Source organism: Streptococcus fryi (assembly GCF_053206505.1).
Genome location: NZ_JBRUGW010000013.1, coordinates 1 through 47,928 on the forward strand (window position 1 = coordinate 1; position 47,928 = coordinate 47,928).

The following is a 47,928-nucleotide window of genomic DNA, read 5'->3' on the forward strand; positions in this document are numbered from 1 at the left end:
CGAAACTTTGACAACTTTAAAAGAAGGATTTTGATTGCCTTGAACATCAAAAAGGAGAGAACCAATCTGATTCTCTCCAGATGTTAGCTTTTCATCTACCCACTACAGTTGACAAAGAGCCGATATTACTCTAACTTCTTTTGACATATTACTGATTCGCCCAATCTGCTGGATAAGTGACATAGATAGATCGAGCTTTACCATTAACAGAGAATTTGATATCACTGTCTTAATTCACCAAATGTTTCATTGTATTAAACTAATATAATTAGATTTTAGCGACACCAGAAAAACTCATCTTTAATAATAGAATCATCTTATAATCTCTAAAAACTAAACTCCAACACAATTCTTAGAGGATAAATTGTTCAAAAAGGAATATGTAAGCTCCTAAGTAAAGGATTAACAGAATAAAACTAGAAAGTTACACTGTCACATCATTTTACAATACAAGAATTTACTTAATGAGCGATGTTGAGTGCACTGGTCGATTGTCTTTTTCTGGATAAATGTGGGCAATCGCTTGGTTGACTGCTATCGGTGCTTCGCCAAAACCAGTGGCAATCAAATCAACTTTTCCAAGATAATCAGCTGCATCACCAACAGCATAAACACCTGGCATAGTTGTTTCAAAAGTTGATGATACCAGAATATTTGTCCGTTTGCTCTCCAAATCCCAGTTTTTCAAATTTTTATTAGAGGTCGCAAATCCGAAGCTCACAATAATGCTATCAAAAGGAACTTCTATCTGCTCTTCAGACTTGACTTTTTGTAACACCAAGCTCGTTGCCTTATCACCCTCTCCCTTCAATTCATAAGGAATAAAAGGTGTCAAAATATCCACTGTAGAAGCTTTCAAAGCATCAACACTATGCTCATGAGCTCTAAAAGCCTCACGACGATGGGCTATGGTCACTTTTTTAGCAATCTTTTCAAGAGCAAGTGCCCAATCCACTGCGGAATCACCACCACCACATATCAAAACTTCCTGACCAGCAAACTGATCAAGCTGACGAACATTGTAGTAAAGATTATTATCAGAATAAATAGCCTCCCCCTCAATTCCCAAAGGACGCGGTGAAAAAGCCCCGTTTCCACAAGCAATGATAATGGACCGAGATAGATGCTGTCTCTTGGTTGTCTCAAGAATAAAGATACCATCTTTGCGACTAAAAGACGTGACTTCTTCTTTCAGACAAATGGTTGTGCTCTCTTCAAAACGTTCTAACTGCTTGATGAGATTTGCCGTCAAATCAGCTCCAGAAATCTCTGGAATAGCAGGAATATCATAAATCATTTTCTCAGGGTAGAGAATAGCAGGCTGTCCCCCCAACTCTGACAAGCTCTCAATCACTTTCACCGTCATACCACGTAATCCAGCATAAAAAGCCGTAAAGAGACCAACAGGCCCCCCGCCAATGATCGTGATATCATAAATTTTCTTATCCATTTCTTCTCCTAGATGTCCTCTCCGTCAAGCTCACTCTTGATTTTAGCTAATAAGGCAGTCTCTTCATCTGATAAGGCATAATGCTCCAACAAATCTGGTCGTCGCTGATAGGTCTTTTTTAAACTTTCTTCCAAACGCCATCGACGAATATTCTCATGATGACCACTCATCAACACCTCTGGTACAAGCATGCCACGAAAATCATAGGGACGTGTGTACTGAGGGTATTCAAGCAGGCCCGATGAAAAACTATCATCTTGATGGCTTGCTTCTTTACCAATCACTTCTGGAATCAAGCGTACAGTAGCATCCACCATAGTCATGGCAGCCAGTTCACCACCTGTCAGGACAAAATCTCCAAGAGATACTTCATCTGTCACCAAGGTCTTGATACGCTCATCATATCCTTCATAGTGCCCACAAATGAAAATCAACTCTTCTTCTTGTGCCAATTCCTCAGCCAAATTCTGATCAAAACGACGACCCGCTGGGTCTAACAAGATAATACGCGGCTTTTTAGCTGCAATTTTATCAATCGTATCAAAAATCGGTTGGGCTCTTAGCAACATGCCTTGTCCACCACCATAAGGCTCATCATCGACATGCCTTGCTTTTTCTGCATTTTCTCTAAAATTATGGTAGTTAATCTCCAAAATCCCCTTGTCTTTAGCTTTACCGACAATCGAATGTTCCAACGGCGCAAACATTTCTGGAAATAATGTCAAAATATCAATCTTCATCATCCAAACCTTCTAGAACATCAACATCAACACGATTATTAGGGATATCAACCTTTAACACAACAGGTGGAATATAAGGCAAGAGTAAATCACGCTTACCTTTTTTACGCTGTACTACCCATACATCATTGGCTCCTGGTTGTAAAATTTCCTTAATTTGACCGATTAAAACATCCTCTTCATAGACATCAAGCCCAATAATTTCATGATAGTAAAACTCATCTTCTTCTAAATCTGATAAATTTTCTTCAGCGATTTTCAAGGTATGTTCTTTATACTTTTCGACATCATTAATATGGTACATTCCCTTAAATTTGATAATATCAAAATTCTTTTGTTTACGGTGACTCGCAATTTCAACATCCATAACAAACTGATCTTTACTATCAAAAAGAGCAAGGACACTCCCTTTTTTAAAGCGTTCATCTGCAAAGTCAGTCACTGATAAAACACGTAATTCACCTTGCAAACCTTGAGTATTTACAATCTTTCCAACATTAAAATATGTCATATTCTCTCCATTCCATAATCACTCTTTCATATTTTACCATGATGAGCTTGTTTTCTCAATCAAGGAAAATACTTTCCTCAGAAAACATGAAAAAAGTAGTGGTTAGCCACTACTTTTCATCAATAACAAGTCTCACTTTTTTACCTTGAGTTGGAACCGAATACACAATCGTTCTTATCGCCGTAATTGTGCGACCTTTTTTCCCGATAACTCGGCCAATATCTTGAGCATCTAAGTCAAGATGATATTCAAGAAACTCAGGCGTATCTTCAATCTTTATAGTAAATGTGTCTGGTTGTGACAACAACGGTTTCACAATAGCGATAATAAGATTTTCAATCGTGTCCATAGGCTAAATTATTTTGAGAATTTTTGCTCGTGGAATTTCTTCATAATTCCAGCTTTTGAAAGAATGTTGCGAACAGTGTCAGATGGTTGTGCACCTTTTGACAACCAGTCAAGAACGCGATCTTCTTTAACAGTGATTTGGTTTTCAGTAACAAGTGGATTGTATGTTCCAACTGTTTCGATAAAACGTCCATCACGTGGTGCACGTGAATCAGCTACGTTGATACGATAGAAAGGTTTTTTCTTAGAACCCATACGAGTTAAACGGATTTTTACTGCCATTTTTAATAATCTCTTTTCTCTTATTTTTTGAAATGGTGATAATATCAGCACTTCACTTTATCTATTATAGCATATTCTCAAAAGGTGTCAAGAAAAAATCTTGACACCTTTTGATTTTTTTAAAAGAAATCTTTTAATAGACTTCCCCCGTAAATCCAAAAATAACTGTAAGCTACAATTGATATGGGTTTGGTTAAGATGATAATAATAATAAATTTGCGATAAGTCATCTTAGTAAGACCTGTCACCATAACCAAAATATCTGCTGGGCTAACTGGTGATAACATATTTAAGATGAAAAAGCGTTCATATGTTGGACTCGATAATTTTTCTTCATAAACAGCCAACTGTTTATCTTTTACAAAAAGAAGAATAAAAGCTCTACCATATTTCTTTGTTAACGCAAATAAAATCACAGAACCAATCAGAATTCCAATATAATTCAAGAGAAAGCCTAAAATTGGTCCAAAAGCCATAAAACCAACTACTGTGGTAATCCCACCAGGAATGATTGGAACAACCACTTGGAAAATTTGCACCAAGAAAAAAATAATTGAACCTAAAAGTAACTGTTCTTTAATCATCTCAGCCAGTGCTTCTGGATTATGGAGTACATCTATCCCTCTCACCAAGTAAATCACTAAGAAAATTGATAAAACAATAGATAGAACACCCATAATTTGAAAACGTTTTTTCCATGCGTGATAACGCTCTTTTGGGCTTTTTCTACTCATAACGCAAAGCCTCTATTGGATCAAGTTTACTTGCCTTGCTGGCTGGTAAAAGACCAAAGACTATACCAATCACCGCTGAGAATAAAATACTAACAAGCGCTACATCTAATGAAATCAAGGCTTTAAAATCTGGAGCTGCGCTAGTAATAATTTTAGCTACACCAAAAGCTAAACTCAATCCAATAGCACCACCCAACATCGTTAATACCATAGCTTCAATCAAAAATTGTGTCAGAATATTACGACGTGTTGCCCCAAGTGCCTTTCTTAAACCGATTTCACGTGTCCGTTCTGTTACTGATACCAACATAATGTTCATTACACCGATACCACCTACTAGAAGAGAAATACCAGCAATCGAACCTATAATAGTAGTCATAATCCCAAACTCTTGGTTAATCATATCCAAAGTGTTGGTCAAATCAAACATAGTATACTCACCCTCTTTAAGATGAGATAATTCTGTCAATCTCATTGCAGCTTGATTGCCTAAATCAGATACTTGTAAAACATCTTCCACATGGATATACAGTGCATTATTAGCAGGCATATTAAACTCTGCTCCTAGCTGAACGTTTGTCATGATTGCATTACCTTCCGATTGAAAACCATACATGGATGAACCAGCATTAGGATCTTCGTAAATACCAACAACGAGATAGGATTTAGCACCGACCGAGACAACCTGATTTAGCGCAGCATCATTACTACCAAATAATTTGATAGCTAAGTTTGTGTCCAACATGATGATACGAGCAAAATTTTGGTAATCACTTTTAGTAAACAGACGTCCTGCTATAACCTTATATTTCTTAACGTCAAAATAAGTTTTATTAACTCCAGTAATATTAACGTTTTCAGCATCTTTTCGTCCAAAGCTAACCGTAGCTGTCGTACTATTAGTTATATAATAGCTATCAATACCATCAATCTCAGTGACAATTTGCTCCAACCATTCTTCTTTAGCCTCTGGTGCTTCATAACTAGGTGCCTCGAAAGAACCAAAAAATTCTTCTGTTTCCTCAGTTTTAGGTTGGTAATACAGTTGAACATTTTGTTGGTCTGATGTAAAACTCTCTGTGACACTAGCTTTCAATCCGTTTCCCAATGCCATGATTAAGACAACAGAAGCAACACCAATGATAATCCCCAACATGGTCAAAAATGACCGCATTTTATGCCCTAAGATAGCTTTTAGGGCGAATTTCCAATTTTCCATACTTCCCCCTAATCAATCACAACGTGATCTGTGGTATCAGTAGTCATCTCACCATCTCGAATGACAATACGTCTCGTAGCATAAGCAGCGATTTCAGGTTCATGCGTCACCATAATAATCGTTTTGCCTTCCTCATTAAGCTGAGTGAGAAGCTCCATAATTTGATTGCCTGTCTTAGTATCCAAGGCCCCTGTTGGCTCATCTGCTAAAATAATCGATGGGTTATTGACCAAGGCTCTAGCAATAGCAACACGCTGCTTTTGACCACCTGACAACTCTGAAGGTAAATGGTTCATCCGTTCCAGTAGTTCTACTTTCTCTAAAAATTGTTGTGCTAAATCACGTCGCTTAGAGACACCCATACCTGCATAAATCAAAGGTAATTCTACATTTTCCTTAGCTGTTAACTTGGCTAAAAGGAAGAATTGCTGAAAGACAAAACCGATTTCTTCATTACGAATATGGGCTAATTCTTTTTCAGAAACTTCTTCTACCGACTTTCCTGCCAAATCATATGTTCCTTCAGAAGGACGATCCAACAAGCCAATAATGTTCATTAAGGTTGATTTACCTGATCCTGACGGACCCATGATAGCAACAAATTCACCTTCATAAACCGTCAAATCAATACCTTTAAGCACCTGTAACTGCTGATCACCATTGCGGTAGCTTTTGGTAATTCCCTTAAGCCTAATGAGCTCTTTTTTTGTAGTCATTAGCAGCACCTCGTTTTCTATTGTTTCTCAGCATCCGTTTCCGACAAGTCTGTTCCCATATCATCAAAGGATTGCACATCTTTTAATTTTTGACCTTCTTTAAAGTCATCTTTAGGCATAGTGATAACCTGTTTTCCTGCTTCAAGACCTGATAAAATCTCCTGATTAATGGCATCTGCACTGCCTAATGTGACTTCTACACGATTAATTTTGTGACTTGCTTTATCATATACCCAAACAAAATGCTTGTCACCATCCGGAACAACAGCTGTCACAGGAACAAGGAGACTCTTCTTATCATTAACTACTTCAACTGATACTGTTGAACCTTGTCTTAATTCACCTAAATCACTGGTAATATCAATCTTATATTCATATGACGCAGCTCCAGTTGATGCTCCTCCTTCTCCAGAAGTTCCTTGGCTTGGATAGTTAGACACATAACTGATAGTTCCTGACCATTCTTTATCCGGATAGACTTTAGAGGTTAGTTTCACGACTTGTCCCACCTTAACATTGGCAAGATCATACTCTGTCAAACTCCCTTTAACTTGTAATTGCCCTTGACTCGTCACATGAACTAGGGTTTGACTTTGTTTAGCAGAAGGGTCAATGGTTGTGTTCGCTTCAACAACTGTTCCATCGACATCACTTAAAACCATCGTTTGATTCAAGCCTTCTTGTGCCTTATTAATAGCTAATTGCGCATCCGCTTGAGCATCATAAAGATCTTGCATTTGGTCATTATAAGTCGCTTGATCTTGTGCAGACGGCTGAACAGTCGTTGTCGTTTCTTCCCCTGTTTCCTCATCAAAACTTGTCGTTGTTGTCGGTAGATTACCATAGTTATAGAGGTGATTAATTTGACGATTAACTTTGTTTAAAGCTCGCACAGCCTGATCGTAAGTTGCCTGAGCATTAGTCGTATCATATTGGACTAATTGCTGCCCCTTAGTCACTTGATCCCCCACTTTAACAGTCAAGGAGAAATATTGGCTTTGATTACTATCGTAATAAACATATTGTTCTGACAAGGCATGGACTGTGCCAGATAGTAAAGTCGATGACGATAATGACCCTTCAACAACCTCACTGCTCGTTAGAGGCATATCATCTAATATCTCACCTGTTCCTTGGCTACCTTTGAAAAAATAGGCTGAACTCACACCCCAGATGATTAAAGACAGGGCAACAAGCCCTGATAAGATGAGAGCAATAAGCTTTTTCTTGGAAGAAAGCGTTTTAGATTGACGTGACATAAGCTACTCCTTTTGATTGTTTTTTTGTATCATTTTCATATTACAATTATAGACATTGTCCTTTTTATTGTCAAGAAAAAGGAGTAACCTTCCTATAATTATAATGACTTAACTATAGACTTATAAAGCAAGGCTGGACTTTTGCCCAACCTCTCAACTTCATTAACGAATTAACTCTTTACACTTTGATTGAAAATTATGATGATAATAGCATCATAAAGATTATTTCCTATATAGACAAGACCAATCTCGTCAAAGGAATAGGCATTCAACCTGTCGTGGTTTCCTTATAATATTTGCAGTAAGACTGGACAGGACAAACATTACATTTGGGATTTTTGGCTAAACAATGGTAGCGGCCAAAGAAGATTAAACGATGATGCGTTTGCACCCAATCTTTTTTGGGGATTTTTTTCATTAAATCCATCTCAATTTCTGCCACATCTGCGTCTTTGGCAGAGATATTGAGGCGTTTAGATACTCTTGAAACATGAGTATCCACAGCAATAGTTGGAATATGATAAATCTCTCCAAGAACAACATTAGCTGTCTTATGACCAACACCCGGTAAACTTTCCAGTTCTTTGTGGGTCTTAGGTACCTGACCATCAAAGCGCTCCAAAATACCTTGTGCTGTCAAGACGATATTCTTTGCCTTATTTTTATAAAGACCGATATTGCGTATAATCCCTTCAACATCTTCGATATTTGCAGCTGCTAAATCCTCAATCTCAGGATAACGTGCCCAAAGATTTGGTGTTACTTTATTCACTGCCTTATCTGTTGTTTGGGCAGACAAAATCACTGCCACAAGCAGTTGAAAAGGAGTTTCATAGTCTAACTCTGCCTTAGCATCAGGGAACATTTCGCCAATAATCCCCAAAACCGTTCTTAAACGTTCTCTTCCTATTCTCATCAATCACTCCAAATTGAAAATGCTGCCTCAGCAAATTCCTTCGAAACATCTAGCGTCTTGGTTTGAGAATTTTCCCTCTGAAGACGTTTCTCCTCAACCTGCCTCAATGTTTTTATTCCCTCATTATGCCAATTACGAAGAATGGCGCCAATGTAGTTTAAGTTCAATTTACGATTTAGTACAGCTACCTTCAATGCTTCCTTGATTAACTCAATCGGTGTGCCGTCTTCAGTTCGTTTTTGCAAATCCTCAATCTCGATAGGCGTTAACAAACGTCCAAATTCGCCCTCAAAGGCATTGACTAATTCCTTAAAGGCATTTGGAACAGCTGGTGGTGTTTGAGGTTGTGGTGCCAAAAGGTCATCTAATTTCTGTAAAGCTGGACTAGCATCAAAGATAACCTCCATATCACCAGCCAGTTCAATCGTTTTTACTTGTAGCAATTCCTTAGCTGTTAATTGTGAAATCGAACGATTGACCTCTGATAAGTCCTTGCCAATAGCCTTAGCAATCTGACTAGGTGCCATTTCATCAATTTTAGTCGTATTTTGCAAATAGAGAAATTGCCAAACCAAGAAATCATCACTGTTATCAAAAATCTCATGATAATGGAAAAACAAACTACTTGGTAAGACCAGATAGCCTTTTTGATACTGCTCAAAAAAAGTCATGTCCACTATACCTCCTCTCATTAGACAGCAAGTCTAACATAGTCAACAAGTATCTCTTTATTACACTTGTATAGAAAAAGGCTCTTCATTTATAATACTATTCGTCATATTATAAACGAGAGAGCCAGATTGTATCTTGCTTTTAATAATGCATTAAAACCTTGTAGTCATAGTCACCAATGGCTTCACGCCCATTAAGTTCATCCAACTCAATAAGGAAAGCACAACCAGCAACGACACCTCCTAAGCGCTCAATCATCTCAATCGTCGCTTTGACTGTACCTCCTGTTGCCAATAAATCATCAACAATAAGGACACGTTGTCCAGGTTTAATAGCATCAGCATGCATCGTTAAAGTATCTACACCATACTCCTTTTCATAATCTGCTGAAATTACTTCACGTGGTAACTTGCCTGGTTTACGGACTGGTGCAAAGCCAATTCCTAACTCGAAAGCAACTGGACAACCAACGATGAAGCCACGCGCTTCAGGTCCAACAATCATGTCAATTTGCTTATTAGTCGCATATTGCACAATTTCACGAATAGCATAACTATAAGCATTACCATCAGCCATCAAAGGACTGATATCACGAAACTCAATACCCTCTTTTGGGTAATCTTTAATAGTAGCAATATATTGTGTTAAATCCATATAACGTCTTTTTTAGTCTCCCATTGAATAGTTTTACTCTTTATTATATCATTTAAGCGAAGAGATGTCACAAATTTTAATCACATTCATTAACTAGTTGATTAACCGGTTAAGTTTTGTTATAATAAACAAATCAACAAAAGGAGAACGAAATGAATAAGAAAAAATCAATAGCCTTAGCTAGTGTCAGCCTACTCTGTAGCTTAGCATTACTAGGATGTCAATCAACACTTAATAAAGGCAACGAAAACACTAAAAAAACTGATCCAAAAGTTAGTCAACCAACAGACAAAAAAGACAATCACGATAAGCAAGAGATGGTTTACGTTGTCGCAGCTCTTTCCGAAGATGGTTACACCTTAATCGAGGGTGACCACGAACATTTTGAAACAGGGACTGTTCCTTATGATGCTTATTTCTTAGAGGATACTTTAAACAAGGACAAAGACTATAAGTTAGACATGTCTGACGTGCTCTATCAAGTCAAAACAGGTTATATTATCAAGGTCAATGATAAGGTCTATTATCACCCTAAAGAAAAAGGACTAGGAATTGTCACGCTTAAAGAAGCACGCCAATTAACGAAAAATAACCCACACGAAGAACATGATGACCATTCAGATGAGAATAAAAAAGGAAAAGGGGTCGCAGGCATCGACCATCCAACAAGCGATGGTTTCCTATTCACTGATGAAAAACAAATCAGTGGTAAAACCGATCAAGGTCTCATCATAGAACATGATGGCCACCAGCACTTTGTTTTTTATAGCGATTTGAAAGGTAGTAAATGGGAATACCTCATTCCAACAACGGTGACAGATAGCCCAAAGCCGATGACTAGCCATGCTAGCTCTTCTCAAACACACGACAACTACCAATTTAACCCTGCAGATATTGTCAGCGAAGATGCTCTTGGCTATACTGTTCGCCATGGCGACCACTTTCACTATATTCTCAAAAATAAGGTTTCAGCAGCTGTTCACAATCTTACAGCTCCTTCTGTAACAGGAACTAGCCAACCTAATATCACATTAGTAACAAAGCCCGAAAACACAATTCCCTCTACAAAAGGAATCGCAGGTATTGACTATCCCACAAGTGACGGTTTTCTTTTTGACGGGTCAGGTGTCATAGGCACAAATACCATTGGATTACTGGTTAACCATGGCGGACATATCCACGTTTTACCAAAAGAGGCTATCGCTAGCTCGCGTTGGGCTTTCTTATTAAACACTGAAACAGCTAAACCTAGCACCTCAACACCATCTACTCATAGCAGCAAACCAACTGAAACGCCAGAAGAAACGCCTACAATACCTAACTCAAAAATGCCATCACCATCGTCAGAATTGCCTGAAGTGATGAAAAAACGAGCTATTTTGGCAAAAGCTTTAAATATTGATCCAAATCGCTTGATGCTTATTGATACACCTCAAGGGAAGGCTTTTCTCTACCCTCATGAAGATCATCAACACGCCATTCTGTTGACAGATATCGATGATAATCGCATCTTTGAAACACCTGAAGAAATTGCACGTAAGGTCGAGTATATCTCTAAGGTCTATGGTGTCCCAAAAGAAGCCATCAAGGTCTCTGATACCACCTTTGCTTTCAATGACCCAAGTCATGAATTTGATCCAACCCATGTTCACCCTTATATCATTTTCAGACATATGCTCGTCATTCCTCCAGTCACTGGCGATCCAGAAACAGACTTTGAAGCTGAACTACTAGCCGTTTCAAAACGCACTGGTATTTCACCAAATAAATTGATTATTCGTGATGGCAAATTTGTCATCCCGCACGATGAGCACGACCATTTACTAAACATTCAGGCTGTAGATGGTATTGAACCTTATCTTGCTAATAAACTACCAAATATCACGGGTCCCTACCAGCAGGGAGATTTTGACAAAAATGCTGTTGAATCTGAGAGCTTACGCTTAAAAACTCTAGCAGCTGAACGTTTTGGCGAAGACAGCAAGGAATATCGTCGTATCGTCAGAACATTGAATGCTTTTAATCAAGACTTAAACGAATTAGTGACGAACTCAACAAAAGGCTACTTAGCCATGTTAGGACAATTCGAAAAACAATACCTACTCAACGAGGAAACAGATCAAGCCGATTCTGCCTTGACCGAGCGATACAACAAAGTCTTAGAGATGATTCGTGACTATGATTTCCAAAAATTACCAGTAACTAGCCAAGATATGATTGATCGCTTAAATAAAGCAAGCCAGGAAAAAGATTTACAAGCAATGGCTAATCTGCAACATATACTTGAGCAGATGACAACATTCAAATCACGAGCACAAATTACTAGTATGGAATACATTGACCACTTGCTCAGCCATGTAGAGAAAACTTATGTCCCTGAACAGCTACAAGAAGAACTAGCGCAACTTCTTTTGGAGACTTTCACGACTAATTTAGGAAGTGGTAAACGCTCACTACTAGACTTATCACTACCACTCATTGAACTTAAAATTGCACTTCAAGAGGCTAAAGAAGCTAATCAAACCTATCCTATCAGTCAGAGTGAGGCTTATCAAGGCTTAAAAGACAGTCAAGATTTCATCAACTCATTTGTTGAAGAAGTACGCGGCTTATTTACAGGTGACATGACATTCCCTGACAAAGTCACAGTGACTGACAGTTCAAGGACAAATCAAACGACTGAGGCTTATCATAAGGTTATTGACCTATTAAAAGGCATGAATGTTTCAAAAACAGGACTTAGCCAAGAAGAGTGGATGACTATGATCAATGAAGCAAGTCTTTCTAATGAACCTTATGCATTGGCTAACATTGAGCATACCCTCTTAGAGCTTAAAAAATTCCAAGATCGTCCTGGTATCACAAAAATGGAATACTTGAATCATCTCATTCAGGAATGGGATAATCCTTACCTAACTCCACAGACAAGAGATGTTTTAGCTCAAACCATTAATCGTACTTATCGTTCAGTCATTCGACGTGAAGCTATTGACAACCCTGACCTTTTAGCTAAGGAACTCATTCAGATGAGTTTACAAACAGCCAAAGACCGTCAAGCCAACAAGACCTATCCTGTTGAAGACCTATCAGCCTACAAAGAGTTCGTGGACAATCGTCCAATCATTGACAACTTCTTAGGCGAAGTCCGTGATTTCTTGAGTAAAGATTTCAATCTGCCTGACCATCTCAAAGTAAGCGAAACAGATGCTGCCGCTACGACTCTTTCTATGACAGAAACAGATGCAGATAACAAAGAAGGTTCAGAAATCTCTACTTCTGATAAGATAGCCGACAATACTACTTCCAACAGTGAACCTTCAGAGGAGGAAACCAACTCATCAAACAATGAGGTCAATACAGAGAACACAGCTGATCGCTCAAACGAAGATAAGGTTGATGAATCTGTAGAGAGTGAAGCTAATAGTGTAGCAGATAGTTCAGTAGCGCCAGAGTAAATCATGAGTTTTCTCTCGCAGGCTTAAACATTTGCCTCATTATTGCTTAATCATAACTAAAAAGCCCTTTCCTATCACAGCATTTTAAGCTGTAACTAGGAAAAGGCTTTTACTATTCTTCCCAAGAAAGCCCACGTGCTGTAAAGAAGGACTTTGCCTCCTCAACATAAGGAAACTCTCGGTGTTTTTGTTCTAAATAAGGAGCATCATGTGTATGGAGGACACCAGTTTCAAGAAGCTCTTGATAGAGGTCAAGATAAGGTAAACCGCTAGCTTTAGCTAGCTCCATTTCTTTATCACTGTCAAATGCCACTTTTCTAAAGTCAATGTGATCAATCTTGCCATCATTTAGGGTTAAAATAGTGTACTGGGCTCTTAAATCAAGCTTTAGCTTCGACCAAGCAAAATAAGGTTGACCAATAGAGCCAGGATTGATAATCAACTGCCCATGACTAGAATAGCGCAACAGCTGTTGATGAGTATGCCCATAAATAAAGACATCAACGTCTTGATTAGTACATAACTGATCAAAGACATCTTGTGAGGCATGAGGCAACAAATCACGACCATGCGGTTTATCAGGTAAGTGATGGGTTAATTGAAAAATAAGCCCCTCACGCTCTAACACCGCTTTTCGTTGCAACTTCTTAGCATAGTCTAAGAAAGGCTGCTCAGAAACCTCCATCAGATATTGAACCAATCGAGCAAAGTAAATATCAGGATGATAAGTACGATTAAACCGACCACGCAAAATACCAGAGATAAAAGCTTCCCAATTCCCACGAATCATCACTGTTAGGGGAAGTTGGTAGAGCTTATCTAACAAACGATGGTCTGCCGGCCCAGGCAAAAACGTATCCCCAAGTAGCCAATACTCATCAACCTGTTCCTGACGAGCATCTGCCAACACAGCATCAAGCGCTGTGGCATTACCATGAATATCCGATAAAAGAGCAATTTTCTGCATGGTTAAACCTTTCTATACTTCGATACACCATATCTGCTCACCAAAACGGCTGTCAGATGAGTGGCAAAGAGACTTCCAATAAAGACCAGACGATTAGTCACATAAGGAGCGAGACCTAAAGGCAACAAGAGCCAAAAACCTATTTCAACATAGGCAACATGACTGAAATAGTAAAGACGACTCCAATCGCGTAAAAAAGTCCACGACTTATTTTTAAACCAAGGAGTTTGTATACTCCAAACGACCAAACAAGCCGTCCAAGGCACGAGGCTAAGAAAGAAATTCTTATCTTGACCTTGATGATGAAAAATCAGAAAGGCCTCTCCTGCAAAACAGAGAGTCGTCAATATCCAGACCAGATAAAACCTCTTAGATAAGCACCAACGACTTCTGCTATACCATAGAAAAAAGCCTAGCCAAACAAAGATTGGAGCGTAAAAGAAACCATTGCGAGTCGTGAAAAACATTGACTGATACAACCAAAAGAATTGCCCTAAAAGGCTATCCTCTAAAAAAGCAGTGTAGGTTTCAAGACTACCTATCAGGTACAAGACTAAGGAAATCATTCCTGACACAAGAAACCCCAACCGACGACGAAGCGCAGTCACTAACAGTAAGGCCTGTAAAAAAGCAGGAATATACCACAACTGATAAGACAAGCCTGTATAAGCTAGTCCAACAATAAGTGCTAAGGGGAGATACCACAAGGAAATGCCTAAACCAAAATAGACAAGTATCGCATAAGGCAAATAGAGTAAACTCCACTTGAGGTAATCTGGGACTTGTTTTGACACGTAAGCTCCTATTCCCTCACCATCAGTTTGCCAACGTTTAGCAAGGAAAAACGACGCAATAACCATAAAATAGGGCACAACCATTCGGCTAAAGATACTTTTCTGGATAAAATGCCAACTATCTTGGTCAAATACCCTGCGACAGTGTAGTAAAATCACCAAAATGGCACCGATATACTGCAAGAGACTAATCATGTTCTTATTTGGTGTCTCTTCTGTCATATCACTCCTCCTCAGAAGCTAAATAATCCTGTACGGCTTGATAGATTTCTTGCGGGCGACCAAGTGCCATCAATTCCTGAAAAGCGACTAAATCCTTTAACTCTTGATAAATACGGCTATTCTCAATCTGCTGATGTGGGGCATCCTTGACAGGTGTCATGATACCGTCAGCAATCGTGACAAAGCCTAATTCTTCAAAAATTTGTATCATTTTGACCAATAAAATGCTGTTAATATGGACAAACTGGGCTAACTCCTTAAACTTATGGCGAATGTCTATCTCTGGAAACTGCTGAATCGTCTTATACAGTTTGGCAAATTGCTCACGCTTGCCATAACCACACAGGTAAAAATTATCTTTAATCGTATTTTTAAAATAGACCGCTTCGAGGTCACGGTTCTTAAAGAGTTGACTCAGTTCTGCCAGTGAATTAGGAACAGTCTCAACGACTAAAATCGAGCTTGGACGCTCATCAACAGGCAAGGTCATAACCTTTGGTAAAGTTGCAGATTTAGCACGAACATCAAAGAGCTGAATCCCCTCAACACGCGCATCTTCTAACATAAGTTGAATAGTTGTCGCGCCATTCCATTGATTGACCGATAAACTAACAGCTAGTTCCAATCCTTGTGCTTGCTGAAACTCCTGCAACAAATGCCCCTTATTAAAGGCTATCACATCACACTCAACACCATCTTGATTGATTTTCAATTTAAGATGGGCACTATTTTGCCCCATTGTCCGAGCCATCGCCACCTTAATCTCTTCAAGGAGAAAGACGGGTTTTTTATGGTTCATCCCAAAAGGAGCCAGTTTATTTAAACTTTTCAGGGTCTCCAAACTCAGTTCACCAAGATTTAGTCTGCCATCAATCTGTAAATCAGGTTTTTCAGGCTTTTCTAGCCCCCTATCAATCAAGTACTGAGCTAAATCAGCCCTTAGTCTGTCAAGATTGTCGACAGGTAAGGTCATTCCCGCAGCACCACTATGCCCACCAAAAGCATCAAAGAGCTCTTTTGAGGCAGTCATAGCCTCAAACAAATTCACATTTGGTAGACTTCTACCACTACCTTTGGCCTTGCCGTCTTTGATATCCAACACGATAACTGGTTGCCCCAGTTGTTCTAATAAACGCCCAGCGACAATACCTAGCACACCTGGATGCCAACCCTCACTTGCAAGCACCTGAACAGGTGATGTCCTATCAACCATTAACAAGGCCTCATCATAGATGGTCTGCACCAGTTCTTTACGTTCGTCATTTTTATCCTGAATCATCCTAGCAATGTGGCTAGCTTCTTCATCATCAAATCCTGTCAATAGCTCAATAGCTGGATTGGGATCATCTAATCGCCCAAGGGCATTCAGTTGTGGTGCAATGGTAAAACCGATGGTTTCCTCTGTAACGTCACTAGTTGATAGACCTGCTTTGACTAGCAGTTCCTGAAGACCGAAACGCTCCGTCTGCTGCAAGATTTGCAAGCCAGCCTTGACCATGACTCTATTTTCATCAGTGAGGCTAACCATATCAGCAATAGTGCCAATCGCAACCAAGTCAAGTAAATCTGTTGGTAATTCTCCCAATAAAGCCCAAGCCAGCTTAAATGCCACACCACAACCCGCAAGATAAGGAAAGGGGTACTCTGTATCAGGATGCTCTGGATGAATAATAGCATAAGCTTCAGGTAACTGTGCCGGCAAGCCATGGTGATCTGTCACAATAACATCAACGCCAACAGTTTTAGCGTAAGCAAGAGCCTCATGCCCTGATACCCCATTATCAACTGTAACAATCAGACTAATCTTCTGCTGCTCAATAAAATACTGATAAACACTCCGATTAGGACCATAGCCATCTGTGAAACGATTGGGCAAATAAACCTCAACATCCGCCCCTAACATTTCCAAAGTTTCTTTGACAATGGACGCTGATGTCATGCCATCCGCATCATAGTCACCATAAACCAAAATCCGCTCGCCAGAGGCAATCGCCATATTGATACGCTCCACAGCGATAGCCATATCATGTAGCAAAAATGGATCATGTAATTGTGACAAATCCGCCTTTAAAAAAGCCTCTAGTTTCTCTGGACTATCAATCCCTCTCCCATAAGCTAAATGGGCAACCTCTGCTTTCAAGCCTAGCTGTTTAGCTATTGCCAAGTAAGCCTCATCAGCCACAGCCTCTGTCATGTGCCACTTATACTTAGCAGAAATCATTTATAATTAAACACCTTTCTAGCTAAAAAATCAGACACTCTTGGAAATAGAGTATAACTCTTATGAGCAAGATGAAGTAACCAAGGCATATTGAGTTCACGTTTGTTTTTACCCATAACAGCGATAATCTTTCTTGCTACTTCTTCAGGTTGAAGCATAAATTGTGAGATTGACTTAACATAAGTCCCATCAGGGTCTGCTTGATCAAAGAATTTGGTTTGAATTGGTCCTGGATTAACCGTTGTCACAAAGACATTGTCACCTGCTAACTCAAGTCGTAAGGCATTTGAAAAGCCAATGATGGCAAACTTACTAGCTGAATAAACAGTGGACTTTGCTGTCGCCATCAAGCCTGCCATACTTGCAATCGTAATGATATGGCCTTGACCTCGTTTTTTCATTCGTATGCCGACCAATCTGGCAAAGTGCATACTAGCCAAGGTATTGACCCTCAGCATCTCTTCTGTATCGTCAAAGCTGAATTGATCGAATGCCTTAAATTCACCATAGCCAGCATTATTGACAAAAACATCTATCTGCCCATATCGCTTATAAATCTCATCTACTATAGTAGAAATAGCTTGATTATCTTGCAAATCAATACCAAATACATCAACATTTGCAAGATTGTGATAACAGGCTCTCAAAGTCTCTTGATGTCTTCCCAGCATAATCAGTTTATCTGTCTTTGGCAGCTGTCTCACCATTTCTTGTGCCAAACCACCACTACCACCTGTGATTACTATTACTCTCTGTGTCATATCTCTATTATATCCAAATCATTTACTACATAGACATTTTCAAAAATGTCCATCGCATCTCGCTTGAGACGACTGATATCCTTTGCCATAAAACGTGGGCTGATATGGTTCAGCAACAAGCGTTTGGCATTAGCCTCTTTTGCCACTTCTGCCGCCTGAATATTCGTTGAATGGCCATGTTTGCGTGCAATACGCTCATCACCTTTACCATACGTAGACTCATGGACAATGACATCAGCTCCCAGACCTAAGCGAACGCTAGCATTGGTCTTACGCGTGTCACCAAGAATCGTGATAACCTTACCCTTACGTGGCTCAGACAAGTAGTCCTTAGCAACAATCTTACGACCATCTTCTAGAACCACATCTTCACCGCGTTTAACCTTACCAAAAAGTGGACCAAAGGGAACTCCTGCAGCAATCAAGGCTTCCGAATCCAAGGTCCCTTCTAAATCTTTTTGAATCACACGATAACCAACACAGAAAACACTATGGTCAAGTTTTTCAGCATAAACCATGAATTTATCTGTCTCTAGCAATTTACCTAAGCTGTTCTCATCAAACTCATGGTAAGTGATACGATAAGGTAAACGCGTTCCTGTAATACGTAGTGTTGTCGTGATAAAAGACTGAAGACCGACAGGCCCATAAATATCCAAGTCCGTCTGCTCCTCATTGGCCTGAAAAGCGCGACTGGATAAAAAACCTGGCAAACCTAAAATATGATCGCCATGCAAATGGGTAATAAAAATCTTCTGTACCTTGCGTGGTTTAATCGTTGTCTCTAAAATGCGATTTTGTGTTCCTTCGCCACAATCAAAGAGCCACACCTGATTGATTTCGTCAAGTAATTTCAGTGCTAAACTCGACACATTTCTTGACTTTGACGGCTGACCAGCACCCGTTCCTAAAAATTGAATTTCCATAACACATACTTTCTATTCGTTCATTGATAACAGGCATCTCTTTAGCTTTCAATAGTAATGATTAACTGCCGTTCTTGCCATTGAAAATAAGATTGTCCATGATATCTTTTTGAGACCTCTAAAGCCTCATCAATGTTGTAACTCTTAATACGGACAAGATTGCTACTAACAGCAATACTTGTCAGGGGATAATCTGAATCCAGAGCATCTGTCCACGCCACATCTTCAAAACCTACCGGAAACATTTTGATGGTTTCCTTTTGATGATAAATCATGTAATGAGGAAAAATTTGAGCCAGTTCAATCAATGTCTCCGTAGTGACAGGATAGTCTTCTTGACCAAAAACGTGTGCGACCTCATCTGCCGATTCATAAACAAAACCATAAGCCTTTCCAGACAAGTTGAGACGAACAAAGGGAAATACCTCCTCACTAAAACGAGGAGTTGACTGAAAAAGCTTAAATGCTTGACTTAGTTCTAAATAATAGTCTGTCGCTTTTTGAGGCGATTGTTTTTGATACAGCTCTGCAAAATAAGCGTTTATCACACTTGGAGGTGGCGTTAACCAACGTCTTGCTTCTTCAGGTGTTAACTGTGCCAAATGATATGCCAAATAACCTTGATCAAGACTGGTAAAGCCACCATACTTAAGGGCTAAATCGATATCAGTCATCATAAAAAGCCTCCAGACGCCATTTATTTTCAGGAGCGATATAACCCGTCAAGTGCAAGTCTTCTTCCCAGTCCGTTTCTAAAAGCATCAAGTCTAACATATCATAAACCTTGTGCAAGTCTTCTGGCTTAATTTTAACACTAAAGGGAACAAACAAGTCCTTGATAAAGTCCACTAACAACTCTCGTAAAGCCAACCGAGCATCTGCTGTCTTGGCAGATACTTGCCCATGTGGAAATAAAGTGGGTTCAAAGCTATTCGCCTTATCTAACTTGTTATAAAGGGTTAAACGCGGTATGTCTAACATATCTAATTCTGCTAAAAGGTCTAAAACCACTTCTTCATGTGCTTGATGATTGGAATCGCTGGCATCAATGACATGGACCAACATATCAACGTGACGGCTTTCTTCAAGCGTGGACTTGAATGCAGCAACCAATTCTGTTGGTAAATCCTGAATGAATCCTACTGTATCAGTCAAGGTTACCTTGAAACGACCATCAAGGTAGATTTGTTTGGTGGTAGCGTCAAGAGTTGCAAATAACTCATCAGCTTCGTACTGGCTCTTGTCAGTCAGGGCATTCATAATCGTTGATTTACCGGTATTAGTATAGCCAATCAAACCAATTTTAAAGGCTTTAGAATGGATACGACGGTCTCGAATTGTCTGACGATTGGCTTCGACCTGTTTCAACTGGCGTTCGATATCGGTAATCTGATGACGAATGCTCCGACGGTTCAACTCCAACTGACTCTCACCAGGACCACGACTACCAATTCCCCCGGCTTGACGACTGAGCATAATCCCCTGACCAACAAGTCTTGGTAACATGTATTTTAACTGCGCCAGATGAACCTGCAGCTTACCTTCATGACTTCTTGCCCTCATAGCAAAAATATCTAAAATCAACTGCATACGGTCAATGACTTTAATACCCAAAATCGTTTCAAGGTTACTATTCTGACGGGCTGTCAAACGGTTATTGACAATCACCGTGTCAATCTCTTCACCGTCGACTACAGCTTTCAATTCATCAAGTTTCCCAGAACCGACAAAGGTTTTACTGTCATAACGGTCGCGTTTTTGGGTATAGCTTGCAATCACATCAGCACCAGCTGTTCGTGCCAATCCCTCTAATTCAGCCATAGACATAGACATATTAGCCGTGTTCTGCAATTCAACACCTAATAAGAGGACACGCTCTGTTTTTACTTGGGTTTCAATCATATCAGATACCCCTTTTCTAACTTCTCTATCCTTTCTATTATACCATAGGAAAAAGTAAATGTCAGATTGGGATTGTCTCTGTCAATATCTATTCACCTACTCAAATCCCAGTTCACTAAGACTATTTTGGCTGTCCAAATTCACCAAGGCTACTTCATTGTAATCAAGTAAGTTACTTGGTAAATTTGTCCGTTCAAACCATCTTAGTTCAGCGATTTTATCAACCTCTCCGATTTGAATATCACAATTAGCCCAATCTGTCACATCTAAGACGAAGTAAAAATAATAATAGCAATCGTCTGCCGTTTGACGATGAAGAATGGTAAACAATTTGAGTTGCGTCTTATCAACAGTGATACGACACTCTTCCCAAGCCTCTCTTATCACTGCTTGTGTGAGTGATTCGCCTTTTTCGACATGACCACTGACAGCAAAATCATAGTAACCATCCATAAAACCTGTATTCTGCCTCTTTTGCAGTAGAATACTATCGTCTTTCTTGATCACTAAAAATACCGCACTTTTTGTTTTAAACCGCATAAACAAACTCCTTTTTTAATTGACTACAAGGCTTTACCAAGTATTTCTTCTAGCAGATTTTGATAATTGCTCTGCCTTGCTGAGTACAACTGGCTTGCCCCCAAGGTTTTTAAGCAAGTCAAGGCTTTTTCCATTCGTGATTGTCCCTCAACTAGTTGACCACTTTTCATCTCGTAAGCCCCCAAAACCATTTGATACTCTAGACGCTCATACAAATAACGCTCATCCATAGACCAACTTGCCAGTAACTCGAGATAGATTTTGACTACAGTAAGTTCGTCTCTATCCAAGAAAACCGATATGGCGTTAATCAGTAAGGCAATTCTAACCTTTTTATTCTCCTCTGAGCTACCGAAAAAAGCTGTTTTTTGAACCAACTCTCTCACTAAGACATCAAGAACTGGGGTTGATATAGCCGACATACTATTACCAAAAATCACTAACTCTCGCTTGCCCCAGTGCTCAATACCAAATAAGTAATCCGTCATGTCCCTGACTTCAGCCTCCTCAATCTGTCCACCTCGTAAAGCTACCATAAAGGAACGTATCATAATCGCATTGTAATAATATTTTTTCTGACTGGTCTGCTTGTAATTAGTCATCTCTTGAGTCAAGTATCCTTGTAAGACTTGACGGTTATCTTCATAGTAGGCACTACTGATCTTTGCCAGTAATTGCTCCGTCTCTGTAGCACGTTCCTTTGCTAAGACCCCGTAAAATTCCTCAATACTGACATCTAACTGCTCCAATAATTGAAAAAAGCGTGATAAGGAGATATCAGACTCACCCCTTTCAAATTTAGATAAGAATGATATAGACAGATAATCTCCTGCCACATCTTTTAAGGTTAGTCGCTTTGAGATGCGAATCTGTTTAAATAACTCACCCATTTTAGCTAGCTCTATCATTTTTCCTCCTTACCAAGATAGTCTATCCTATCATTTCACTGATTAACATCTAGACAGTTGTTATATGCTGTAGAAATTCTCCTTTGAGAACGATGTCCCTAAATGGTAAGAGGCTGGGTATCATCTCCCAGCCTTTACTTTATTTATCTATTTGTTTACTGACAAATCGCTTGATTAAACCTTCAAATCCAGTATCCGCTAATTCAGCGTCTAACTCAGTATGAAGATCCCTTCTCAAGACTTCTTTTTCAGTCTCAGTGATAGGTTGACCAGCCTCATTATACCAGACATTGTTAACAACTGTGATTGACATAGTAGTCACCTTTACCCAAACATTATGGGCTTCCTTTCTATAAGACTATTATAGGCTAAAACTAACTTATGCCTAAAAAATTGTCATATAGTGGAATAATGATTAACTGAAAATTAAATCAGTCAATTCTTGAGCTGTAATTGGACCAAAATAAGTTCCTAAATCAAGACTTGCTAAATGGTCAAAAACATCCTCTTCCACCATACGAATCCCAACAAGTGCATTTTCAACGTCACGAATATTCCCCTTGCCAAAGAAATCCCCATAAATACGACAAGACGCAATACGACCTTTGACAATATCCAAGTGAATATCAACCGTCCCTATTGTAAAACGACCGTCTCGATGGTAGCTATACTGTGGCGAATTGCCATAATTCCATTCCCAATTTTTATACTTGTCTGCAACTAGCTTATCAATGCCAGCCCAGTCTTCTTCAGTCAAGACATAACGCTTGGCTTGGTCAATATGGTCAATACCAAGCAACCGACACGTCATCAGATTTTTAAACTCATCTGTGGTGATATGACGGTATTCTTCTGATAAATGTTCTCGGATAGAGCCAACACGCGCACGAACCGACTGAATTCCTTTTGATTCAATCTTTTTGCGGTTAGGATTAAGCACCTGTTCCATAGCATCATAGTCCACATCTAATAAAAGGGAATAACCACCATAAACACGACCATTGGCAATCGTCATGGCTGCTCCTGAAACCTTTTTACCATCAATAACAAGGTCATTACGGCCAGTCTGTTCAACCCCTTTCGCCCCTAAATCACGCAGTGCCTCAATGGCAGGAGCATAAGCACGTTTAAAGTCGCCAAATACACCTGTATCATTGATCAGGTAACATACATTGACAGCCCCTGAATCAACATAAACAGCACCACCACCCGTATCGCGACGGACAAGTAAAATATTGTTTTCTTTCAGATAAGGTTCATTGATTTCTACAACAGCATTTTGAAATTTACCAATCTCAACCTTGGGGTCACAATAATAGGGAAAAAGAATGTCATCATCTAAGAACAGATGTTGCTGAACATATACTTGCATCGCTAAGGCGACAGCCCCATCAGTCACATAATGACCATCACGAATAGGTTCGATAAGATACATATATTTCTCCTTTAGTATAAATTTTAGACTAATTGGTTTTTTGCTTGGGCAATCAACTCTGAAATATGCCCACTGAGTTGAACAGTCTGTTGACGAATTGCCTGTGGAATGCGATAGTGTTTACGGTTCATGGTAACAAATAAAGCATCAGGATTTTCAGCCACGCGTTTTTGGAAAGGATGTTTGATAAATTGCGGAGTTGTATGTCCGACACCGATTTCTAGATACAATACCTTACCTGTTTCATGCTCATCTAAAAAATCATAGTAACGTTTTTCTTGAGCATGAAAATCCGCATCTTCGACCATGCCTTTTTCTTCATTACGTTTATTGATTTCAAACGGGGCACCACATTTAGGACAATGGGGAACCATCTCAGTTGGGATTTTCATATCTTTTTGCTGACTAATCATTTGACGAATGAGAGCATCGTCTTTGTAGGTTTGTTGGTGACAGTGCTGACTACATTGCCACAAACCATATTCCCCTTGAATATGAAAGACTTTATCCAAATCATAGTCAGCTACTGCAAAGGCATTATCAGCATTAGTTGTGATAATATGATAATCCTTGGTTTTTAGGATGTCTAGCAAGTTGACATAGGAAGCCCCTACGGGTTGATCCAAATAATTCAAAGCTACAAAACGACTCTGAAAAGCCCAATATTCTTCCCAATCTTCAAAATCATACAGACTGGCCTGCAACATATCTAATAATTGATATTTTTCAATAAAATCTGGGAAGGCATCTTCAAATCGTGAACCGATATAGGTAAAGCCGTCTGCTGCTGACATCCCGGCCCCAATGCCGACTACAACGGCATCAGCTTCTGCAATTAACTCAGCTAGACGTTCCCCTTCTGTTAAGCCTTCTTGGCTATAAGCTGTCCAAATGGTCATGCTTTCTCCTTATTCTAATAACTCACACATCAAGACTTTTTTAGTAAGTCCGCATATAAAAGCTCATCCTCTGGCGTATAAAGACAGAAAATGACCGTCAATTCAATTGGATTGGTTGCTAAAAAATGGCGTACCGTTTCAACGGAGATACGACTAGCCATATCCTTTGGAAAACCAAATTCACCTGTTGATAAACACGGAAAAGCAATGCTTGACACACCATCCTTCTTAGCCTGATTCAAACAAGATAGATAAGCTTGCTTTAAAAGACCTTGTCTAAGAGGCGAAACGGGTTTCCCTTTGGGAATAAATGGTCCAACTGTATGGTAAATCTGCCTTGCGGGCAAATGATAAGCATCTGTTACCTTGACTTGCCCCACAGGTTCCTTATGCCCTTGCTGTAACATCACCTGATGACAAGCTTGACGTAATCTAGCACCAGCAAAGGTGTGAATAGCATTATCCAGACAAGCATGATTAGGGATAAAGCACCCTAACAGTTCACTGTTTGCTGCATTGACAAGGGCGTCTACTCTTAGCTTTATCATATCTCCCTTGTAAATCAAGATATGTTCAAACGCCGTAGGCTCGCAAGCTGATAAATCAACCACATCTGACGCGTTTTTTCTACTCAGATAACTGTCCTCTAATGTTAGGTAAGCCTCTGTGAGTGTTTCTACTTGTCTCTGATTGATAAGGCCACGCCATTGCCGTTCAAGGTCTTCAAGTGCCACATCATCACTAACTTGATCATCTAGGTATTCAATTAAGTTTTTTAGTAAGACTTTGTCGTTCATTAAGCATCTTCAAGTGCTTCAAAAGCTACCACATCAACATCAGTCAATTTCACCACCCAATGCTCATCAGCTTTTTCAGAGTTAAGAAGCGTTGGCGTATCCTGTGCGGCCAAATTACGTTCAACCACGCGACCTGCAATTGGGGAAAGCACACTCATGACTGTTTTTGATGCTTCTAGGTTCAAAATAACCCCATCCACATCAAGTACATCAGTATCTGTAAACTCCACGTAACCAACTGTCCCGATATCGTCTTGTAATTCTGGTGTCATCGAAATAGTGTAAAGATCTCCTTCTTTTTCAACCCAAAGATAATTTGCAAATTTTTTCATGTTATTCTCCTTTTAATTTTAAATGTCTAATGGTAATTGTGATAATAATTCTAGGGATTTCATACGATTGTCAAATCCAGCAACAAGCGGAATGAGTAAGAGTTCATCAGGTTGACAAGCGTTTATCCAAGGTTGTAATTGATACATAATATCTTCTTTTGTGCCAACTAGTAGTCGTTGACGATTGTGTCTTACCCGTTCTCTCTCCTCATCAGTAAACTTATACGACATAGCCGTCTCAAGACTAGGAAAAGCCTTAAACTCATTAAAAGCTTGATTGCCAAGCATCCACACATCCAAAGATTTAGCCAAATATTCAGCTTCTTCACTGGTATCAGCAATAGCCACAAATACGGCTAACATCATATGAGGAGGTGTTAGAGCACCAGATGGTTTATAAGATTGTCTATAAGCATCAGCAACTGATTTACCTAATACTGTCGGTTCTTGTACAATGTAGGGAAATACACCATAAGTGTAGCCAAGTCCCATTTTACCTGCCAAAGTCGCTGTTTTAATCCCCATACTTAACAACCACATCGGTGGACTGTCTGTAACATTAGGATTGGCAACTGGTTCTACCGTACTGTTATTGAGATATGTTGCGACTTCTGATAAGACCTTCTCGTAATCTTCGGAGTGATGAATACTGTTCATCGCTGTGTTGACCAGAGGCGTACCTAAGGAATTGCCAAGTCCTATATCCACACGATTTGGGAAGAGTGCTTCAAGCGTTTTAATGGTTTCAGCCAGTTTTAGACTACTATAATGAAGTGCCATGATACCACCTGAACCAATACGAATCCTAGTCGTCTGATTAAGCAAATGCATCATCATCAACTCTGGATGACTAATCGTTAGAGCATGAACATTGTGGTGCTCTGCAACCCAGAAACGATGAAAACCTAAAGCCTCTGCTTTTTGTGCTAAAGCAACTATCTCTTGAAAAGCTTGAGCAGGTGTTGCACCTTCATCTAAAAGACCATAATCTAAAATACTAAGTTTCATTTGTCCTCCTTGTAATTCACTTCAAGGTCACGAAACAATTGACGAGACTCTGCTGGCAAGGACTCCCCATAATCCATCAACGGTACAATATCCTTAAAAGAAGCCTCTGGAATGGCTAATTCCTCTAAATCCTGTAATTTGATTTTGAAACTAATCTCGTCTTCTCGCCCCTCCGACAATTTCTCAACCAAATCCGGATCAACAATAAAGGGCGTTGACGCACCAACAAAATCTGAATATTTTAGAGCCTCCAAGGCCTTTTCGGGTGTATTGATACCACCTGTCGCCATGACTAATAAGCGTCCTTTGAAATGATCATGAACAACCTGGTTAACATAAGCATTAAAGTACTTACCTGGACCACGCACCTTATTGAGATACACATCATGTCCCCAACTCGCAATAGCTAGATAGTCAATATGGCTCACTTCCAAAGCCCAATCCATAAACTGTAAAAAATCTTCTATGGCGTAGCCAATCTGACTACCTCGCGTTTCTTCAGGAGTCCCCCTAAAACCAAGAATAAAATCTGCATGCGCTTCTCTATCAATCACTTCCTGAACAGCCTTCAAAACGCGAAGTCCAAATCGAGAGCGATTCTCTAAGTTTTGAGGGCCGTAGCTATCAGTTCTTTGATTTGAAAATGTCGAAAAAAAGGTTTGAATCAGCAAGCGTTGAGCTGACGACACCTCAACCCCATCAAATCCTGCTTGAATGGCACGTCTTGTCGCTTGAGCATAATCATCAACCAAACCATCCAACTGTTCAGATGTCAAAGCCTTAACGTCATGTGCAATCGGCGACTGAAGTGTCATCGGACTGGGACCATAAACAACATTATCACGATGAATGGCATGCGTTGCAAAGCGACCTGCATGGGTTAGCTGTAGGATGGCCTTAGCTCCCTGTGATTTCATAGCTTTAGCCAAATTTGACAAGCCCTCAATCATCCTATCCTCAGAAACGTTAAAACCAAACTCAAAGAGTTGGCCATTAGGATTGACATAAGCCGCACCTGTAATTTGTAAGGGGGCTGATTTGGCACGACGCCTTGCATAAGCTAAATCCGCAGAACTTACCGAACCATCTTTATGTGAAGAATTGGTCACCATTGGTGACAATACAAAACGATTGGCTAAGGTCGTCTTACCTGTCACATCTAAAGGAACAAACAATGGCTTAAAATGCTCTTTCACCATGACATAACCTCCTGATTACGCTTAATCATTTCCTGATAAAACGGATTGTAGGCTTCGATATCAGAATGACCCAACTGATAAGAATCAAGGGCTTTTGCATATCTTGACAGAACCTCTAGCAACCGCTCACAGATTTCAGCAACAGTCCATTCTCTACCATATACTTCAGACAATGTTGTCATTGATTCTGGCCAAACCTCTGGATAAAAACTCTTGGTTTCCTCTCCCTTCTTAGCCTCAGCGTAAAAATCACGAATCAAACGACCACGTTTTTCTTGATTACCGTTAACGCTAAGATAAATGGATACTAACACACCATCCTTAATCCGTCGTTGTGCCAACCCAGCTATTTTTTGACCATCGACGCTCAAATCATAATCCCCTGGGCAGTAAGAATGACTAATTTCATAAGCCTCAATCTCTTGTGGGCTATCCCAGAACAGTTCAGAAATCAGCGTCATCATCACATCATAGCCATCATTGATAGACAAAGGAGACTCTTTTTGAGAAAAAATGAGCGAAAAATTCAAAACCCCTTCATCAGCAACAACAGCCAAACCACCAATATTTCTCACAACAGGATAATAACCTTGTTGTTCCAAAATCTTTAAACCATCCTCCAAATATGGTAAACGCTTATCCACCATACCTAAAATAACGGTCTCACTCATCGGCCAGATATGCAACAACAAGCGCTCTGGTTTATCGCTGATGTCTCTTAAAAAAACATCACTCCAAACAAAAGGACTTAAACGATCAGCGTTCTCAAAATCACTGTCCTTAAACACATGCACCACTTTATTTTTTAAAAATGTCGCTAAAACGGACAAGGTATCACTTCCTTTCTGTACGTTTTGACACTACTACTATTTTACACAATCTTTATGAAAGATACAACTTGATATATTGATTGTCGCTAATTTTTCAATTGACTAGTCTGCTAAAAAAGTCTCAACTGCCTGTTCAATTTGCTTTTCGAAATCGGGATCAGATATCTGGTAAAAAGAAACTGACATTCGATTCTTAAACCAAGTTAATTGACGCTTTGCAAAACGCCTCGTCTGTTGTTTCAATTTGTCAATTGCCTCTTCCAAAGTCTGCTCTCCTTCAAAATAAGGAAATAGCTCCTTGTATCCAATGCCACGACTGGCTTGTACATGAGGATAATGTTCATAGAGCCATTTAGCCTCATTAAGCAGGCCTTGTTCAAGCATCCTATCCACCCTCTGATTGATACGTTCATAGAGAATTTCACGGTCATCTGTCAAACCTATCAACAGCACCTCATAGTCAGGTTTTGAGTTGTCTAATTCACTTGCAAATTGGTGAAGTTCTAGACCTCTAATGGCCCGCCTACGATTGATCTCTTTGATCTGTAAACCAGCTGAGTCAACCATATCAAATAGAACCTTGTCATCTAGCTGTTCCAATTCAGACCGATATCGGAGTAGTGCTTCTTGATCAACGGAACCACCTAGGTGGTAACCCTCAATCAAGCTTTGCACATACAAACCCGTTCCACCAACAATAATTGGCAATTTCCCAGCTTGACTAAGCTCTTTGATGACGTCCTCAGCCTCTTGAACAAAATCATAAGCCGAGTAAGACTCTGTGACATCGCGTACATCAATCAAATGGTGCCTAGCTGCATTTTGTTCTTCCTGAGTCGCCTTGGCAGTACCAATAGATAATTCCCTGTAGACTTGTTGGCTATCGCCACTGATAATCTCACCATTGTATTTTTGAGCCAGCTTTATCCCTAACGCCGTCTTACCAACCGCTGTAGGTCCCAGAACAAGAATAATCTTTACTTTCATGTTTTTTCCTTGAAATTTAATCTTTTTTTCGTTACTATAATTATAACACAAAGATGGTAAAGGCAAGTTTCACTTGTTTGCCACTATCATCTAGTATCTGTTGCACACAACAGAAATTTATTCAAAAGGAGAATAATCATGTCTAAAAAATTCCAATTCCTTAAAGGTTTGGCTACTGGCGTTGTTGGAACTGCTGCTGCAGTTGCTGGTGCTGTTTTCGCAGTTAAGAAAACAATTATCGACCCAGAAGAAGAAAAGATTGCTTTTATCGAAGAAAACCGTAAAAAAGCAGCTCGTCGCCGTGTATCTCGCTAATCACTAAGAAGAGTAGGCTAGGAAAAAATTCCTAGCCTACTTTTTTTGTTACGTTTATTTTTTAGAAGCAGTTAATACATCAGCCACAATTGGGTCTTTTTCCATTTCTTTCATGAATTGGGCTAAGTTTGGATACTCTGTCCAAGGTTTTGGTGTTTTTACAGACCAGCGTGCCATTACAAAAGCGTAAGCATCTGCAACAGTACGTTTATCTTTATAAACATGTCCCGTGTCACCAATTAAACCATCTAGGAAAGTCATCGCACGATCAATACGAGCATAGGCAGCTTCAACAACTGACTCAAGCGCTTTTGAATCTGATGATACGGTATAACGATTTGGTGAGAACATTGGCCAGAATGCTGGATGGAAGTCACCCGTCAAGAAAGCCATGATTTCATTAAATTCTGATTGGGCATTGACACCTTCATCAGCACCTAAATCGCCCTCTGGATACAAGTCTGCAATATATTGTAAAATAGCATTTGCTTGGGTCACAATGCGGTAATCTGGTACATCGAGAGCCGGAACCATACCAAGAGGATTAACAGCTAAATACTCAGGTGAACCAAGCGTTACTTTCTCAACTTGATAATCTGCACCTGCCCACTCAAGTGCAATCCAACATGCCAAGGCACAAGTACCTGGTGCATAATATAGTTTCATCACGAAAACCTCCATTAGTTTTTCTTTTAGTTTATCATAGTGCTATCATTCTGTCATCTTTTTACTATAATAGACCATCAGAGTTTTCATATGATTGCTATAACTTACCTAATTAAACCGCTTTTCATATTTTTGGTTAAACAACCATTGTAAGTTTATGCTCGGCTTAGGTTGAGCTTCTAAGATTGGTAGTAACATTTCATCTAAATAGACTTGAGCTTCAGATTTATATTTGTCAGCTGTAGAGACTTCATCAGGATAACCCTCAAAATATCTCAAAAACTCCCCTTTTTTATTAAATTCAAAATATTGGTCACTAGACACTATCCACAAATCAAAAGTTGAAGTGTAGATTAAATGATAATCCTCATTTTTTGTAATTGAACCATTCCCATCTGTATCGTAGGTGATACCATCAACCTCAACATTAGGTCCGAAATCAAGATTTTCCAATAAGAGAGCCATTTCTGGATTGGTTCCTTCTTTTCTTGGCAACTGTTTCACATAGTATCCCGCATAGTAAGAAAGATTGTAAGATATATAGAGTTTCCCTATACCAAGTAAGAGAAGAACTATGACAGTTGACACCGTGACTAATATAAGTTTCTGTTTCATTTCCTAATTAAACCGTTTTTCATATTTTTGGTTAAACAACCATTGTAAGTTAATATCGGGTTGCTTTTGTGCTTTTAAAATTGGTGGCAACATTTTATCTAAATAGGCTTGAGCTTCGGCTCTATATTTATCGTCTGTGAGCTGCTTATCTCCAAATTTACTGCTATTTTCATAGTAGGCAAACTGACCATATTCATCAATCGCAAACCAATCATCTTGGTCGTAATTTCTTATAACATATGTACTATCTATAGAATAATAAACTATCCAAATATTCTCTTCACGCAATAAAATCGCTCCATTTCCATCCAAGTCATAATAAACCTCGCTATTTTTAGGCTCATCAATATCATGGAGATGTTCAACAAGAATGGCTAATTCTGGTTTAACCCCCTCTCTTCTCGGCATGTGTTGCACATAATACCCCGCATAGCGTGAGAGGTTATAGCCAATATACAGTTTCCCCATACCAAGTAAGAGGAGAATTATGACAGCTAACACTGTGACTAATATAAGTTTCTTTTTCATTTCCTAATTAAACCGCTTTTCATATTTTTGGTTAAATAACCATTGTAAGTTAATGCTCGGCTTGGGTTGAGCCTCTAAGATTGGTAGAAAAATGTCATCTAAATACAATTGTGCCTCATTTTGATAAACTGAATCTATATGCTTTTGGGTATAGTCACTAGTTAATACATAATATTTAAAGGAACCATCTTTATTAAAGAAATATCGTTTATCATCTTCCCAAATATTTAATTCAAATAAGTCGCTATATGAAACATAATACTTACCGTCCTTTATAATTGTACCATTCCCATCTGTATCATAAGTGATACCATCAACCTCAACATTAGGTCCGAAATCAAGATTTTCCAATAAGAGAGCCATTTCTGGATTGGTTCCTTCTTTTCTTGGCAACTGTTGCACATAGTATCCCGCATAGTAAGAAAGATTGTAAGATATATAGAGTTTAGCTATGCCAAATAGGAGAAGAACTATGACAGTTGATGCTGTGAATAAGATAAACTTCTTTTTCATTTCCTAATTAAACCGCTTTTCATATTTTTGGTTAAACAGCCATTGTAAGTTAATATTAGGTTGCTTTTGTGCTTTTAAAATTGGTGGCAACATTTTATCTAAATAGGCTTGAGCTTCAACTCTATATTTATCGTCTGTGAGCTGCTTATCTCCAAATTTACTGCCACTTTCATAATAGGCAAACTGACCATATTCATCAATTGCAAACCAATCATCTTGGTCATAATTCCTTATAACATATGTATTGTCTATGTAATAGTAGGATATCCAAGTATTCTCTTCACTCAATAAAATCGCTCCATTTCCATCCAAGTCGTAATAAACCTCACTATTTTTAGGCTCATCAATATCATGGAGATGTTCAACAAGAATGGCTAATTCTGGTTTAACCCCCTCCCTTCTCGGCATGTGTTGCACATAATACCCCGCATAGCGTGAGAGGTTATAGCCAATATACAGTTTCCCCATACCAAGTAAGAGGAGAATTATGACAGCTAACACTGTGACTAATATAAGTTTCTTTTTCATTTCCTAATTAAACCGCTTTTCATATTTTTGGTTAAACAACCATTGTAAGTTAATATCGGGTTGCTTTTGTGCTTTTAAAATTGGTGGTAATATTTCATCTAAGTAAGCTTGAGCTTCTGCTTTATAGCTATCATCTGTAAAGACTTCATCAGGATAACCCTCGAAATACCTTATAAATTCACCACTCTTATTAAATTCAAAGTATTTATGAGATGAATCCAACCATAAATCAAATGACGTGGTTGTATAAATGAGATGGTATTCCCCTATTTTATTAATTGAACCATTCCCATCTGTATCATAGGTGATACCGTCAATCTCAATACTTGACACATAATCCACATTTTCTAACAAAATAACAAGCTCTGGATTAGTGCCTTCTTTTCTTGGTAACTGTTGAACATAATAGCCCGCATAATAAGAAAGATTGTAAGATATATAGAGTTTAGCTATGCCAAGTAAGAGAAGAACTATAACAGTTGACACCGTGACTAATATAAGTTTCTGTTTCATTTTCTAATTAAACCGCTTTTCATATTTTTGGTTAAACAACCATTGTAAGTTCATATCAGGTTGCTTTTGTGCTTTTAAAATTAGTGGCAACATTTTATCTAAATAGGCTTGAGCTTCGACTCTATATTTATCATCTGTGAGGTGCTTGCGTCCAAATCGAGACCGACTTTTATAATATGCAAACTGACCATACTCGTCAATCGCAAACCAATCATCTTGGTCGTAATTCCTTATAACATACGTATTGTCTATATAGTAATAAGATATCCAGACATCCTTATCTTTTAATTGAATACTCCCATTTCCATCCAAGTCGTAATAAACCTCACTATTTTTAGGCTCATCAATATCATGGAGATGTTCAACAAGAATGGCTAATTCTGGTTTAACCCCCTCCCTTCTCGGCATGTATTGCACATAATACCCTGCATAACGTGAAAGGTTATAGCCAATATATAGTTTAGCTATACCAAATAAGAGAAGAACTGTAAAACCTGACACTGTGACTAATATAAGTTTCTGTTTCATTTCCTAATTAAACCGCTTTTCATATTTTTGGTCAAATAACCATTGTAAGGTAATGCTCGGCTTGGGTTGAGCCTCTAAGATTGGTAGTAACATTTCATCTAAATAAGCTTGAGCTTCGGCTTTATAGTTATCATCTGTAAAGACTTCATCAGGATAGCCCTCAAAATATCTCAAAAACTCCCCTTTTTTATTAAATTCAAAATATTTGTCACTGGATGTTATCCATAGATCAAATAATTCACCATTTCCTAAATAATAGTCTTTATTTTTTATAATATTCCCATTCCCATCTGTATCATAGGTGATACCGTCAACCTCAACATTAGGTCCGAAATCAAGATTTTCCAACAAAAGAGCCATTTCTGGATTAGTACCTTCTTTTCTTGGTAACTGTTGCACATAATAGCCCGCATAGTAAGAAAGATTGTAAGATATATACAGTTTGGTTATGCCAAATAGGAGGAATAAAATCACAATCAATACTGCAACAAATGGTAATTTTCCTTTCATATTTATCTCTCCTATTTTGATAATTTTTGCTTTTAGGGAATCCCCTTGAATTAATCCTTGATGACTATTTGCAACAACATACTGTCTTCAATTCAAATAAATGAGGTTAGGATGATCTCCTAACCTCTCAATAGCATTATTTCCCAGTAGTCTTACGTTACAAAACAGCTTATAACCGAAAAATACTATGCTGTTTGTGATGGTAAACTTTCACCAATTGCTGCAAGGCGTGCTACAACTTCTTCTTGACTAAGGCCATTCTCTGACACATAGCGATTGCGTGGGTGAACACGGCACTCATGCGAGCAACCACGAAGATACTTAGCTTCATTTTCTTCCGAAGCAAGAATTTGGCGGTTACAGAATGGGTTACCACAATTAACATAACGTTCACATGGTGTTCCATCAAACCAGTCTTTACCAATAACGACTGGATCAACATGGTTAATATCTACTGCAATACGCTCATCAAAGACATACATTTTACCGTCCCAAAGTTCGCCTTGAACTTCTGGATCTTTACCATAGGTTGCAATACCACCATGTAACTGACCGACATCTTTGTACCCTTCACGGACCATCCAACCTGAGAATTTCTCACAACGAACACCACCTGTACAGTATACAACGACACGTTTGTCCATGAATTTTTCCTTATTATCACGTACCCACTGTGGTAATTCACGGAAGTTACGGATATCAGGACGGATTGCCCCACGGAAATGACCGAGATCATACTCATAGTCGTTACGTGTGTCTAAGACAACTGTATTTTCATCAAGAAGGGCTTCTTTAAACTCTTTAGGCGACAAGTAAGCACCTGTTGTCTCAAGTGGGTTAATATCATTATCAAAATCATTATCTTCAAGACCTAGATGGACAATCTCTTTCTTATAACGAACAAACATTTTCTTGAAGGCTTGCTCATCTTCTTCGTCCATCTTGAACCATAGATCTTCCATACCTGGCAATGAATGCACGTAATCCATGTACTTCTGAGTTGTTTCATAATCACCAGAAACTGTTCCGTTGATTCCCTCATCAGCAACAAGGATACGCCCTTTTAAACCGATAGACTTACAGAAGGCTAAATGGTCTGCTGCAAATTGTTCAGCATTTTCGATTGCGACATATTTATAATAGAGCAATACGCGAATTGGTTTTGTCATGTGTTTTCTCCTTAAAATCTTTGCAATAGATTTTGTAAGCTAGAAAATAGCCAACTATAAGAGTATATCGTGAATAGTTCACAAAGGCAAACTTCCGAACTGAAACTTATTGCCAGCGGGTCATGTTCTTATCCACTTTTTGACGATAGGCGTCTTCTAACTCCTGTGGTGAAATCCCAAACGACAAAAGAACGTCATTATAATACATCAGGACATCGACCATTTCCTCAACAAAATGAGCTCTTAGCTCTGGGGTTTGGACGATGGTTTCTGGAGTGGCATTTTTTAAAATGTCAATGACCTCTCCTACTTCACCAAGCATCCACATCAATTTATCTTGACCAGTCGCAAGAGTATTGGGTTGCCATTTGTTCTTGTGTTGCTCATGCATCTGTTTTTGCAAGTCGTGCATCTGTTCAACTGTAAATCTGGACATCTTAATTCTCCTGTCTTTTCAATTAGATAATCTCAGTATAACGTCATTTCCTTTGTTTATCAAGAAAAAATGAGGTTGAGACACAGTCCCTAACCTCTTAATCAATGTAACAATAACTGTTTTAAGTATCCTTATCCAATAGGTCAAAACCCTTTCAAAATAAGGTTTCGACTAACCTAACAAGACTTTTGATGACAAAACAACAGAACGATTTTGTATGAAAGAACGACTGTTGTCACACAACTATCATTTGAAACATCTTACGCTTCTGACAAATCGACTTTAGGCATCTTCTGAAATTCATCTTTCAAGAAAATCACCCCCAAAATAAAGGCTAGTAAGTCAGTCAACGGAAAAGCATAAATAATCCCATCAATTCCAAAAAAACGTGGTAAGAATATCATCAATGGCAATAAAATGCCTACTTGTTTAGTGACTGCTAGAACAGTTCCCTTCTTAGCACGACCTATACCAGGAAAGAACGTTGCTATTGAAATCTGAATCCCATTCAAAAAAACAAGAGATAAAAAAACTCTCATATAGTGAGTCGCAAACGTCAAATAAGTCGGATTGCCTTGCCCGAATAAGCTGATAATCTCTTTAGGAAACAGCTGAAAAATACCAAAGGCCAACAAAGAAATCAGAAAGGATACCTTCAAGACTAAGCCTAAGGTCTGACGGACACGGCCGTATTTTTTAGCCCCGTAATTAAAGCCACAAATCGGTTGAGAGCCCTGTACAATACCAATAATAATGGCTATAAAAATAATATTAACCTTGGTGACAATTCCAGCCGCTGCGATAGCAATATCGCTACCATAAACCGAACTCGCGCCATAGACATTTAATAAATTATTGGCTGTCACCTGAATAATCATATTCGAAAATTGAAATACAAAAGAAGTCATCCCTAAAACAGCAGTGACTTTCAAGGCATCTAACCGAGGGATAAAATCTTTATAGGTAAACCTTACGGACTTAAAACGTTTAAAATAGCCTAGTAACACCATCGCAGAAATCATTTGGCTAATGACTGTTGCCCAAGCAGCACCTGCAATTCCCCAATGAAAAACAAACATAAACAAGCCATCTAATACAATATTCAATAAGGCTCCGACTATTATGGCCATCATGGAATATGTAGCGGAACCATCAGCTCTTACAAGCGGGTTAGTTGCAATGGATAGCAGTAAAAAAGGCAAACCTAGAGCAGTTATACTGGTATAGGTCATGGCATAGGCCAGTATTTGGTCTGTGGCGCCAAAAAAGAGTAATAGCGGCTTTAGACATACGACAACTAGCAAGGATAAGATAACACCTAAAATAACTAGCGTCCCTAAGGCTGACCCTGCAACATATTTTGCACGATCTGGATTTTTTCGACCTAATTCAATATTGAAATTAGCAGCAGCTCCTATCCCCGTCATTAAACCAAGTGCCAAACAAATCGTTGTTAGTGGAAATGCAATATTAGTCGCAGCATTGCCCAAGTAACCGACTCCTCTGCCAATAAAAATTTGGTCAACAATATTGTATAAGGCACTCACCATATTGGCAATAACAGCTGGAACAGCATTTGCAGCAAGTAATTGTGGTATAGGCTTGTAACCTAAAGGATTGGGCGTTACGGATTCAGACATGTCATTTCCCTTCTCTTATCGTTATCTTTTTCTTAGTTAAATAAATAATCTCAGCGAGGCTATTATATAAACTGCTTATCATTTTGTCAAATAGGAAATGCCATGTAAAATCTGGTTTTTTTAAACCATAGTCACTCAGAAGATAATTTCTTTCTTAGTCAAAAGACTAGAAATAATTGAAGCCTCATGAATGATATAGTAAAATAGAAACAGAAAGTATCACATACAGGAGAAACTTATGACAACTCGTAAAAAAATCGTCTCAACTCTTATTATCCTTAGTTTGGCTATACTACTGGCACTATATTTTTATCAAAATAAGAATACAGAAAAACCGGTTCAAAAAGACACAGAAGTACAGCAAGCCAACAATAAAACTAATAATGCTGAACAAGCTAGCTATGAAACACTTATTGAGCCGTTCATCAGTTTGACAAGTGACACATTTGAAGAAGTCATCCAGTCTGATAAGCTAAACATTGTTTATATGGGTAGAGAAACCTGTCCACACTGTCAGGCCTTTGTCCCAAAACTCAATCAGGTCTATCAGAACAATCCTGATTTCACCATTTATTACATCAATACCGACGATAGTCATGACTTAATGATCGCATTTGCTCAAAGCAATAACATCTCAACAGTACCACAATTGATCACCGTCCAACAAGGAAAAGTCATCCGTTCACTTGACATCCAACCGGAAACAAGCACTGATGACATTAGTGACTTTCTAAAAACGTCGCTATAACACTTACAACAGTTAAAAAAGAGATAGGAGCCATATCAAAGTGCACCAATTGTTAGACACGACATCTAACAACTGAGAAACACGCCGATACACCTATCTCTTTTTTATGATAATATCGTCAAACCACAAGGTGATTAACAAGACATTTCAAAACAATCGTCTTATGCTCTAAATTTGACTCATCTGGATCAAGTCTCTAACAAAAGGTGTTTTAGGCCTATTTTTGATTTCATCAACTGTCCCAAACTGCTCAATCTTACCCTTATCTAAAACTAAAATATGTGTCGCTAGCTTGAAGGCCTCTTGAATATCATGCGTAATAAACACAACACTGCAATTGGTTTGACGGTGAATCAATTTGAGATCTTTCTGGAGCTGATATCTGGTGATAGAATCCACAGCACCAAAAGGTTCATCCATCAAAAGAATATTGGGGTGATTCGCATAAGCTCTTGCGATACCAACTCTTTGTTGCTGACCACCTGATAGGTCATCAGGATACCTATCTATCAAATCAATTGAGAGACCAACCAATTGCAAACTCTCTTTGATACGTTTGTCATATTCAGCAGCAGATACTTTCTCTAAACGCAGTACATAGCCGATATTTTCACCAACAGTCATATGAGGAAATAAAGCATTGCCTTGAATGACATAACCAATCTTACGACGAAGCTCGATCAACTCGCTGTGGGTAATCTGTTTTCCCTCAACCAGTACAAGCCCACTATCAGGCATAATTAAGCCATTAATCATCTTCATGATAGTTGTTTTCCCTGAACCTGAACTGCCAACAATACAAAGGAAGTCACCTTTACCAATGGTCAAATTAAAATGATCAATAATAACCGAGTCACCATAATATTTACTGACCTGTTTGTATTCTACTATCTTCTCCATCTACTTTCCTTTCAGCAATCCTCTTTGTGTCAAGAAATCTTTAGCAACCTTTGCTGGACTTTCCTTTGCCACTTCAACTTGATAATTTAATTGAGCCATCGTTTTTTCATCCAAACGGTCTTTAAAGAGTTCAATTGCTTCTTCTAACTCTGGCGACATATCTACCACACCTTCTCTCACCACAACTCCTGCCTTATATGATGGGTAAAAAGCTAAATCATCTTTTAGCACAACAATGTCTGGATTAGCCAATTGACCATCCGTTGTAAATACTGTCATAACATCAATTTGTCCGTCCAAAAGGGCTTGGTATTTCAAACCATTATCCATATCAACAACAGTTTTGAAAGTCATATCATAGGCCTTAGTTAAACCATTAAAGCCATCTTCGCGTTCAAAGAAATCATATTCTGCACCAAAAGTCAGTTGACTTGAAAACTTCGCTAAATCACTAAATGTTTCTAGTTGGTACTGCTCTGCCAAGTCCTTTCTCACACCCAAACCATAAGTGTTATTAAAGCCAAACATTCCCTTCCAAGTCAAATGGTAATCATTCTCATATTGACTAACCAATTCTGGAAACAAGCTCTCACTATAAGCTGCTTCTTCTTTTAAAACAATTTGCCAACCTGTTCCCGTGTATTCTGGGTACAAGTCAAAAGACCCTTTAACAATGGCTGGATGAATATTAGCCGTTCCTCCTCCGACACCATGCGTTACCTTAACATGATAATCTGTCCTATCTTCAATGACCTGCCTTAACATTTCAGACAAAATATAGCTTTCCGTAGTTGGTTTAGAGGCGATGTGTAAGGTGTTTTCTTTTTGGGGCATTTTTTGAAAAAAGAAACATAGTGCAAAAATAGTCAACATGGCATACAAAACAAAGCGTCCCATTTTAAAAGTGGTTTTACTCTGGGTTTTCTCTATAAAACCCAAAATACCATCAATAAGTAATGCCAAAACGGCAATCAAGCCACTCCCCAATAATAAAAGACTCTGATTGTTGGTCGTAATGCCACGATAAATCGCCACCCCCAAGCCGCCTGCACCAACAAAAGAGGCTATACCTGCTAAGGCAATCGTCATGGTAACCATGTTGCGTATAGCCCCGTAAATAACCGGAAAAGCTAAGGGCAACTGCACATTGACAAGTACTTGCCACCTAGTACTTCCCATTGCTTCACTGGCTTCAAGCAGCTTTTTATCAATCCCAGTGATACCTACATAGGTACTTCTTACCATTGGTAACAAAGCATATAATGATAAGGCTATAATCGCCGTCGTATTACCAATCCCTGTCACTGAAATTAAAAAGCCCAACAATGCAATAGAAGGAATAGTATAAAGCACATTAACCAGAGAAATTACAAGCGATGCTAATCTTGGACGCTTAGATATAGCCACACCAATCACAATACCAAATACAGTTGCTAAGGATGAGGCCAAAAAAGTCATCATCACATGTTCTATCACCAAAGTTGTGAAAAAAGAACGATTCTCGTTCAAAAAGGCTAATAATTCAGTCATATCTACTCCAATATCTTATTACTTAACTCATCTAATCACTATTTAGTATAACACGTAATGACTAAAAACGGTTTTTACACCTCTCAATACTACTTAAACAGTCAAAAGTCATTTTATTTTTTGGTTTTGTGCTTTATTTCACAATATAATTCAAGTATAATGATTATGTAGAAATTCAAAATAATAATATATTTTAAGGAGGTTGTTGCAATGGCAACATTTTATGTCCCTGCGGTTAACTTGATTGGTCGTGGTTGTATCAATGAAATTGGTGATTATATCAAGGAATTCGGCTATAAAAAAGCACTCCTAGTGACTGATGAGTATATCCGTTCTAGCGATATTCTACCTAAAATAACAAAACCACTTGATGAAGCAGGTGTTAACTATGTTATTTTCAGTAAAGTTGACCCTAATCCAACTTGTCAAAACGTTTACGATGGTTTAGCGGTTCTTCACGAAAATGAGTGTGATTTTATCATCTCAGCAGGAGGTGGATCTCCACAAGATGCTGCAAGTTGTATCTCCGTAATGGCAACAAATGGCGGTAAACCACAAGACTATGAAGGCTTGCATAAATCTGAAAAGAAAGGTCTTCCTGTTGTGGCTATTAATACTACTGCCGGAACATCTGCTGAAATCACTATCAACTATGTTATCACGGACGAAGAGCGTAAGGTTAAAATGGTAATGGTTGATAAAAATAGCCTTGCTATCATGTCTGTCAATGACCCAGAGTTAATGTTATCTAAACCAGCAGATTTAACGGCTGCAACAGGTATGGATGCCTTAACACATGCCATTGAAGCTCTCGTTACACCAGGTGCTTATGGTGTCACCAAAAAACTCTCAATGGGTGCTATCGAACTCATCAAAGAATACCTACCACGTGCCGTTGCCAACGGACAGGACATCGAAGCACGTGAAGCCATGGTTCATGCCATTTTCCTAGGTGGTATGAGCTTCAACAACGCAGGTCTTGGCTATGTCCATTCAATGGCCCACCAACTTGGTGCTGTTTATAACCTTCCTCACGGCGTTTGCTGTGCCATGATTCTGCCAATTATTGAACGTGAAAATGCCAAACGGGTACCAGCAGCTTTCCGTGACGTTGCTAAAGCACTTGGTTTTGATACTTCAGGAAAATCAGATAGTGAATGTGCTGACTACGCTATCTCAGCAATCGAAACATTATCAGCAACCGTTGGTATCCCTAAAAAATTGACAGAGCTAGACATTAAAGAAGAAGACTTTGATTTTGAATATCTGTCTAAAAATGCCCTAATCGACGCATGTGCCCCAGGTAACCCATTTATGCCAACACTAGAAGAAACCATTGCATTCTATAAAGAACTGTTCTAAACTTTTCAAGATAGCATACTATCAAAAACACAAAAAGCGAACAAAATGACTTTTCTGATACTCAGAAGTCACTCTTGTTCGCTTTTTATCGTTGAAGTCAGGTATTTTAAAGCCTTTGTTGATAATCTTATCTCAAACGTATAATCTCATTATCAACTATTTTAGTCAGCCATCTCTCAACATCTATAACCGATCAAGCAAGCACCCTTACCTAACGGGCTTGCTTTTTTTAATCGTCAAGCCTAAACTATTTTGACGATAGATGCCTAGCAAAGTCTTTAAAGCATTAAACAATAAAACTTTTTTATGACTATCTAAATGAGAAAGAGTTTCTAAGAAAATCTTGGCTGTTTTCAAATCAGCTGCTTTCAAGTCGTCCAGATTATCAATTCCCAAACTGAAAAATAAGTCAAAAAAAGTATCGCTCATCTCTTTTAACTCATGTTTACTATATTCTTTCATCCATTCATTAAAGGTTTTCTGAAGGCTCTGGCTAAGATGCGTCAACTCATCAACTCGAACAAATTGATTATTAGCCGTTTGCCAGTTAAACAAATCATGTTGCAAAATACCTCTTGCTTTACTCTCTAAAATATGGGCTTGAATATCCGAAGCAAGCATTACACCAACAATAGATTCTTTAGGCTTATAGGCTTTTATTTTATGGCGAATCTGTCGATAGCCATCTCGCTCTAATACCTGCTCATGAAGGCCTGGGGAATCAAAGATATAAACTGTTTCAAGATAGTTTTGAAGCGAATTTGGTATAAAACTAGCTGCGTAAACTGCCAAATTACCTCCTTTTGAATGACCCGAAACAGTCAGTTTATGAGGATGACTCGTTAAAAAATGGCTGAGATACTGACAAGCTGAACGTTGGGCAGGAATTTCACTCATATAAGTCATATTAAAATCCTCTTTCCAACCCACAAAGGTCTCATCAGTCCCTCTAAAAATTAACTGATAATAATCAATAACAGGTAAATAAGCCACAACTGCAGCAAATTGTTTCTCAAATAAACTATCAACCTCATTGATGTAGTAACCAAACTGCAAGTCCTGATAGCGGTGACTTAGCAAAACTGACTTTAACAGTGCCACACGATTTTGAGTCATCATAAAACTAGGCACCACTTCTTTAAGGGAAAAGCTTGTACTGCTAATAAGCTCCTTTAAAGGTAAAAAGCGCTGTTTAAGACTTTCCTGCTGAGGTTTTTGTAGAGGCAGATAAGCCAGTTCATTAAGAACTGCAACATCCAATTCATTGACAGGCATATCATCAAATGAAATAGCTCCTGTCTCCTGAACATAATCTAAAATATTAGACATCAGTTACTCTCCTTTTTTAAAAAGCATCTAAAAAGAAGCGTGTCGCCGTTACAATTTTTTCTGGTGCTTCAAGATAAAGCTGATGCGATGTTCCTTTTAAAACAAGACTACTCACATATTCTTTGGAAGCTTTAGCTAGTAAAGATTGCTTTTCTGTTAATAACTGTTTAGGCTGCTCGGATATAATGACCAATGTTGGTGTCTGAAAATCAACACGTGTCAAAACATTACCAAATTGATGGCGAATACTAAGTAGATTAAGGACAATCTCTTCATCTAAAGCCAGATAATAATTGCCATCTTCTCGTTTTTCAAATGATGCTCGTTCAGCTTGCTCTAAGACACTATTCCAATCCTCTGTTTGACGGGCTTGCTCAGCCAAATAGGCTTCCAAATCCTCCAATACCATCATCGACATATGCGTCTTAGCAGCTGTCAACTCCTTATCAAGAGGATAGGCTGTAAAATCTGTGACAGCACCGTCTAGCAAAATCAGACGCTCAATTTTTTTACTTGTCATCGCTAAAATACTGGCTAAATCAGCACCTAATGAAAAACCCATGACAACAACTTTATCTTCATCTACCTGTTCTTCAAACCATCTGACTAAATCCGTCATATCCTCTATATGATAATCTCGATTAGCAGGATGTCCTGGCAATGCTAGATACAGCAATTCAATCCCTTGTTTAAAAAAAGCCTCTTTTAAAGGTAATGTATAGTAGTCATTACTTCCCAATCCATCTAAAAAATATACTTTTGGCATCTTTCACCTCACTAACGCTTTCTATTAAGAATTATATTATCATATTTTACATACAAAGTCAGAAAAACAATTTTCCAATAATAGAAGAAAAACCTAGCCAGGTGCACCTCCCATCTCAAATGAGTGACCTAACTAGGTTTCATCTTATTTCTTCTTGTCCCAATCCCTATGTTTATCAGGATTCCATACAAAACTACCAATTAAACTAAAAATTAGCGTCGCAAGTATCCAAACAATAGCAATCACCATCGCTGGAATGCGTATGAGATACATGAGAGGATTGACCTTACGCCCATCGTTATAAGCTTGATTTTCTTGGTCTAAACGGTCAAAAGAGTCTTGAATACGGCGAGCTACCTCTTCAATGCCTTCGTCATTCATTTTACGAATATCTGAAATATCAATCGCTTCTCCAAAGTTCATATCTACGCGTTCACCCTTTAGGAGATCTGAAAAAGTCATCGGACCTGAATAGGCAGAAGGAACAATTTTGACCTTAGCCATTTTGGCAATGACAGCCACTCCTCCTTTGACATCTTTCGAATAACGGCTGCCACTAGGGAACATAAGCAGAGAGCGATTGCTTTTTTTCAACACGTTAATAGGATAACGAATAGCCTCTGTGCTAGGATTCTCCCTATCAATCGGAAAAGCACCACACATTTTCAGCCACCAGCTTAGCATACGGTTTTTGAACAATTCTTTTTTTGCCATCACGATAAATTGCTTGGGGCGTGCCGCAAAAGCCATGTAGATAGGATCCCACCACGTACGATGAGGAGCAACCAAAATATAATTTTCTGTTTCAGACAGGATTTTGTCACGATTATGGTAATGAGCATTACCGTTAGCGATCCATAGTAGGAATACCACTAACGTTCTTAGATAGGTATAAAACACGTCATTCTCTCCTTATATTTAGCAATGGACTTGCGTCACTAAGATATGGTAATATTATATCATGACTCAAGAATTTTTAAAAGATAAGGAGAGGATCGACCAGCTCTTCTCCACAGATGTGAAAATCATTCAAAATAAAGATGTTTTTAGCTATTCTATTGATAGTGTACTCTTATCACGTTTTCCAAAACTACCAAGTAAGGGCCTTATCATCGACCTTTGTTCTGGAAATGGTGCTGTCGGCTTATTTGCCTCAACACAAACCAAGGCAGATATCATCTTGGTAGAATTACAAGAAAGACTGGCAGATATGGCGAAACGTTCCGTTCAACTGAATCAACTAGAACAACAAGTCTCCGTTATCAATGATGACCTTAAAAATCTGCTTAACCATATCTCGCGTTCTAAGGTCGATCTCATTTTGTGTAATCCACCTTATTTCAAAGCTGAAAATAGTGAAAAAAAGAATCTCAGCGAGCACTATCTACTTGCTAGACATGAAATCACAACCAATCTTGATGAGGTTTGTCAGATTAGTCAACAAGTCCTAAAAAGCAATGGCCGTTTAGCAATGGTTCACCGTCCCGATCGTTTTATTGATATCTTGGACACCCTTAGAAAATACAAACTCGCACCTAAACGCCTACAGTTTATTTATCCCAAAGAAAACAGAGAAGCTAATATGTTACTCATAGAAGCCATCAAAGATGGCTCTCTTGATGGTTTTACCATCCTTCCACCACTCATCGTTCATAAAGATAACGGAGACTATACAGATCATATTTTTGAGATTTATTATGGTAAAAGAGACTAAAAGCTATATGTATGTTGTGAGATGTGCTGATAACACGCTCTATACTGGCTACACAACTGATATTGATAGGCGATTAAAGACTCATAATGCTGGTAAAGGGGCTAAGTACACTAAAACACGCCTTCCAGTTGAACTCATCTATTTTGAATCCTTTGATGATAAATCCTCAGCAATGAAAGCTGAAGCTGCTTTTAAACGTAAAAACAGACAAGCCAAGTTAAAATATATCAACAAGCATGACAACACTTAATTTTGCAAAATCACAACCTAATACAATAACAAATAGTAACAAAAGAGGTCATAGCGTATGGCTAATAAAATGACTCTGAAAAGCTATTTGCAATACGGGAATTGTTGACCCTTTTGTTCAAAAATGAAGAAGGCATTTTCTGCTTACACCACCTAAAAAATAACAACAAACACCCGTGGTGCTAGTTGGTTTCAAAATACTTCAAATTATAAGCTAGTATGAATTGTTCAAGTCTCAATTGTAATCCAGATAGTCCCATAGCCAACGTCTGCTCAATATCAAATAGAGAACAAAGTTCCGCAAAGCGAGTTTCAATTGTCCGTCTCCATGCTAGTAACTGCCTGTCGTTATGCTGCTTTGCACCGGCCATGTTTTGACGCAAGGGCGTCCACAAATGATAGCCTTTATGTCCCAACTTATCTTTTAGCTTCAAAAACCTTAGAGAGGCCAACATTTTTAAGATGTTTTAGTGATTTGGGACAATAATCACGATAACATTGAGAACATATTTGAGTTAATTGTGCTATACTCCATTATAAATGATGGGCTTTTTAGTATACTTTGACATCAACTAGCACCACGGGTTAATTTTATCTGTTGATAATAATGAATCAGGACGAGATTTTTATCAGAAAATTTTTTAGAAAGGACTTCCCATTCAAAAGGATTTCCAATCATTACAGAAACTGAAAACTAAAACAGATTGGAATGAATTTTGGGTAAGTTTTGATAAATGACGAGTGGTTATAGATAATAAGAATACCCCAAAGATTTGTAGGTAGATAATGATTTAGTAAAATAATCAAATAAACTTAAAATCTGGATAGATATTTCCTAAAATGTTGTATAGATTTTAAGCTAATCCTTATCAATCAAAATTTTCCACTCATTTTTTAAAAAATCAACACCGTGACTAGAAATTTTTAGTGCTCTAGAATTATCGCTTTTTTTACTATATTTCTTTTGATGAGTAAATCAAGAACTTCCTTGGCTAGAGAACCTGCAATATGATTTTTACGTTCACTCCAATCAAGACATTTTATGCAAAAGCTTCTTTTTTTATGACGTAATAATTCAATATCAAGGTTAAACTTTTCATAAAAATATCGTTGACCGAGTGGAGTGATGTAAAAGTCTTTTTTATTTTCTTCGATGAAACCTAGTTTGATAAAGGATTCTGTAATGGCAACTCCAAGTTCACCTGCAATATGATCGTAACATGTTCGTGCTTTTTTTAGTTCTTTTTTTCTAAAATGTTGGTTATAACTTTTTACAGGTCGTTCAGGAGAATAGATGCTTAAAGTTTCAAAGATTTTTATTGTAGGGGTATCTTTTATAGAATAGTATCGAAATTTTCCATAAGATTCAACTTTTAATAAGTTAGCTTCTGTCATTAACTTAAGATGGTAGCTGACGGTATGTTGCTTTAAATTGGTATAGGAAGCAATTTCATTTACAGTGTGGGCAGTTCCATCCATAAGTATATCAAGAATTTGTGTACGTGATTCATTAGCTAAAAGTTTTGTAATAGTGAAGACATCTGGACCCATAAAATCTCACGACAAACGCATGAAGAAAACATCGTTTTCAAATAACAGTTTCATAAACTAAGAGTGAATCCTCTGCTATACTAGAGATAGCGGAGGATTTTGTTATGAACGAGATACTAGAATTCTTAATACAT

The 47,928-nt window shown here is 38.5% G+C and carries 54 protein-coding genes and 1 pseudogene; 6 read left to right on the forward strand and 49 right to left on the reverse strand.

Annotated elements, in window-relative coordinates; genetic code table 11:
• Positions 1-148: 148 nt before the first annotated feature.
• The 13 genes from ACVRZH_RS04730 to ACVRZH_RS04790 all read right to left on the reverse strand — a co-directional run bounded on the left by ACVRZH_RS04730 (position 149) and on the right by ACVRZH_RS04790 (position 9,501).
• On the reverse strand, positions 149-220 hold the full coding sequence (locus ACVRZH_RS04730; protein ID WP_447454226.1) for a EutQ-related cupin domain-containing protein: 72 nt from the start codon (positions 218-220) through the stop codon (positions 149-151).
• Positions 221-457: 237 nt separating this feature from the next.
• A complete protein-coding gene (locus tag ACVRZH_RS04735; RefSeq protein ID WP_447454174.1) occupies positions 458-1,450 on the reverse strand; it encodes an NAD(P)/FAD-dependent oxidoreductase in 993 nt (330 codons plus the stop codon).
• An 8-nt stretch (positions 1,451-1,458) separates the two neighbouring features.
• A complete protein-coding gene (gene trmD / locus ACVRZH_RS04740) occupies positions 1,459-2,193 on the reverse strand; it encodes a tRNA (guanosine(37)-N1)-methyltransferase TrmD (protein WP_447454175.1) in 735 nt (244 codons plus the stop codon).
• A complete protein-coding gene (gene rimM / locus ACVRZH_RS04745) occupies positions 2,180-2,701 on the reverse strand; it encodes a ribosome maturation factor RimM (RefSeq protein WP_447454176.1) in 522 nt (173 codons plus the stop codon). The genes trmD and rimM overlap by 14 nt, the downstream gene beginning before the upstream one ends.
• 109 nt (positions 2,702-2,810) lie before the next feature.
• The gene (locus tag ACVRZH_RS04750) at positions 2,811-3,050 is read right to left on the reverse strand and encodes a KH domain-containing protein (RefSeq protein WP_447454177.1); all 240 of its coding nucleotides are present in this window, start codon (positions 3,048-3,050) and stop codon (positions 2,811-2,813) included.
• Positions 3,051-3,058: 8 nt separating this feature from the next.
• Positions 3,059-3,331 (reverse strand): 30S ribosomal protein S16, encoded by a 273-nt coding sequence (gene rpsP, locus ACVRZH_RS04755; RefSeq protein WP_447454178.1) that lies wholly within the window; start codon positions 3,329-3,331, stop codon positions 3,059-3,061.
• 119 nt (positions 3,332-3,450) lie between these two features.
• Positions 3,451-4,065 carry a TVP38/TMEM64 family protein gene (locus ACVRZH_RS04760; protein WP_447454179.1) on the reverse strand — a complete coding sequence of 205 codons (615 nt, stop codon included), beginning with the start codon at positions 4,063-4,065 and terminating at the stop codon, positions 3,451-3,453.
• Positions 4,058-5,284 (reverse strand): ABC transporter permease, encoded by a 1,227-nt coding sequence (locus ACVRZH_RS04765; protein WP_447454180.1) that lies wholly within the window; start codon positions 5,282-5,284, stop codon positions 4,058-4,060. Before ACVRZH_RS04765 ends, ACVRZH_RS04760 begins: the two co-directional genes overlap by 8 nt.
• Before the next feature lie 8 nt (positions 5,285-5,292).
• The gene (locus ACVRZH_RS04770) at positions 5,293-6,000 is read right to left on the reverse strand and encodes an ABC transporter ATP-binding protein (protein WP_447454181.1); all 708 of its coding nucleotides are present in this window, start codon (positions 5,998-6,000) and stop codon (positions 5,293-5,295) included.
• Between the two features lie 17 nt (positions 6,001-6,017).
• The gene (locus tag ACVRZH_RS04775; protein ID WP_447454182.1) at positions 6,018-7,259 is read right to left on the reverse strand and encodes an efflux RND transporter periplasmic adaptor subunit; all 1,242 of its coding nucleotides are present in this window, start codon (positions 7,257-7,259) and stop codon (positions 6,018-6,020) included.
• Between the two features lie 268 nt (positions 7,260-7,527).
• Positions 7,528-8,175: an endonuclease III gene (gene nth / locus ACVRZH_RS04780; RefSeq protein ID WP_447454183.1), complete on the reverse strand. Its 648-nt coding sequence runs from the start codon at positions 8,173-8,175 to the stop codon at positions 7,528-7,530.
• Complete coding sequence (locus ACVRZH_RS04785) at positions 8,175-8,846, reverse strand: DnaD domain-containing protein (RefSeq protein ID WP_447454184.1); 672 nt, start codon at positions 8,844-8,846, stop codon at positions 8,175-8,177. The genes nth and ACVRZH_RS04785 overlap by 1 nt, the downstream gene beginning before the upstream one ends.
• Positions 8,847-8,988: 142 nt before the next feature.
• Positions 8,989-9,501 (reverse strand): adenine phosphoribosyltransferase, encoded by a 513-nt coding sequence (locus tag ACVRZH_RS04790; RefSeq protein WP_447454185.1) that lies wholly within the window; start codon positions 9,499-9,501, stop codon positions 8,989-8,991.
• Positions 9,502-9,653: 152 nt separating this feature from the next.
• Between ACVRZH_RS04790 and ACVRZH_RS04795 the strand changes: the two genes are divergently transcribed.
• Positions 9,654-12,956: a pneumococcal-type histidine triad protein gene (locus ACVRZH_RS04795; protein WP_447454186.1), complete on the forward strand. Its 3,303-nt coding sequence runs from the start codon at positions 9,654-9,656 to the stop codon at positions 12,954-12,956.
• A 112-nt stretch (positions 12,957-13,068) separates the two neighbouring features.
• Here ACVRZH_RS04795 and ACVRZH_RS04800 read toward each other — a convergent pair whose 3' ends face one another.
• The 18 genes from ACVRZH_RS04800 to miaA form a co-directional block, all read right to left on the reverse strand.
• Positions 13,069-13,923 (reverse strand): metallophosphoesterase family protein, encoded by an 855-nt coding sequence (locus ACVRZH_RS04800; RefSeq protein ID WP_447454187.1) that lies wholly within the window; start codon positions 13,921-13,923, stop codon positions 13,069-13,071.
• 2 nt (positions 13,924-13,925) lie between these two features.
• A complete protein-coding gene (locus tag ACVRZH_RS04805) occupies positions 13,926-14,939 on the reverse strand; it encodes an acyltransferase family protein (protein WP_447454188.1) in 1,014 nt (337 codons plus the stop codon).
• Position 14,940: 1 nt separating this feature from the next.
• Positions 14,941-17,160, reverse strand: coding sequence for a single-stranded-DNA-specific exonuclease RecJ (gene recJ, locus ACVRZH_RS04810; RefSeq protein WP_447454189.1), 2,220 nt, complete (start codon positions 17,158-17,160; stop codon positions 14,941-14,943).
• The gene (locus ACVRZH_RS04815; RefSeq protein WP_447454190.1) at positions 17,157-17,921 is read right to left on the reverse strand and encodes an SDR family NAD(P)-dependent oxidoreductase; all 765 of its coding nucleotides are present in this window, start codon (positions 17,919-17,921) and stop codon (positions 17,157-17,159) included. Before ACVRZH_RS04815 ends, recJ begins: the two co-directional genes overlap by 4 nt.
• Positions 17,918-18,847, reverse strand: a complete 930-nt coding sequence (rnz, locus tag ACVRZH_RS04820; RefSeq protein ID WP_447454191.1) for a ribonuclease Z — start codon at positions 18,845-18,847, stop codon at positions 17,918-17,920. The genes ACVRZH_RS04815 and rnz overlap by 4 nt, the downstream gene beginning before the upstream one ends.
• A 41-nt stretch (positions 18,848-18,888) precedes the next feature.
• Positions 18,889-19,521: a cystathionine beta-lyase gene (locus ACVRZH_RS04825; RefSeq protein ID WP_447454227.1), complete on the reverse strand. Its 633-nt coding sequence runs from the start codon at positions 19,519-19,521 to the stop codon at positions 18,889-18,891.
• Positions 19,514-20,749: a GTPase HflX gene (hflX, locus tag ACVRZH_RS04830; RefSeq protein ID WP_447454192.1), complete on the reverse strand. Its 1,236-nt coding sequence runs from the start codon at positions 20,747-20,749 to the stop codon at positions 19,514-19,516. Before hflX ends, ACVRZH_RS04825 begins: the two co-directional genes overlap by 8 nt.
• Before the next feature lie 96 nt (positions 20,750-20,845).
• Positions 20,846-21,289, reverse strand: a complete 444-nt coding sequence (locus tag ACVRZH_RS04835; protein WP_447454193.1) for an NUDIX domain-containing protein — start codon at positions 21,287-21,289, stop codon at positions 20,846-20,848.
• Between the two features lie 23 nt (positions 21,290-21,312).
• Positions 21,313-22,197, reverse strand: coding sequence for a helix-turn-helix domain-containing protein (locus ACVRZH_RS04840; protein WP_447454194.1), 885 nt, complete (start codon positions 22,195-22,197; stop codon positions 21,313-21,315).
• A 139-nt stretch (positions 22,198-22,336) separates the two neighbouring features.
• Positions 22,337-22,510 carry a hypothetical protein gene (locus ACVRZH_RS04845; RefSeq protein ID WP_447454195.1) on the reverse strand — a complete coding sequence of 58 codons (174 nt, stop codon included), beginning with the start codon at positions 22,508-22,510 and terminating at the stop codon, positions 22,337-22,339.
• 102 nt (positions 22,511-22,612) lie between these two features.
• Entirely contained in the window at positions 22,613-23,632 is a 1,020-nt protein-coding gene (gene lplA, locus ACVRZH_RS04850) for a lipoate--protein ligase (RefSeq protein WP_447454196.1), read from the reverse strand.
• A 23-nt stretch (positions 23,633-23,655) separates the two neighbouring features.
• The gene (locus ACVRZH_RS04855) at positions 23,656-24,531 is read right to left on the reverse strand and encodes an SIR2 family NAD-dependent protein deacylase (RefSeq protein WP_447454197.1); all 876 of its coding nucleotides are present in this window, start codon (positions 24,529-24,531) and stop codon (positions 23,656-23,658) included.
• Positions 24,532-24,560: 29 nt separating this feature from the next.
• Positions 24,561-25,328 (reverse strand): protein-ADP-ribose hydrolase, encoded by a 768-nt coding sequence (locus ACVRZH_RS04860; protein ID WP_447454198.1) that lies wholly within the window; start codon positions 25,326-25,328, stop codon positions 24,561-24,563.
• Complete coding sequence (locus ACVRZH_RS04865) at positions 25,328-25,660, reverse strand: glycine cleavage system H family protein (protein WP_447454199.1); 333 nt, start codon at positions 25,658-25,660, stop codon at positions 25,328-25,330. The genes ACVRZH_RS04860 and ACVRZH_RS04865 overlap by 1 nt, the downstream gene beginning before the upstream one ends.
• Positions 25,661-25,678: 18 nt before the next feature.
• Positions 25,679-26,668 (reverse strand): LLM class flavin-dependent oxidoreductase, encoded by a 990-nt coding sequence (locus tag ACVRZH_RS04870; RefSeq protein ID WP_447454200.1) that lies wholly within the window; start codon positions 26,666-26,668, stop codon positions 25,679-25,681.
• Positions 26,665-27,867, reverse strand: coding sequence for an NADH-dependent flavin oxidoreductase (locus ACVRZH_RS04875; RefSeq protein ID WP_447454201.1), 1,203 nt, complete (start codon positions 27,865-27,867; stop codon positions 26,665-26,667). The genes ACVRZH_RS04870 and ACVRZH_RS04875 overlap by 4 nt, the downstream gene beginning before the upstream one ends.
• Positions 27,861-28,697, reverse strand: a complete 837-nt coding sequence (locus tag ACVRZH_RS04880; RefSeq protein WP_447454202.1) for a lipoate--protein ligase family protein — start codon at positions 28,695-28,697, stop codon at positions 27,861-27,863. The genes ACVRZH_RS04875 and ACVRZH_RS04880 overlap by 7 nt, the downstream gene beginning before the upstream one ends.
• A gap of 102 nt (positions 28,698-28,799) precedes the next feature.
• Positions 28,800-29,684, reverse strand: a complete 885-nt coding sequence (gene miaA / locus ACVRZH_RS04885) for a tRNA (adenosine(37)-N6)-dimethylallyltransferase MiaA (protein ID WP_447454203.1) — start codon at positions 29,682-29,684, stop codon at positions 28,800-28,802.
• Between the two features lie 138 nt (positions 29,685-29,822).
• Here miaA and ACVRZH_RS04890 point away from each other — a divergent pair, with 138 nt between their 5' ends.
• Entirely contained in the window at positions 29,823-29,999 is a 177-nt protein-coding gene (locus ACVRZH_RS04890; protein WP_447454204.1) for a DUF3042 family protein, read from the forward strand.
• Positions 30,000-30,053: 54 nt separating this feature from the next.
• Here ACVRZH_RS04890 and ACVRZH_RS04895 read toward each other — a convergent pair whose 3' ends face one another.
• The 11 genes from ACVRZH_RS04895 to ACVRZH_RS04945 all read right to left on the reverse strand — a co-directional run bounded on the left by ACVRZH_RS04895 (position 30,054) and on the right by ACVRZH_RS04945 (position 37,645).
• Positions 30,054-30,665 (reverse strand): glutathione S-transferase family protein, encoded by a 612-nt coding sequence (locus ACVRZH_RS04895; RefSeq protein WP_447454205.1) that lies wholly within the window; start codon positions 30,663-30,665, stop codon positions 30,054-30,056.
• Between the two features lie 108 nt (positions 30,666-30,773).
• Positions 30,774-31,280 carry a hypothetical protein gene (locus ACVRZH_RS04900; protein WP_447454206.1) on the reverse strand — a complete coding sequence of 169 codons (507 nt, stop codon included), beginning with the start codon at positions 31,278-31,280 and terminating at the stop codon, positions 30,774-30,776.
• A 3-nt stretch (positions 31,281-31,283) separates the two neighbouring features.
• Positions 31,284-31,808 (reverse strand): hypothetical protein, encoded by a 525-nt coding sequence (locus ACVRZH_RS04905; protein WP_447454207.1) that lies wholly within the window; start codon positions 31,806-31,808, stop codon positions 31,284-31,286.
• Between the two features lie 3 nt (positions 31,809-31,811).
• Positions 31,812-32,321 carry a hypothetical protein gene (locus tag ACVRZH_RS04910; RefSeq protein ID WP_447454208.1) on the reverse strand — a complete coding sequence of 170 codons (510 nt, stop codon included), beginning with the start codon at positions 32,319-32,321 and terminating at the stop codon, positions 31,812-31,814.
• Between the two features lie 3 nt (positions 32,322-32,324).
• Positions 32,325-32,849, reverse strand: a complete 525-nt coding sequence (locus ACVRZH_RS04915; RefSeq protein ID WP_447454209.1) for a hypothetical protein — start codon at positions 32,847-32,849, stop codon at positions 32,325-32,327.
• 3 nt (positions 32,850-32,852) lie between these two features.
• Positions 32,853-33,362, reverse strand: coding sequence for a hypothetical protein (locus ACVRZH_RS04920; protein WP_447454210.1), 510 nt, complete (start codon positions 33,360-33,362; stop codon positions 32,853-32,855).
• Positions 33,363-33,365: 3 nt separating this feature from the next.
• Positions 33,366-33,890, reverse strand: a complete 525-nt coding sequence (locus tag ACVRZH_RS04925; protein WP_447454211.1) for a hypothetical protein — start codon at positions 33,888-33,890, stop codon at positions 33,366-33,368.
• Between the two features lie 3 nt (positions 33,891-33,893).
• The gene (locus ACVRZH_RS04930) at positions 33,894-34,400 is read right to left on the reverse strand and encodes a hypothetical protein (RefSeq protein WP_447454212.1); all 507 of its coding nucleotides are present in this window, start codon (positions 34,398-34,400) and stop codon (positions 33,894-33,896) included.
• Positions 34,401-34,585: 185 nt separating this feature from the next.
• Positions 34,586-35,569 (reverse strand): oxygen-dependent tRNA uridine(34) hydroxylase TrhO, encoded by a 984-nt coding sequence (trhO, locus tag ACVRZH_RS04935; RefSeq protein WP_447454213.1) that lies wholly within the window; start codon positions 35,567-35,569, stop codon positions 34,586-34,588.
• A gap of 106 nt (positions 35,570-35,675) precedes the next feature.
• Positions 35,676-36,005 carry a dATP/dGTP pyrophosphohydrolase domain-containing protein gene (locus ACVRZH_RS04940; RefSeq protein WP_447454214.1) on the reverse strand — a complete coding sequence of 110 codons (330 nt, stop codon included), beginning with the start codon at positions 36,003-36,005 and terminating at the stop codon, positions 35,676-35,678.
• Between the two features lie 260 nt (positions 36,006-36,265).
• A complete protein-coding gene (locus ACVRZH_RS04945; protein ID WP_447454215.1) occupies positions 36,266-37,645 on the reverse strand; it encodes an MATE family efflux transporter in 1,380 nt (459 codons plus the stop codon).
• Positions 37,646-37,883: 238 nt separating this feature from the next.
• On the opposite strand from ACVRZH_RS04945, the gene ACVRZH_RS04950 reads away from it, so the two are divergent.
• Positions 37,884-38,393 carry a thioredoxin family protein gene (locus ACVRZH_RS04950; RefSeq protein WP_447454216.1) on the forward strand — a complete coding sequence of 170 codons (510 nt, stop codon included), beginning with the start codon at positions 37,884-37,886 and terminating at the stop codon, positions 38,391-38,393.
• A 168-nt stretch (positions 38,394-38,561) separates the two neighbouring features.
• Here ACVRZH_RS04950 and ACVRZH_RS04955 read toward each other — a convergent pair whose 3' ends face one another.
• Both ACVRZH_RS04955 and ACVRZH_RS04960 read right to left on the reverse strand, forming a co-directional pair.
• Positions 38,562-39,293, reverse strand: coding sequence for an ATP-binding cassette domain-containing protein (locus ACVRZH_RS04955; protein ID WP_447454217.1), 732 nt, complete (start codon positions 39,291-39,293; stop codon positions 38,562-38,564).
• Positions 39,294-40,823: an ABC transporter permease/substrate-binding protein gene (locus ACVRZH_RS04960; RefSeq protein WP_447454218.1), complete on the reverse strand. Its 1,530-nt coding sequence runs from the start codon at positions 40,821-40,823 to the stop codon at positions 39,294-39,296. It lies immediately after the preceding gene.
• A gap of 210 nt (positions 40,824-41,033) precedes the next feature.
• Between ACVRZH_RS04960 and ACVRZH_RS04965 the strand changes: the two genes are divergently transcribed.
• Entirely contained in the window at positions 41,034-42,185 is a 1,152-nt protein-coding gene (locus tag ACVRZH_RS04965) for an iron-containing alcohol dehydrogenase (RefSeq protein WP_447454219.1), read from the forward strand.
• A gap of 207 nt (positions 42,186-42,392) precedes the next feature.
• On the opposite strand, the gene ACVRZH_RS04970 is transcribed toward ACVRZH_RS04965, so the two are convergent.
• The 3 genes from ACVRZH_RS04970 to ACVRZH_RS04980 all read right to left on the reverse strand — a co-directional run bounded on the left by ACVRZH_RS04970 (position 42,393) and on the right by ACVRZH_RS04980 (position 45,180).
• Positions 42,393-43,514 (reverse strand): Mbeg1-like protein, encoded by a 1,122-nt coding sequence (locus ACVRZH_RS04970; protein ID WP_447454220.1) that lies wholly within the window; start codon positions 43,512-43,514, stop codon positions 42,393-42,395.
• Positions 43,515-43,530: 16 nt separating this feature from the next.
• On the reverse strand, positions 43,531-44,280 hold the full coding sequence (locus ACVRZH_RS04975) for an alpha/beta fold hydrolase (RefSeq protein WP_447454221.1): 750 nt from the start codon (positions 44,278-44,280) through the stop codon (positions 43,531-43,533).
• Between the two features lie 144 nt (positions 44,281-44,424).
• The gene (locus ACVRZH_RS04980) at positions 44,425-45,180 is read right to left on the reverse strand and encodes a lysophospholipid acyltransferase family protein (RefSeq protein WP_447454222.1); all 756 of its coding nucleotides are present in this window, start codon (positions 45,178-45,180) and stop codon (positions 44,425-44,427) included.
• Between the two features lie 61 nt (positions 45,181-45,241).
• On the opposite strand from ACVRZH_RS04980, the gene ACVRZH_RS04985 reads away from it, so the two are divergent.
• Together ACVRZH_RS04985 and ACVRZH_RS04990 are read left to right on the forward strand one after the other, a co-directional pair.
• The gene (locus ACVRZH_RS04985) at positions 45,242-45,994 is read left to right on the forward strand and encodes a tRNA1(Val) (adenine(37)-N6)-methyltransferase (protein WP_447454223.1); all 753 of its coding nucleotides are present in this window, start codon (positions 45,242-45,244) and stop codon (positions 45,992-45,994) included.
• A 7-nt stretch (positions 45,995-46,001) separates the two neighbouring features.
• On the forward strand, positions 46,002-46,244 hold the full coding sequence (locus ACVRZH_RS04990; RefSeq protein WP_447454224.1) for a GIY-YIG nuclease family protein: 243 nt from the start codon (positions 46,002-46,004) through the stop codon (positions 46,242-46,244).
• Between the two features lie 181 nt (positions 46,245-46,425).
• On the opposite strand, the pseudogene ACVRZH_RS04995 reads toward ACVRZH_RS04990, so the two are convergent.
• Positions 46,426-46,698 (reverse strand): annotated as a pseudogene (locus tag ACVRZH_RS04995) (IS982 family transposase); the annotation flags it as partial.
• A gap of 469 nt (positions 46,699-47,167) precedes the next feature.
• Positions 47,168-47,794, reverse strand: coding sequence for an ArsR/SmtB family transcription factor (locus ACVRZH_RS05000; protein WP_447454225.1), 627 nt, complete (start codon positions 47,792-47,794; stop codon positions 47,168-47,170).
• Between the last annotated feature and the right edge of the window lie 134 nt (positions 47,795-47,928).

Bases quoted from the DNA above. Each gene is read 5' to 3' on its own strand.
- ACVRZH_RS04735 (WP_447454174.1), bottom strand. From the start codon at position 1,450: ATGGATAAGAAAATTTATGATATCACGATCATTGGCGGGGGGCCTGTT.
- trmD (WP_447454175.1), bottom strand. From the start codon at position 2,193: ATGATGAAGATTGATATTTTGACATTATTTCCAGAAATGTTTGCGCCG.
- rimM (WP_447454176.1), bottom strand. From the start codon at position 2,701: ATGACATATTTTAATGTTGGAAAGATTGTAAATACTCAAGGTTTGCAA.
- ACVRZH_RS04750 (WP_447454177.1), bottom strand. From the start codon at position 3,050: ATGGACACGATTGAAAATCTTATTATCGCTATTGTGAAACCGTTGTTG.
- rpsP (WP_447454178.1), bottom strand. From the start codon at position 3,331: ATGGCAGTAAAAATCCGTTTAACTCGTATGGGTTCTAAGAAAAAACCT.
- ACVRZH_RS04760 (WP_447454179.1), bottom strand. From the start codon at position 4,065: ATGAGTAGAAAAAGCCCAAAAGAGCGTTATCACGCATGGAAAAAACGT.
- ACVRZH_RS04765 (WP_447454180.1), bottom strand. From the start codon at position 5,284: ATGGAAAATTGGAAATTCGCCCTAAAAGCTATCTTAGGGCATAAAATG.
- ACVRZH_RS04770 (WP_447454181.1), bottom strand. From the start codon at position 6,000: ATGACTACAAAAAAAGAGCTCATTAGGCTTAAGGGAATTACCAAAAGC.
- ACVRZH_RS04775 (WP_447454182.1), bottom strand. From the start codon at position 7,259: ATGTCACGTCAATCTAAAACGCTTTCTTCCAAGAAAAAGCTTATTGCT.
- nth (WP_447454183.1), bottom strand. From the start codon at position 8,175: ATGAGAATAGGAAGAGAACGTTTAAGAACGGTTTTGGGGATTATTGGC.
- ACVRZH_RS04785 (WP_447454184.1), bottom strand. From the start codon at position 8,846: ATGACTTTTTTTGAGCAGTATCAAAAAGGCTATCTGGTCTTACCAAGT.
- ACVRZH_RS04790 (WP_447454185.1), bottom strand. From the start codon at position 9,501: ATGGATTTAACACAATATATTGCTACTATTAAAGATTACCCAAAAGAG.
- ACVRZH_RS04795 (WP_447454186.1), top strand. From the start codon at position 9,654: ATGAATAAGAAAAAATCAATAGCCTTAGCTAGTGTCAGCCTACTCTGT.
- ACVRZH_RS04800 (WP_447454187.1), bottom strand. From the start codon at position 13,923: ATGCAGAAAATTGCTCTTTTATCGGATATTCATGGTAATGCCACAGCG.
- ACVRZH_RS04805 (WP_447454188.1), bottom strand. From the start codon at position 14,939: ATGACAGAAGAGACACCAAATAAGAACATGATTAGTCTCTTGCAGTAT.
- recJ (WP_447454189.1), bottom strand. From the start codon at position 17,160: ATGATTTCTGCTAAGTATAAGTGGCACATGACAGAGGCTGTGGCTGAT.
- ACVRZH_RS04815 (WP_447454190.1), bottom strand. From the start codon at position 17,921: ATGACACAGAGAGTAATAGTAATCACAGGTGGTAGTGGTGGTTTGGCA.
- rnz (WP_447454191.1), bottom strand. From the start codon at position 18,847: ATGGAAATTCAATTTTTAGGAACGGGTGCTGGTCAGCCGTCAAAGTCA.
- ACVRZH_RS04825 (WP_447454227.1), bottom strand. From the start codon at position 19,521: ATGACTGATATCGATTTAGCCCTTAAGTATGGTGGCTTTACCAGTCTT.
- hflX (WP_447454192.1), bottom strand. From the start codon at position 20,749: ATGATTGAAACCCAAGTAAAAACAGAGCGTGTCCTCTTATTAGGTGTT.
- ACVRZH_RS04835 (WP_447454193.1), bottom strand. From the start codon at position 21,289: ATGCGGTTTAAAACAAAAAGTGCGGTATTTTTAGTGATCAAGAAAGAC.
- ACVRZH_RS04840 (WP_447454194.1), bottom strand. From the start codon at position 22,197: ATGATAGAGCTAGCTAAAATGGGTGAGTTATTTAAACAGATTCGCATC.
- ACVRZH_RS04845 (WP_447454195.1), bottom strand. From the start codon at position 22,510: ATGTCAATCACAGTTGTTAACAATGTCTGGTATAATGAGGCTGGTCAA.
- lplA (WP_447454196.1), bottom strand. From the start codon at position 23,632: ATGTATCTTATCGAACCTATTCGTGATGGTCATTATGTGACTGATGGG.
- ACVRZH_RS04855 (WP_447454197.1), bottom strand. From the start codon at position 24,531: ATGACCATTTGGACAGCTTATAGCCAAGAAGGCTTAACAGAAGGGGAA.
- ACVRZH_RS04860 (WP_447454198.1), bottom strand. From the start codon at position 25,328: ATGAACGACAAAGTCTTACTAAAAAACTTAATTGAATACCTAGATGAT.
- ACVRZH_RS04865 (WP_447454199.1), bottom strand. From the start codon at position 25,660: ATGAAAAAATTTGCAAATTATCTTTGGGTTGAAAAAGAAGGAGATCTT.
- ACVRZH_RS04870 (WP_447454200.1), bottom strand. From the start codon at position 26,668: ATGAAACTTAGTATTTTAGATTATGGTCTTTTAGATGAAGGTGCAACA.
- ACVRZH_RS04875 (WP_447454201.1), bottom strand. From the start codon at position 27,867: ATGGTGAAAGAGCATTTTAAGCCATTGTTTGTTCCTTTAGATGTGACA.
- miaA (WP_447454203.1), bottom strand. From the start codon at position 29,684: ATGAAAGTAAAGATTATTCTTGTTCTGGGACCTACAGCGGTTGGTAAG.
- ACVRZH_RS04890 (WP_447454204.1), top strand. From the start codon at position 29,823: ATGTCTAAAAAATTCCAATTCCTTAAAGGTTTGGCTACTGGCGTTGTT.
- ACVRZH_RS04895 (WP_447454205.1), bottom strand. From the start codon at position 30,665: ATGAAACTATATTATGCACCAGGTACTTGTGCCTTGGCATGTTGGATT.
- ACVRZH_RS04900 (WP_447454206.1), bottom strand. From the start codon at position 31,280: ATGAAACAGAAACTTATATTAGTCACGGTGTCAACTGTCATAGTTCTT.
- ACVRZH_RS04905 (WP_447454207.1), bottom strand. From the start codon at position 31,808: ATGAAAAAGAAACTTATATTAGTCACAGTGTTAGCTGTCATAATTCTC.
- ACVRZH_RS04910 (WP_447454208.1), bottom strand. From the start codon at position 32,321: ATGAAAAAGAAGTTTATCTTATTCACAGCATCAACTGTCATAGTTCTT.
- ACVRZH_RS04915 (WP_447454209.1), bottom strand. From the start codon at position 32,849: ATGAAAAAGAAACTTATATTAGTCACAGTGTTAGCTGTCATAATTCTC.
- ACVRZH_RS04920 (WP_447454210.1), bottom strand. From the start codon at position 33,362: ATGAAACAGAAACTTATATTAGTCACGGTGTCAACTGTTATAGTTCTT.
- ACVRZH_RS04925 (WP_447454211.1), bottom strand. From the start codon at position 33,890: ATGAAACAGAAACTTATATTAGTCACAGTGTCAGGTTTTACAGTTCTT.
- ACVRZH_RS04930 (WP_447454212.1), bottom strand. From the start codon at position 34,400: ATGAAAGGAAAATTACCATTTGTTGCAGTATTGATTGTGATTTTATTC.
- trhO (WP_447454213.1), bottom strand. From the start codon at position 35,569: ATGACAAAACCAATTCGCGTATTGCTCTATTATAAATATGTCGCAATC.
- ACVRZH_RS04940 (WP_447454214.1), bottom strand. From the start codon at position 36,005: ATGTCCAGATTTACAGTTGAACAGATGCACGACTTGCAAAAACAGATG.
- ACVRZH_RS04945 (WP_447454215.1), bottom strand. From the start codon at position 37,645: ATGTCTGAATCCGTAACGCCCAATCCTTTAGGTTACAAGCCTATACCA.
- ACVRZH_RS04950 (WP_447454216.1), top strand. From the start codon at position 37,884: ATGACAACTCGTAAAAAAATCGTCTCAACTCTTATTATCCTTAGTTTG.
- ACVRZH_RS04955 (WP_447454217.1), bottom strand. From the start codon at position 39,293: ATGGAGAAGATAGTAGAATACAAACAGGTCAGTAAATATTATGGTGAC.
- ACVRZH_RS04960 (WP_447454218.1), bottom strand. From the start codon at position 40,823: ATGACTGAATTATTAGCCTTTTTGAACGAGAATCGTTCTTTTTTCACA.
- ACVRZH_RS04965 (WP_447454219.1), top strand. From the start codon at position 41,034: ATGGCAACATTTTATGTCCCTGCGGTTAACTTGATTGGTCGTGGTTGT.
- ACVRZH_RS04970 (WP_447454220.1), bottom strand. From the start codon at position 43,514: ATGTCTAATATTTTAGATTATGTTCAGGAGACAGGAGCTATTTCATTT.
- ACVRZH_RS04975 (WP_447454221.1), bottom strand. From the start codon at position 44,280: ATGCCAAAAGTATATTTTTTAGATGGATTGGGAAGTAATGACTACTAT.
- ACVRZH_RS04985 (WP_447454223.1), top strand. From the start codon at position 45,242: ATGACTCAAGAATTTTTAAAAGATAAGGAGAGGATCGACCAGCTCTTC.
- ACVRZH_RS04990 (WP_447454224.1), top strand. From the start codon at position 46,002: ATGTATGTTGTGAGATGTGCTGATAACACGCTCTATACTGGCTACACA.
- ACVRZH_RS05000 (WP_447454225.1), bottom strand. From the start codon at position 47,794: ATGGGTCCAGATGTCTTCACTATTACAAAACTTTTAGCTAATGAATCA.